Source organism: Rhodopseudomonas palustris (assembly GCF_003226555.1).
Lineage (GTDB): Bacteria > Pseudomonadota > Alphaproteobacteria > Rhizobiales > Xanthobacteraceae > Rhodopseudomonas > Rhodopseudomonas palustris_I.
On sequence record NZ_QKQS01000025.1, the window covers coordinates 1 to 55816 of the forward strand.

54 protein-coding genes, 2 tRNA genes and 2 pseudogenes are annotated in these 55816 nt (G+C 64.8%); 16 read left to right on the forward strand and 42 right to left on the reverse strand.

Annotated features, from left to right (window positions below; genetic code table 11):
- Positions 1-101: 101 nt before the first annotated feature.
- From DNX69_RS26125 to DNX69_RS20100, 6 genes and pseudogenes are all read right to left on the reverse strand, one after another.
- Positions 102-1145 carry a hypothetical protein gene (locus DNX69_RS26125; RefSeq protein ID WP_133256030.1) on the reverse strand — a complete coding sequence of 348 codons (1044 nt, stop codon included), beginning with the start codon at positions 1143-1145 and terminating at the stop codon, positions 102-104.
- 230 nt (positions 1146-1375) lie between these two features.
- Positions 1376-2432, reverse strand: a pseudogene (locus DNX69_RS20080) (IS481 family transposase).
- A gap of 137 nt (positions 2433-2569) precedes the next feature.
- Complete coding sequence (locus tag DNX69_RS20085) at positions 2570-3484, reverse strand: hydroxymethylglutaryl-CoA lyase (protein ID WP_110787778.1); 915 nt, start codon at positions 3482-3484, stop codon at positions 2570-2572.
- Between the two features lie 3 nt (positions 3485-3487).
- Positions 3488-5500, reverse strand: a complete 2013-nt coding sequence (locus DNX69_RS20090; RefSeq protein ID WP_207803171.1) for an acetyl/propionyl/methylcrotonyl-CoA carboxylase subunit alpha — start codon at positions 5498-5500, stop codon at positions 3488-3490.
- Between the two features lie 16 nt (positions 5501-5516).
- A complete protein-coding gene (locus DNX69_RS20095; protein WP_110787780.1) occupies positions 5517-7121 on the reverse strand; it encodes a carboxyl transferase domain-containing protein in 1605 nt (534 codons plus the stop codon).
- Between the two features lie 200 nt (positions 7122-7321).
- Complete coding sequence (locus DNX69_RS20100) at positions 7322-7627, reverse strand: ETC complex I subunit (RefSeq protein WP_110787781.1); 306 nt, start codon at positions 7625-7627, stop codon at positions 7322-7324.
- 244 nt (positions 7628-7871) lie between these two features.
- Between DNX69_RS20100 and DNX69_RS20105 the strand changes: the two genes are divergently transcribed.
- On the forward strand, positions 7872-9152 hold the full coding sequence (locus DNX69_RS20105; protein WP_110787782.1) for an OpgC domain-containing protein: 1281 nt from the start codon (positions 7872-7874) through the stop codon (positions 9150-9152).
- Here the strand turns inward: DNX69_RS20105 and DNX69_RS20110 are convergent.
- From DNX69_RS20110 to DNX69_RS20140, 7 genes are all read right to left on the reverse strand, one after another.
- Positions 9086-10204 carry a glycosyltransferase family 4 protein gene (locus tag DNX69_RS20110; protein WP_110787783.1) on the reverse strand — a complete coding sequence of 373 codons (1119 nt, stop codon included), beginning with the start codon at positions 10202-10204 and terminating at the stop codon, positions 9086-9088. The genes DNX69_RS20105 and DNX69_RS20110 overlap by 67 nt on opposite strands.
- Before the next feature lie 146 nt (positions 10205-10350).
- Complete coding sequence (locus tag DNX69_RS20115; RefSeq protein WP_110787784.1) at positions 10351-10695, reverse strand: hypothetical protein; 345 nt, start codon at positions 10693-10695, stop codon at positions 10351-10353.
- A complete protein-coding gene (locus tag DNX69_RS20120) occupies positions 10676-11206 on the reverse strand; it encodes a hypothetical protein (protein WP_110787785.1) in 531 nt (176 codons plus the stop codon). Before DNX69_RS20120 ends, DNX69_RS20115 begins: the two co-directional genes overlap by 20 nt.
- Positions 11207-11273: 67 nt before the next feature.
- Positions 11274-11350, reverse strand: a tRNA-Pro gene (locus tag DNX69_RS20125).
- An 81-nt stretch (positions 11351-11431) separates the two neighbouring features.
- Entirely contained in the window at positions 11432-11860 is a 429-nt protein-coding gene (locus tag DNX69_RS20130) for a DUF192 domain-containing protein (RefSeq protein WP_349626988.1), read from the reverse strand.
- Positions 11861-12099: 239 nt separating this feature from the next.
- The gene (locus DNX69_RS20135; protein ID WP_110787787.1) at positions 12100-12807 is read right to left on the reverse strand and encodes a cold-shock protein; all 708 of its coding nucleotides are present in this window, start codon (positions 12805-12807) and stop codon (positions 12100-12102) included.
- A gap of 201 nt (positions 12808-13008) precedes the next feature.
- The gene (locus DNX69_RS20140; protein ID WP_110787788.1) at positions 13009-13770 is read right to left on the reverse strand and encodes an SIR2 family NAD-dependent protein deacylase; all 762 of its coding nucleotides are present in this window, start codon (positions 13768-13770) and stop codon (positions 13009-13011) included.
- Between the two features lie 487 nt (positions 13771-14257).
- On the opposite strand from DNX69_RS20140, the gene DNX69_RS20145 reads away from it, so the two are divergent.
- A complete protein-coding gene (locus DNX69_RS20145; RefSeq protein WP_110787789.1) occupies positions 14258-14707 on the forward strand; it encodes a VOC family protein in 450 nt (149 codons plus the stop codon).
- 274 nt (positions 14708-14981) lie between these two features.
- On the opposite strand, the gene DNX69_RS20150 is transcribed toward DNX69_RS20145, so the two are convergent.
- Positions 14982-15239 (reverse strand): PilZ domain-containing protein, encoded by a 258-nt coding sequence (locus tag DNX69_RS20150; protein ID WP_110787790.1) that lies wholly within the window; start codon positions 15237-15239, stop codon positions 14982-14984.
- Between the two features lie 335 nt (positions 15240-15574).
- On the opposite strand from DNX69_RS20150, the gene DNX69_RS20155 reads away from it, so the two are divergent.
- Both DNX69_RS20155 and DNX69_RS20165 read left to right on the forward strand, forming a co-directional pair.
- Positions 15575-15649, forward strand: a tRNA-Glu gene (locus DNX69_RS20155).
- A 649-nt stretch (positions 15650-16298) separates the two neighbouring features.
- Complete coding sequence (locus tag DNX69_RS20165) at positions 16299-16889, forward strand: HdeD family acid-resistance protein (RefSeq protein WP_110787792.1); 591 nt, start codon at positions 16299-16301, stop codon at positions 16887-16889.
- Positions 16890-16916: 27 nt separating this feature from the next.
- Here DNX69_RS20165 and DNX69_RS20170 read toward each other — a convergent pair whose 3' ends face one another.
- The 3 genes from DNX69_RS20170 to epmA all read right to left on the reverse strand — a co-directional run bounded on the left by DNX69_RS20170 (position 16917) and on the right by epmA (position 19463).
- Positions 16917-17183 carry a hypothetical protein gene (locus DNX69_RS20170; RefSeq protein WP_110787793.1) on the reverse strand — a complete coding sequence of 89 codons (267 nt, stop codon included), beginning with the start codon at positions 17181-17183 and terminating at the stop codon, positions 16917-16919.
- A gap of 136 nt (positions 17184-17319) precedes the next feature.
- Positions 17320-18411: a lysine-2,3-aminomutase-like protein gene (locus tag DNX69_RS20175; protein ID WP_110787794.1), complete on the reverse strand. Its 1092-nt coding sequence runs from the start codon at positions 18409-18411 to the stop codon at positions 17320-17322.
- Entirely contained in the window at positions 18408-19463 is a 1056-nt protein-coding gene (epmA, locus tag DNX69_RS20180) for an EF-P lysine aminoacylase EpmA (RefSeq protein ID WP_110787795.1), read from the reverse strand. The genes DNX69_RS20175 and epmA overlap by 4 nt, the downstream gene beginning before the upstream one ends.
- 137 nt (positions 19464-19600) lie before the next feature.
- On the opposite strand from epmA, the gene efp reads away from it, so the two are divergent.
- Entirely contained in the window at positions 19601-20167 is a 567-nt protein-coding gene (gene efp, locus DNX69_RS20185; RefSeq protein WP_110787796.1) for an elongation factor P, read from the forward strand.
- A 76-nt stretch (positions 20168-20243) separates the two neighbouring features.
- Here the strand turns inward: efp and DNX69_RS20190 are convergent, their stop codons facing one another.
- A complete protein-coding gene (locus DNX69_RS20190; RefSeq protein WP_283809356.1) occupies positions 20244-21221 on the reverse strand; it encodes a lipid kinase in 978 nt (325 codons plus the stop codon).
- Between the two features lie 212 nt (positions 21222-21433).
- Between DNX69_RS20190 and DNX69_RS20195 the strand changes: the two genes are divergently transcribed.
- From DNX69_RS20195 to DNX69_RS20205, 3 genes are all read left to right on the forward strand, one after another.
- On the forward strand, positions 21434-22660 hold the full coding sequence (locus DNX69_RS20195) for a lytic murein transglycosylase (protein ID WP_110787797.1): 1227 nt from the start codon (positions 21434-21436) through the stop codon (positions 22658-22660).
- A 17-nt stretch (positions 22661-22677) separates the two neighbouring features.
- Complete coding sequence (locus tag DNX69_RS20200; RefSeq protein ID WP_110787798.1) at positions 22678-23796, forward strand: FUSC family protein; 1119 nt, start codon at positions 22678-22680, stop codon at positions 23794-23796.
- An 83-nt stretch (positions 23797-23879) separates the two neighbouring features.
- Positions 23880-24170, forward strand: coding sequence for a hypothetical protein (locus DNX69_RS20205; RefSeq protein WP_110787799.1), 291 nt, complete (start codon positions 23880-23882; stop codon positions 24168-24170).
- Between the two features lie 157 nt (positions 24171-24327).
- Here the strand turns inward: DNX69_RS20205 and recJ are convergent, their stop codons facing one another.
- The 8 genes and pseudogenes from recJ to DNX69_RS26860 all read right to left on the reverse strand — a co-directional run.
- On the reverse strand, positions 24328-26169 hold the full coding sequence (gene recJ, locus DNX69_RS20215; RefSeq protein WP_110787800.1) for a single-stranded-DNA-specific exonuclease RecJ: 1842 nt from the start codon (positions 26167-26169) through the stop codon (positions 24328-24330).
- Between the two features lie 215 nt (positions 26170-26384).
- Entirely contained in the window at positions 26385-27113 is a 729-nt protein-coding gene (locus tag DNX69_RS20220; protein ID WP_110787801.1) for a haloacid dehalogenase type II, read from the reverse strand.
- 104 nt (positions 27114-27217) lie between these two features.
- Positions 27218-27661 (reverse strand): GNAT family N-acetyltransferase, encoded by a 444-nt coding sequence (locus DNX69_RS20225; RefSeq protein WP_110787802.1) that lies wholly within the window; start codon positions 27659-27661, stop codon positions 27218-27220.
- Positions 27662-27676: 15 nt separating this feature from the next.
- Positions 27677-28681: a class II fructose-bisphosphatase gene (gene glpX / locus DNX69_RS20230; protein WP_110787803.1), complete on the reverse strand. Its 1005-nt coding sequence runs from the start codon at positions 28679-28681 to the stop codon at positions 27677-27679.
- A gap of 62 nt (positions 28682-28743) precedes the next feature.
- Positions 28744-30069: a homoserine dehydrogenase gene (locus DNX69_RS20235; RefSeq protein ID WP_110787804.1), complete on the reverse strand. Its 1326-nt coding sequence runs from the start codon at positions 30067-30069 to the stop codon at positions 28744-28746.
- Between the two features lie 77 nt (positions 30070-30146).
- A complete protein-coding gene (locus tag DNX69_RS20240; RefSeq protein WP_110787805.1) occupies positions 30147-31367 on the reverse strand; it encodes an LL-diaminopimelate aminotransferase in 1221 nt (406 codons plus the stop codon).
- A gap of 184 nt (positions 31368-31551) precedes the next feature.
- Positions 31552-31779, reverse strand: coding sequence for a hypothetical protein (locus DNX69_RS20245; RefSeq protein ID WP_234827031.1), 228 nt, complete (start codon positions 31777-31779; stop codon positions 31552-31554).
- Positions 31780-31785: 6 nt separating this feature from the next.
- Positions 31786-31911, reverse strand: a pseudogene (locus tag DNX69_RS26860) (hypothetical protein); the annotation flags it as partial.
- A 270-nt stretch (positions 31912-32181) separates the two neighbouring features.
- Between DNX69_RS26860 and DNX69_RS20250 the strand changes: the two are divergent.
- A complete protein-coding gene (locus tag DNX69_RS20250) occupies positions 32182-33987 on the forward strand; it encodes a PHA/PHB synthase family protein (protein ID WP_110787806.1) in 1806 nt (601 codons plus the stop codon).
- Positions 33988-34028: 41 nt separating this feature from the next.
- Here DNX69_RS20250 and DNX69_RS20255 read toward each other — a convergent pair whose 3' ends face one another.
- The 4 genes from DNX69_RS20255 to DNX69_RS20270 form a co-directional block, all read right to left on the reverse strand.
- Entirely contained in the window at positions 34029-35306 is a 1278-nt protein-coding gene (locus DNX69_RS20255; protein WP_110787807.1) for an amidase, read from the reverse strand.
- A 74-nt stretch (positions 35307-35380) separates the two neighbouring features.
- Positions 35381-36319, reverse strand: coding sequence for an ABC transporter substrate-binding protein (locus tag DNX69_RS20260; protein WP_234827032.1), 939 nt, complete (start codon positions 36317-36319; stop codon positions 35381-35383).
- A gap of 93 nt (positions 36320-36412) precedes the next feature.
- A complete protein-coding gene (locus tag DNX69_RS20265; RefSeq protein WP_110787809.1) occupies positions 36413-37291 on the reverse strand; it encodes an ABC transporter permease in 879 nt (292 codons plus the stop codon).
- A complete protein-coding gene (locus DNX69_RS20270) occupies positions 37291-38079 on the reverse strand; it encodes an ABC transporter ATP-binding protein (RefSeq protein ID WP_110787810.1) in 789 nt (262 codons plus the stop codon). Before DNX69_RS20270 ends, DNX69_RS20265 begins: the two co-directional genes overlap by 1 nt.
- Positions 38080-38377: 298 nt before the next feature.
- Between DNX69_RS20270 and DNX69_RS20275 the strand changes: the two genes are divergently transcribed.
- A complete protein-coding gene (locus DNX69_RS20275; RefSeq protein WP_110787811.1) occupies positions 38378-39076 on the forward strand; it encodes a GntR family transcriptional regulator in 699 nt (232 codons plus the stop codon).
- 31 nt (positions 39077-39107) lie between these two features.
- Here the strand turns inward: DNX69_RS20275 and DNX69_RS20280 are convergent, their stop codons facing one another.
- From DNX69_RS20280 to DNX69_RS20300, 5 genes are all read right to left on the reverse strand, one after another.
- On the reverse strand, positions 39108-39470 hold the full coding sequence (locus DNX69_RS20280; RefSeq protein ID WP_110787812.1) for a hypothetical protein: 363 nt from the start codon (positions 39468-39470) through the stop codon (positions 39108-39110).
- Between the two features lie 248 nt (positions 39471-39718).
- Positions 39719-41515: a B12-binding domain-containing radical SAM protein gene (locus DNX69_RS20285; RefSeq protein ID WP_110787813.1), complete on the reverse strand. Its 1797-nt coding sequence runs from the start codon at positions 41513-41515 to the stop codon at positions 39719-39721.
- Between the two features lie 256 nt (positions 41516-41771).
- Positions 41772-42371, reverse strand: a complete 600-nt coding sequence (locus tag DNX69_RS20290; RefSeq protein ID WP_110787814.1) for a class I SAM-dependent methyltransferase — start codon at positions 42369-42371, stop codon at positions 41772-41774.
- 65 nt (positions 42372-42436) lie between these two features.
- Complete coding sequence (gene argC / locus DNX69_RS20295) at positions 42437-43432, reverse strand: N-acetyl-gamma-glutamyl-phosphate reductase (RefSeq protein ID WP_110787815.1); 996 nt, start codon at positions 43430-43432, stop codon at positions 42437-42439.
- 14 nt (positions 43433-43446) lie between these two features.
- Positions 43447-44112, reverse strand: coding sequence for an FMN-binding negative transcriptional regulator (locus DNX69_RS20300; RefSeq protein WP_110787816.1), 666 nt, complete (start codon positions 44110-44112; stop codon positions 43447-43449).
- A 450-nt stretch (positions 44113-44562) separates the two neighbouring features.
- Here DNX69_RS20300 and DNX69_RS20305 point away from each other — a divergent pair, with 450 nt between their 5' ends.
- Positions 44563-45108, forward strand: coding sequence for a DUF2087 domain-containing protein (locus DNX69_RS20305; RefSeq protein ID WP_110787817.1), 546 nt, complete (start codon positions 44563-44565; stop codon positions 45106-45108).
- Between the two features lie 12 nt (positions 45109-45120).
- Here DNX69_RS20305 and DNX69_RS20310 read toward each other — a convergent pair whose 3' ends face one another.
- Positions 45121-46110: an MBL fold metallo-hydrolase gene (locus DNX69_RS20310; RefSeq protein ID WP_110787818.1), complete on the reverse strand. Its 990-nt coding sequence runs from the start codon at positions 46108-46110 to the stop codon at positions 45121-45123.
- Positions 46111-46192: 82 nt separating this feature from the next.
- Positions 46193-46723 carry a DedA family protein gene (locus tag DNX69_RS20315; RefSeq protein WP_110787819.1) on the reverse strand — a complete coding sequence of 177 codons (531 nt, stop codon included), beginning with the start codon at positions 46721-46723 and terminating at the stop codon, positions 46193-46195.
- A gap of 345 nt (positions 46724-47068) precedes the next feature.
- Between DNX69_RS20315 and DNX69_RS26705 the strand changes: the two genes are divergently transcribed.
- On the forward strand, positions 47069-47593 hold the full coding sequence (locus DNX69_RS26705) for a hypothetical protein (protein ID WP_234827033.1): 525 nt from the start codon (positions 47069-47071) through the stop codon (positions 47591-47593).
- A complete protein-coding gene (gene parE / locus DNX69_RS20325) occupies positions 47571-49622 on the forward strand; it encodes a DNA topoisomerase IV subunit B (RefSeq protein ID WP_110787820.1) in 2052 nt (683 codons plus the stop codon). Before DNX69_RS26705 ends, parE begins: the two co-directional genes overlap by 23 nt.
- Positions 49623-49634: 12 nt before the next feature.
- Here parE and DNX69_RS20330 read toward each other — a convergent pair whose 3' ends face one another.
- The gene (locus tag DNX69_RS20330; protein ID WP_012495962.1) at positions 49635-49922 is read right to left on the reverse strand and encodes a HigA family addiction module antitoxin; all 288 of its coding nucleotides are present in this window, start codon (positions 49920-49922) and stop codon (positions 49635-49637) included.
- Between the two features lie 13 nt (positions 49923-49935).
- Complete coding sequence (locus tag DNX69_RS20335; RefSeq protein ID WP_110787821.1) at positions 49936-50223, reverse strand: type II toxin-antitoxin system RelE/ParE family toxin; 288 nt, start codon at positions 50221-50223, stop codon at positions 49936-49938.
- A 140-nt stretch (positions 50224-50363) separates the two neighbouring features.
- On the opposite strand from DNX69_RS20335, the gene DNX69_RS20340 reads away from it, so the two are divergent.
- Positions 50364-50840 (forward strand): hypothetical protein, encoded by a 477-nt coding sequence (locus tag DNX69_RS20340; RefSeq protein ID WP_110787822.1) that lies wholly within the window; start codon positions 50364-50366, stop codon positions 50838-50840.
- Here DNX69_RS20340 and DNX69_RS20345 read toward each other — a convergent pair.
- Complete coding sequence (locus DNX69_RS20345; RefSeq protein ID WP_110787823.1) at positions 50837-51799, reverse strand: alpha/beta fold hydrolase; 963 nt, start codon at positions 51797-51799, stop codon at positions 50837-50839. The genes DNX69_RS20340 and DNX69_RS20345 overlap by 4 nt on opposite strands.
- Before the next feature lie 136 nt (positions 51800-51935).
- Here DNX69_RS20345 and DNX69_RS20350 point away from each other — a divergent pair, with 136 nt between their 5' ends.
- Positions 51936-52406 carry an RrF2 family transcriptional regulator gene (locus DNX69_RS20350; RefSeq protein ID WP_207803172.1) on the forward strand — a complete coding sequence of 157 codons (471 nt, stop codon included), beginning with the start codon at positions 51936-51938 and terminating at the stop codon, positions 52404-52406.
- Between the two features lie 31 nt (positions 52407-52437).
- Positions 52438-52626, forward strand: a complete 189-nt coding sequence (locus tag DNX69_RS20355) for a hypothetical protein (RefSeq protein WP_110787825.1) — start codon at positions 52438-52440, stop codon at positions 52624-52626.
- A gap of 63 nt (positions 52627-52689) precedes the next feature.
- Here DNX69_RS20355 and DNX69_RS20360 read toward each other — a convergent pair whose 3' ends face one another.
- Together DNX69_RS20360 and DNX69_RS20365 are read right to left on the reverse strand one after the other, a co-directional pair.
- Entirely contained in the window at positions 52690-53787 is a 1098-nt protein-coding gene (locus DNX69_RS20360) for a hypothetical protein (protein WP_110787826.1), read from the reverse strand.
- 151 nt (positions 53788-53938) lie between these two features.
- Entirely contained in the window at positions 53939-55444 is a 1506-nt protein-coding gene (locus DNX69_RS20365) for a caspase family protein (RefSeq protein WP_110787827.1), read from the reverse strand.
- Positions 55445-55816: the final 372 nt, after the last annotated feature.

The following is a 55816-nucleotide window of genomic DNA, read 5'->3' on the forward strand; positions in this document are numbered from 1 at the left end:
TTAAAGCCACTCCACCAACCGAATGCTCAAACTACTTCACCAATGCTGGCTACGATCAAACGTAAAATCATCCCGCTCTAACCGTCGATGGAGCGAGCCCTCTACGTTCTTATCTCACCAGGATAGTAGTATACGTGACCTCGCCTCAACTGATATTGCCTTAGCTTGTCCCTGTAGGGGCCAATACGTTCCCAAATATGATACAATTCCAATTTTGCATTCTTTCGTTCGACATCAGAATACATTGGCGCACCATCAAGGAGTGTCTTCGAGAACCATTCAGAAATGCGTTTCCCTAGCGGAATCGGCGAATTCACATTTTTCAAACCGGTCTCTTCAGCGTAAATGCTGGTGCTCATCTTGACGTTGAGCCACCTGATAAAAGGATTTGGATGTGAGGGAGAGAGTTTTTTGTTGTTTGCGATTCGAATGTATTGAAAGAGGATCAAAAGTATTTCCACAGACGCCGACCAGAGCAAATCCTCATCAAGAGAATGCTTCACAGCTACTGGGCCATGCTGCCATGCGGCACGCCATTCCCGAAGGCTAGTTAGAGCGCCGCCTTGGTCTGCCTGAAGTTCCAGGACTTGTCTTACATCAGCTTCTTCGTCTGATAGCGGAAATGCCTCGATCTCTTCATATACGTCGGATTGAAATTCATCGCGAACAAGGTAAAGATGGCAAAATTCCAGATGGGCCGCTTCATGAAAGTACAAGAATAAATGCGCGATATAGATCATGTGGTCTGCAGCGCTTCGACGTACAGGACATTTAGGCCAAGCCGTACAAACCAACGCAGCTTCTGGATCAGTTGAATTCTTCAACAAGCGAATACGTCTGTCGGAAAGGGATTCCAGCGAGACATCTCCAATCTCAGGCAAAAACTTGGGGTCCGACATCATCGTAAGAAAGATGTAGTACACGAAAAAAGTGAAACCGTAGAAGATTCCAATATATTCTTTGTCGCCCTGTAATTTTGCTACGGCATTAAATTGCGAATTATTGATGTAGTCACATAAAATCGAAGAGCTGAAACGCTGCAGCTCCCTTCTCATGTTGTGCAATCCCATCTTCTGACCCAATTCAAATTCGAAAGCGCCGCCGTAATTGGCAAATACGACATCTAACGTTTTGGTGTTATCCAAATCTCTGCCCTCCCGCTCACGACCGAATACTTATGACTACTTGCGTTAGAAAAATTACATAATCACCCGGCTGACGAAAATTGTACGTTCGACGGAACTAGTGAATTGAAGGAGCGTTTTGTTGCTCGCCCTCGGAATTCGCTACTACTAAAGCGATGTTACGACGGTTACTGCTGTCTTACTGTACAGAGAGGGCAATCGGCTGACAGTGCCGCGGTGAGCGGGCAGCGTCAGGCGGCTACTTTGGCGGCTTGTTTTTCGGTTTTCTTTCCCTCCTTCTTTTGGTGCGACGCGGGCAGGCCTTCGATGAAGGCGGTGGCCGGTGTGCGGCCGTTCATGCCGCGGCCCTGATGCGGCCGGCGCTGATTGTAGCCGACCAGATAGTCGTCGAGAACGGTCTGCATCTCGTCGACGGTTTCGAACCAGGTGCGACGGCCCTCGACCCGGAAGTGCTCGTCGAGCAGGGTGCGGTGCAGCCGCTCGACGATGCCGTTGGACTGCGGCCGCTTCACCCTGGTGGTGCGATGGTCGATGTCCTCGAGCTGCAGGAACAACTCGTAGGGGTGCTGATCGGGCCGGCCGCAGAACTCCCGGCCGTTGTCGGACAGCACGGTCTGGATCCTGGCGTCGTAGGCCTCGAAGGTCGGCAGCACGTCGTTGTTCATCAGATGCACAGCGGTGACCGGCAGCTTGCTGGTGTAGAGCCTGGCCCAGGCGAAGCGGCTGTGACAGTCGATCGCGGTCTGCAGATAAACCTTGCCGACGCCCGACGAAGAAGGTGTCGACGGCGACCAGAGAGCCGGTGTGTGGGGCCTCGATGTGGCGTTCCCGGAACTCCGGCGAGAACCGTTCGAGCAGCCTCGTCTGTTCTTCGGACAGCTCGATGGTACGTTCGGCGGTGGTCTTCTCCAGCCGCAGCAGGCGCTCGTGCTTGGTCAGCAGGCCATGGCGCTGCCACACCCCGCGGACGCCGCCGGCGGAGACCTGCAGGCCCTTCAGCCGCAGCTCCTGCTCGACTCGCAAAGCGCCGTGGCAGGGATGGACCAGCGCGTGGTCGAGCACGGCGGCCTCGATCTCGGCCGAGACGCGGTTGGGATGCGGTCCCCTGGCGCCGGGCAGCCGGTCGATCAGGCCCTCGGCGCCGAAGGTCTGGAAGTTGCGTCGGATCTCGTAGAATTGCTGCCGGGAATAGCCCATCAGCTTGCAGGCGCGGCTGACGTTTTGCAGATCGGTGGCGAGCTCCAGCAGCGAAAGCTTGCGCCGTGCTATCTTGTCCTTGGAGGTCATGATCGTTGGTCCTGTGGGTTTGGTTGGTCGTTTGGCGACACCATCAAACCCGCTCGGACGCGGCGTGACCACCGGAACCGGGCGCTCGGACTCTTGCGGTCCGCGCCCGGTTCTTTCGGGGCCAAACTGTCAGGTGATTACGATCTCAGGACAGTCTTACCGCTTTTTGCGTTGATCGCCGATGCTACACGGCTGACCGGCGGCCGGCCGAGCAGCGCAGCGACGCTGTTGGTCGCAGCGATCAGCTTGTCCATGTCGACCCCCATCGCGACGTCCATGCCTTCCAGCATGTAGATCACGTCCTCGGTCGCGACGTTGCCGGTGGCCCCGGGCGCATACGGGCAGCCGCCGAGGCCGCCGGCGGCGCTGTCGATCACGCGGGCGCCCTCTTCAAGCCCGGCATAGAGATTGGCGAGTGCCTGGCCGTAGGTGTCGTGGAAATGCATGGCGAGCGACTGCATTGGAATCGCCTCGGCGCAGGCGCGCAGCAGCTCGCGGACTTTCTTCGGCGTGCCGACCCCGATGGTGTCGCCGAGCGAGATCTCGTAGCAGCCGAGGTCCCACAGCGTGGTCGCGGCATCGACCACCGCCTGCACTGGCACCTGCCCGTCGAACGGACAGCCGAGCACGCAGGACACGTAGCCGCGCACTTTGACATTGTCGGCCTGGGCGCGGGCGATCACCGGCTTGAATCGCTCGATTGATTCCGCCACCGAGCAATTGATGTTGGCGCGCGAAAATCCTTCCGACGCCGACGCGAACACCGCGACAACCTTCGCGCCGGCGGCGCGCGCAGCCTCGTAGCCCTTCTCGTTCGGCACCAGCACGTGGAATTCGCCGGGCAGCTTCAAGGACGCGCGCAGCACCTCGCCCGAGCCCTGCATCTGCGGCACCGCTTTCGGCGACACGAAGGCGCCGACCTCGACGGTGGTGAGGCCGGCCGCGACCAGCGCCTCGACGAAGGCGATGCGATCAGCGACGCCGACCGGCGTCTTCTCGTTCTGCAGCCCGTCGCGCGGGCCGACTTCGACGATGCGGACGGTGTCGGTCATCACCTACTCCGGGTCCGGCTCGAGCTCGGCGAGCTCGGCGCCTTCCTGGACGATGTCGCCGACCTTGCACTTGACCGTCTTCAGCGTGCCGGCGAAAGGCGCGCGCAGGGTCTGCTCCATCTTCATCACTTCGAGCGTCAGGATCGCCGCGCCCTTCTCCAGCCGGGCGCCGGCTTCCGCGAGCAGCGCCACCACGGTGCCGGGCAGCGGCGCGACGATCTTGTCCTCGCCGACCGCCTCCTCGCTCTCGCCGCCGAACGGATCGACGAGGTGCAGCTCGAACCGGCCGCTCGTCGTGCGCACGTAAAGCTCCGCGCCGTCGACCACCGCGGCAACGCGCGAGCGCACGCCGCCGAGCTGCAGATCGATGCCGTCGCCATTCGCCGACGACGCAAACGCAATGTCGCGGCCCTCGATCGTCAGCGTCGACGCGCCGCCGCCATAGCTGAGCTGAACCAGGTAGTCGGCATGGTCGTGGCCCTGCCCGTGCCGAAACACGAAGCTGCGCTTGCGCCGACCGACCGGCATCCAGCCCGAGGCCCGCCACGGCGACGGGCCTTCGGCCTTCGCCGCCTCGTCCTCACCGCGCAGGATCGCCGCGACCGCGGCGGCGAGTTCGAGATCGCCGAGCGCGCTCGGTGCCGCGGTCAGCGCTGCGAGATTGCGTTCGATGAAGCCGGTGTCGACCGCATTGGCGCGCACCTCGGGATGCGTCACCAGCGCCGAGAGAAATGGGAGATTGGTGACGACGCCGCGGACATCGGTGTCGTTGAGGCCTCGGTCGAGCCGGTCGATCGCAGCTTGGCGCGTCGGCGCCCAGGCGGTCACCTTGGCAAGCATCGCGTCGTAATACGGCGACACGCTGTCGCCCGAACGATAGCCGGCGTCGATACGCAGGCCACCCGTCTCCGCCGGCGTTCGCCAAGTGGTGATCTTGCCGACCGACGGCATGAAATTCTTCGCCGGGTTCTCGGCATAAACCCGCGCCTCGATGGCGTGGCCATTGAGCCGGAGCTGATCCTGCTCGAGCGGCAGCGCTTCGCCGAACGCGACGCGAAGCTGCCATTCAACCAGATCGACGCCGCTGATCAGCTCGGTCACCGGATGCTCGACCTGCAGGCGGGTGTTCATCTCGATGAAGAACACGTCACGGCCGTCGGAGACGAACTCGATCGTGCCGGCGCCGACATAGTTCACCGCGCCGGCCGCGCGCCGTGCCGCTTCGCAGACTTTCTCACGCCCTGCGGCGTCCAGCGTCGGCGACGGCGCCTCCTCGATCACCTTCTGATGGCGGCGCTGCAGCGTGCATTCGCGCTCGAACAGCGACACCAGATTGCCGTGGCTGTCGCCGACGATCTGCACCTCGATATGGCGCGGATTGTCGACATAGCGCTCGATCAGCAGCGTGTCGTCGCCGAACGCCGCCTTGGCCTCGCGCTTGGCGCTGACGATGGCAGCGGCGAGTTCATCGGCCTTGCGCACTACCCGCATGCCGCGGCCACCGCCGCCGGCCGAGGCCTTCACCAGCACCGGAAAGCCGATCTTGTCGGCGGCTGCGGCGAGCGTCGCATCATCCTGCGCCGTGCCGTGATAGCCCGGCACCAGCGGCACGCCAGCTTTTTCCATCAGCGCCTTGGAGCCCGATTTCGAGCCCATCGCGGTGATCATCTCCGGCGTCGGCCCGACGAACACCAGGCCGGCATCGGCGCAGGCCTGCGCGAACTCGGCGCTTTCCGACAGGAAGCCGTAGCCGGGATGCACGGCCTCGGCGCCGGTTTGCTTCGCGGCCGCGATGATCCGGGCGATGTTCAAGTAGCTGTCCGCCGCTTTCGCCGGCCCCAGCAGCACGGCATCGTCGGCCTCGCTGACATGCAGCGCGCCGGAATCGGCTTCGGAATACACCGCCACGGTGCGCAGGCCCATGGCGCGCGCGGTGCGGATGACGCGGCAGGCGATCTCGCCGCGATTGGCGATCAGCAGCGTGCGGAAGCGACGATACAGGGCGGTGTTTGCCATCATCAGATCCTGACCATCACATCCGGAACAGGCCGAACTTGGTCGGCTCGATCGGCGCATTGCTCGACGCGGAAAGCCCGAGCCCGAGCACCAGCCGCGTGTCGGCGGGATCGATCACGCCGTCGTCCCACAGCCGCGCCGTCGCGTAGTACGGGCTGCCCTGCGTCTCGTACTGCGCGCGGATCGGCGAGCGGAATTCGTCCTCCTCCTCCGCGCTCCAGCTGCCGCCCTTGGCCTCGATATTGTCGCGGCGGAGCTGGCTCAGCACCATCGCGGCCTGCTCGCCGCCCATCACCGAGATCCGCGCGTTCGGCCACATCCACAAAAACCGCGGCGAATAGGCCCGTCCGCACATGCCGTAATTGCCGGCGCCGTAGGAGCCGCCGATCACCACGGTGAACTTAGGCACATTGGCAGTGGCCACCGCCGTCACCAGCTTGGCGCCGTCGCGGGCGATTCCGCCCGCTTCGTACTTCTTGCCGACCATGAAGCCGGTGATGTTCTGCAGGAACACCAGCGGAATGCCGCGCTGGCAGCACAGCTCGATGAAATGCGCCCCCTTCAGCGAAGACTCGCTGAACAGGATGCCGTTGTTGGCGATGATGCCGACCGGGAAGCCCCAGATATGCGCGAAGCCGCACACCAACGTCTGGCCGTACAGCTTCTTGAACTCGTCGAATTCAGAACCGTCGACGATCCGAGCGATGATGTCGCGCACATCGAACGGCTTGCGCGCTTCCGCCGGCACGATGCCGTAGAGCTGCTCGGCCGGATACAGCGGCTCACGCGGCTGCCGCGTGTTCAGCGCCGGCCGCTGCGGCGGCTTCAGCGTACCCACGATCTTGCGCGCGATGCCGATCGCGTGGGCGTCGTTCTGCGCGTAATGATCGGTGACGCCGGATTGCCGCGAATGTACGTCGGCGCCGCCGAGTTCTTCGGCCGAGACGACTTCGCCGGTCGCGGCCTTCACCAGCGGCGGGCCGCCGAGGAAGATGGTGCCCTGGTTGCGGACGATGATGCTCTCGTCCGACATCGCCGGCACATAGGCGCCGCCGGCGGTGCACGAACCCATCACCACCGCGATCTGCGGAATGCCCTGCGCGGACATGTTGGCCTGGTTGAAGAAAATCCGGCCGAAATGCCGCTCGTCCGGAAACACCTCGTCCTGCTGCGGCAGGAAGGCGCCGCCGGAATCGACCATGTAGATGCACGGCAGATTGTTCTGCCGCGCGATGTCCTGCGCCCGCAGATGCTTCTTCACCGTCAGCGGATAATAGGTGCCGCCCTTCACCGTGGCATCGTTGGCGACGATCATGCACTCGCGCCCCATCACCCGGCCGATGCCGGTGACGATCGAGGCCGAATGCACGTCGCCGCCGTAGAGACCATTGGCGGCGAGCGGCGACAATTCAAGAAACGCGGTGCCGGGATCGAGCAGCAGGTCGACGCGGTCGCGCGGCAGCAATTTGCCGCGTGCGGTGTGCTTCGCCCGGGCCGCCTCGCCGCCGCCGGCGGCCACCGCCGCGAGCTTTTCGTTCAGTTCGGCGACCATTGCGCGCATCGCTTCAGTGTTGCGCGTGAAATCGTCCGAGCCAGGATCGATCTTGGAGTGCAGCGACATGGCGTTTCCGGCAGGTTCTGACTCGCTTCGGGACCGAAGCGTTGAAGACATCGTGTCATCGCCGGGCGGATATGCGCAACCTTAACCTGCCCCGACGCAACACAGCACGCGCATAGCCGGGTATCGCGGCCGACGGCTTGCGCCGAGCGGTCGCGTGGCGCGCCGCGGCGCTCGCAAGCGACCGCGGCTGCAACGCCGGATCAGTGCGTCCAGGGCTCGGGACGGCGGAAGGCAAAATTGTCGGCGTAGGCGGCACGGCGGCGGGCCGGTTCCTTCGGCTCGATAATTTGGTACGGAATGCCTTCCCGCTCGCAATAAGCGACGGCGTCCTCACGGGTGTGGAAGTGCAGGCTGACCTGCTGCTGCATGTCGGAGGACGAAGTCCAGCCCATCAGCGGCTCGATCGTGCGCGGTTTCTCCGGCTCGTAGTCGAGCTGCCATTCCCGGGTCTTGGCAGTCCCGGATTGCATCGCGTTCTTGGAGGGCTTGTAGATCCGTGCGGTCATGGATGGGTCGAGCCTATCGGGGGGCGGCGCTGCGCCGATTTGGTGGAAGCGGCGATCCTGGTGTATTGTTCCGCCGCGTAACGGATCGGGTCGGGATCACGTAGAGTTTTGAGGTTGGTCCCGGCCACTTGTGATTCCGTCGCCTAGCGGTTTCGTTTCCTGATTTCCTATATTCTGTCCCCGGCACCGTGACAATCGTGGGGCCCGGCGGGTGGTCTTCGCAACAATACGGACGATCGACTCCATGGAAATTCAGGCCATTCTGCCCAGCAAGGGGCGCGATCTGCGGCTCGACCTTTTCCGCGGCGTCGCCAACTGGGCGATCTACCTGGATCACATCCCAAACAACGTGGTGAACTGGATCACGACCCGCAACTGGGGGTTCAGCGACGCCGCCGACCTGTTCGTGTTCATCTCCGGCTACACCGCCTCGTTCGTGTACGCCAAGATGATGCTGGAGCGCGGGTTCATCGTCGGGGGCACCCGGCTGACCAAGCGCGTCTGGCAGCTCTACGTCGCCCACATCGTGCTGTTCGTGATCTACATCGTGGCGATCGGCTACGTGGCGGAGCGCTTTTCCGATCCCGAGATCATCAACGAATTCAACATCGCAGGTCTGGTCGCCAATCCGGGCGAGACGTTCCGCCAAGGGCTGCTGCTGAAATTCAAGCCGGTCAATCTCGACGTGCTGCCGCTGTACATCGTGCTGATGGGGCTGTTCCCGCCGGTGCTGTGGCTGATGCTGCGCCGTCCCGACGCGGTGATGATCGGCTCCTTCGCGCTGTATTTCGCCGCCCGCTATTTCGAATGGAATCTGCAGGCGTTTCCGGAAGGCACCTGGTACTTCAATCCGTTCTGCTGGCAGCTGTTGTTCGTCTTCGGTGCCTGGTGTGCGCTCGGCGGCACCACCCGGTCGCGATCGCTGATCAACTCGCGCGGCATGCTGTGGTTCTGCATCGCCTATCTGCTGTTCGCGTTGGTCATGACGATGGCGGGCCGCTTCCAGGAATTCGGCGACCTATTCCCGCGCTGGCTGTACGACGCGTTCAATCCGAACGACAAGACCAACCTCGCGCCCTACCGCTTCCTGCACTTCGCGGTGATCGTGGTGCTGGTGGTCCGGTTCGTGCCGAAGGACTGGAAGGGGCTGGAATGGCCCGTGTTCGAGCCCCTGATCAAATGCGGCCAGCAGTCGCTCGCGGTGTTCTGCGTCGGCGTCTTTCTGTCGTTCGTGGCGCATTTCGAGCTGACCATGAGCTCCGGGTCGCTGCTGGCGCAGATCCTCGTGAGCGCGACCGGCATCGCCCTGATGACGCTGGTGGCCTACTACATCTCGTGGTCGAAACAGCAGGACAAACCCGTCCGTCCGGCCAAGGCCGCCCAACCGGCCGGCATGGCCGCGCCGGCCACAACGGTGGCCGCCTCCGGGGTCGACAACGATCCCGCTCGGGCCTCCGGTCAGGGAGCCACAGTGCCCGCAGTGACGACGGCGATGATGTCGGCGGCGCGGTCGAGCCCGGAATAGAGATCATGGCGGGCGCCATAGCGGGCGCCGTTCTCGCTCCATGCTGCGCGGCGCCCCGGCGCCGAGGCCTGGCGCAGCGCTTCGATCAGATTGCCGGGGCCGAACGGCTCCGGCAGCACCACGCCGGCATCGGCTGCCGCCACATGAAGCGCATAGCCGCACACTGACGTCGCGATCACCGGCAGCCCGTTGACCACCGCCTCCAGGATCGCGGTGCCGGTGGTGTCCACGCGCGCCGGATGGATCAGAACATCCGCCGCTGCCATCAATTCAGGAATGTCGCTGCGCATGCCGAGCAGCACGACGCGGTCCGACACCTTGGCTTCGGCGGCGAGCCGGCGCATCAGTCGTCCCTGCTTGCTGTGTTCGGCGACGCCGGCCACCACCAGACGGGCTTCCGGAAACGCGGCGAGCGCTGCCACTGCGCGGTCGAGCCCCTTGGTCAAAGGATGCGCCGCCACTGCCAGCCACGCGACGGTATCGCCCGCAATGCTGAGCTCTCCGCGGATCCGCTCGCGGGTGTTGTCCGCGCGAAACTCCGGGTGACGCCGGCCTGGATCGATCGTCGGCGGCATCAACGTCAGCCGCTCCGGCTCGGTGCCCCAGGCCCCGCGAAAGCAGTCGAGCTGGTTCTGGCTCAGAAGCAGACATTGCGTCGGCCGGCCGGGCGCAAAACTCGCCGCTTCGAGGCTGAGCTTGATCCGCCGCCGCGCGGTGAACCGATCCGACCACCGTGCCGGCCGCGCCTTGTCGCAGCCGTCGGCGCAATACAGCGCGTCGAGATCGGTCAGCTTGCCGAAGCCGGCGAGCCGGTCGAACGCCGGCTTGCGCTGCGCCACCACTTCGGCGAAGCGCAGGTCGCGGCCGTGATTGCTCCAGGCGCTGACCGGCAACAACTCGATGTTCAGGTCGGTCGGCAGCTCGCCCTGCCGCCGCGAGGCCAGGATGGTGACGTCATGGCCGCGCGCCATGAGCCGCCGCGCGATCCCCATGCAGTCCCGCTGCAGGCCGCCGCTCGGGAACAGCGACACGATCGCCAGCGCGATCCTCATCCGAGGAGCTCGACGAGCAGGATTGCGGGGCGACCGCGCGCTGCCCTTCGCTGCATCGATTGCGCGAAGTCTGGCCTGCTACGCTGCACGTGCAAGTCGACCTGAACGAAATGGAATTGTCTTTTCAGCCTTGTGGAGCATCGCTGCTATGGTCTGAGATCGGCTTGGCGATCGAAATGATCGGACGCTTTGCAGCGTCTTGCGATTCGAGGTTGGGCCACACGAACGGACAGTTCCGTGAGCTTCTCGTAGAAAGCCCCTTGAACCGAGTTGAGCGCCTGTTGAGTTTCTTTGAGCGCCTCGAACTTGACCTCGGCCTTCAACGCCGCAGCATTGGCTTCGAGCGATCGCAGACGACTATCGACCGCCGCAATAGCGTCGGCGATCTCCTTCTGCCCTTGCTGCAGGGCCTTCACATTCTCGACGAGCTTCAGGTGATCGGCGACTTCCTGAGCCGTCTTGGCGATCTTCTCACGGCTCCAGGGCGCCACGATCGATCACCGGCTTGAGCCGCTCCCTCAGGTAAGCGAGGTGCGAAAAAGGAGAATCCAGCAGATCAGCCCCGAGTATCTTCAGCGCTTCGATCTTGACCTCCTGCCAATCGGCATTCGATCCGTCCATGTCTTCCAGGTCGGTTGCCTCGAACACCGGAGACGGCCGTGCGCTCGACGGAGCGACGGCAAACGCTTCTCCCGCGTTTACGCCCGCTGCGCCCGAGGCATGTTCCGAGGCCAATGCATGTCCCAGTTGGCCGACCAATGCGTTCCGAATCTGGACATCGATGGCCACAGCCGAACCAACGGACGGCGTCAAACTATCGCTCTCGAGAACCAGACTGGTGAATCCAAAACGGTCGCGGATGTCCCGAGCAAGAGATCGCGCCTGCTCGATCGTCAGTCGGGCAACGTCGATTTCACTCAGGTCATTCGAACCAGACGTCTCCATCAGAAATCCTTGATGAACGCCCAACTTGACGGATGAGCCCACAATTTCGGCCGCCATAGGGCCAATCGGCCGCCATGCCGACACGACTATTATATCACGCCCAAAGGCCGTTGTGGCCTGAAATTGGTCGGGGCAGCTGGATTCGAACCAACGACCTGCAGTACCCAAAACTGCCGCGCTACCAGGCTGCGCTATACCCCGGTCCATGCCCCACGATCCAAAATCTGGATGCGGGGCCGACGGCCGTCGATACACGGTTCACGGCAGGCCAGCAAGCCGGGCTCAGTGCGACTTGAACAGCGGATGCGCCACCCGGTCGCCGGCCGCGATGCCGAGCTTCTTGGCGGTGCCGCCGCTGACCTCGAGCACGCCTGCGACCGGCCCGCCGGAGGCGATGATCCGGGTCGACAGCGGCTCGGTGTTCTCGGCGATCCGCAGGATGGTGCCGTCGCCGCGGATGAAGATCATGTCGAGCGGGATGTAGGTGTTCTTCATCCACATCGAGACCTGCTGCTCGGGGCGGAAGTCGAACAGCATGCCCTGCCCGTCGGGCAGGCTCTTGCGGTACATCAGACCGACTTCGCGCTCTTTGTCGGTCGTCGCGATCTCGACGGTAAACACATGCACGCCGGTCTTGCCGACGATTTCCAGCGACTGCATCTGCGCCGCGACTGCCCCATGGGCGACGAGGCCGCATAGCATGAGCGCCATCGCGAACGCACCCAGCCACCGGAGCCGGCGGAACCTGAATATTTCAAAAGCCTGCATCGAGTTGAACCTGTTGTCTGCGCGTGCCACGGTCGCGCATTGCGGCCCGGATCATGCCGAATGCGCTCCGCGCCGCAAACAGCATGCGCGGCGGGCTCAGCCGATTCACAAATTGGCGATCAAGGATGGCACGATCAAGAAAGGCGCGCTTGATGCGCGCCGATACGTCCGCCCCTGCCCGGTCAGTGCGAAGACAGGCCGGGTGTGCCGTTCTCGGGTTGGATTTCGGCCGCCATCATCCCCTTCGAGCCCGGCCCGAACCGCACCAGCACATATTGCCCCGGTCGCAGCTCGGTCATGCCGTAGCGGCGCAGCGTTTCCATATGCACGAAGATATCCGGCGTGCCCTCGCCGCAGGTCAGGAAGCCGAAGCCGCGCAGCCGGTTGAACCACTTCACCTGGGCGCGCTCGAGCCCGCTGGTCGGCGTCACGCTGACATGCGTGCGGGCCGGCAGCATCTGCGCCGGATGAATCGCGGTGGACTCGTCCATCGAGACGATGCGGAACGCCTGGTAACCCTTGGAGCGCTGCACGCATTCGACAACGATGCGTGCGCCTTCATAGGCGGTCTGATAGCCGTCGCGACGCAACACCGTGACGTGCAGCAGCACGTCCGGCCAACCATTGTCCGGAACGACGAAGCCATAGCCCTTCGAGGCATCGAACCACTTGATGACGCCGCTGATTTCGACCAGGTTCGCGGCCTCGCCGAGGCTGGTGAAAGCATCGCGCGGATTCACGTCACCGTGAGTCGTAAGCTCGCGATGCGCACCGGCTCCGAAGTCCCGCGGCGAGAAATCACCGGCCGGAAACTCCGCTGCTCTCGGCTTCGCAGCGCTGGCTACGGGCAAAACGCCCGGCCTCTTGGACTCAAATCCGTCCGACCCCATGACCCCGGACCCCGCACGTCATCAACGAATTCGCCGCTTCCGCGACGAGGATGATTCGCCGGACATTCCTCAAACTACTCAGGATTGCGCCGCCGCGAATCTGTTGATTCGAAGATAACATCGTGGTCCAAACGGCAAAGACAAAAAAATCGTTACACGACAACTATAAACAGCCTTGAAAGCCTGCGAATCTTACGAGGTTTAGTTGCCAACGAACGGTCCGAGCGTGTCGCCGATGTCGTGATGGATCACCAGATCGGCGATTTCATCTTGTTCTGTCGGTTCATTGTTGATGATCACGAGCTTGGCGCCGCACTCTTTGGCGAGCATTGGAAAACCTGCGGCAGGCCACACCACGAGCGACGAACCGATCGCGATGAACAGATCACAATGCTGCGCCAGCTCGGTCGCGCGACGCATCGCGTCCTGCGGCATCGCCTGACCGAACGACACCGTCGCGGTCTTCACCGGCTCATCGCAGGCCGTGCAGTGCGGCGCATGGCCGGTGCGTTGAAACCACTGATGCACCCAATCGAGCTCGTGACGTTTGCCGCAGCTGATACAACGCGCATAGGTGGTGTTGCCGTGCAGTTCGACCACGTCGTGTTCGGCAAAGCCGGACGCCTGATGCAGATTGTCGATGTTCTGCGTGATGATCGCCGGCACCTTGCCGGCCTTGTACAACGACGCCAGAGCGCGATGGCCGCGCCCGGGCCGCGCTTTTGAAAAGGTCTGCTCCATTGCAAAGCGCCGACGCCAAGCCTCGTCGCGTGCGTCCTGACGCGCCACGAATTCGTCGAACGGGATCGGCTGGTTGCGGCTCCACAGGCCGCCCGGGGAACGGAAATCGGGGATGCCGGATTCGGTCGAGATGCCGGCGCCTGTGAACGGCACAATCGACGAAGCGTTTGCGATCATGTCGCCGAGCTGCTCGACCCCGCTGGAAAGGCTGGGTGCGATCATGGTTGGATCATTTCAAAATACCTCGTCGCGCAAGCCTTCGCGCGCCGCAAGCCGGAACCGAGCGACGAGGTGGCGCCGATATCGACGCACCTGCCGCGGAGAAGTTGCCGGTTCCCCTGCTCAGATTCGAAGCCACATTTTTTTGAATTGCAAGAGGGGTGCCCGGGTCGGATAGTTCAATCCGTCTCAACGGATGACCTCCTCTGAAAGAGCCCCGCGCGACCTCCAAGGCGGGGCTCTTTTTCGTCGGTTGTCCGACGGCGATGGGATACGACGACGCCGTGCTCGGTGCCGTCGCGCCTGTTCGCCTCACCTCCTTCGAGCGAGCATAAGGTCTGGAGCCCCGGCTCCAGGCCTTATTGTTGTGTGGTGTGCCAATCGGCAGAAACGCGCTCATCGACGCCTCGCCGAATGCCCCCCTGCTTTCCATCGCGGTCATTCCAGCCCAAGATCAACCATCAGCCTTTCCGAAGGAGACCCCCACCCCATGCGTTACCTGCACACCATGTTGCGCGTCCGCAATCTCGACACCGCTCTGCAGTTCTTCAGCGGCGCGCTGGGCCTCAAGGAGGTCCGCCGCATCGACAACGACAAAGGCAAGTTCACGCTGCTGTTCCTGTGCGCGCCGGAAGACGAGGACCTGGTGAAGCAATCGAAGGGACGCCCTGCCCCGACGATCGAGTTGACCTACAATTGGGACGAGGAAGCCTACGGCGAGGATCGCTTCTTCGGCCATCTCGCCTTCGAAGTCGACGACATCTATGCGACCTGCGAGCGCCTGATGAACCTCGGCATCACCATCAACCGCCCGCCCCGCGACGGCCAGATGGCGTTCGTGCGCTCGCCGGATCTACATTCGGTCGAACTGCTGCAGAAAGGCGACGCCCTGCCGCCGCAAGAGCCATGGGCCTCGATGCCGAACACCGGTCATTGGTGAGGCGCGAGCGCGCCAGCTGCTGAAGCGCTGCTCCAAGCGCGATGTCCGCAGCCGCCTGATGGCACGGAACGACGCGCGTAACCTTGCGTTGGTCGAGTAACCAACGGAGGACATCAATGGCGCGAGGATTGTTGCTTTGGCTGATCGGGGTTCCGATTCCGATCATCATTCTGCTCTGGCTGTTTTTCGGCCACTGAGTGTGACGACTGTTTTTCTGCCATGACGGGCTCCGCGTCCCCGCGGAGTCCGTTTGCGTTGTCTGACGCCGGCTCGCTCAGTTGACGAATTTGACGCCGAGCGTGGAGCCGCTTCGCCACACCACTTCGCATGGACGCCCCTGGCGTGCGTCTCGCGAAAATCCCAACCGCAGCCGGGCTCCCAGCGACTCAGTCTCCGCCAGAACCAGCTTGGCGCCCGAACTCGATAGATCGAGCACCTCGCACGGACGCGCGGCAAATCCGCCGTCGAGCGTGATCCAGCCAGACTGGCGCACCGATTTGCGGGACTCGCGTTTGGTTTTGTCCTTGGCCATGGGTGACTCCTCAACGTGCTCGACGGCTTCCCAGCGGACGAAATCCGCAAGACAAAGCGCCCCCGAGCGCGAGCCCGATCGACAGCCCCGCTCGTTCAGCACCACTCCCCTCTAGGTCCGCGGCTGTTGAAAAATCGTTGCAAGATTTAGCGAAAAGTCGGGGTATCGACGGATCGCGGCGCGAAGCGCTTGCCCCTCGGAAAAAACGCCTCTATACGTTCGCCGCTGCTTCGCGGCGGGCCGGCTTCCGAGCCTGCTGCGGCAGCCGTTTCGGGTCAAAACCGTGCGTTTCCTCCTGCTTGCCGATCTCCGTATCGCGCGAGTCCGGCGGTTTCGCTCCCTTCGTCTATCGGTTAGGACGCCACCCTTTCACGGTGGAGAGAGCGGTTCGATTCCGCTAGGGAGCGCCATCCTTGTTCTTCAGTGCAGCAATGATCCTGGCCAGCCGCTCGCCGGTCAGCAATATCCAATCTCTATCAGGCACCGGACTGACTTCGTAGCAATCGGTCTGGCCGCAGCTCGGGCATTCGTAGATTCGCAGTTCGATCGACTGAACGGGCGAAACCCGAGCCAATCCTGTGCGCGCTCCGCATCGCGTGCATCGCGGCCGCTTCTCTGTAAACATAACGCCTCCTAACGGAGACAGATTGATCGAAGCGCGGGAGACCCACCCTAAATTCAATCAAAAATTGTACATGGCTGAATATACACCCCAACTCCTCACTTAAGAAATCGAATATCTCAATAGCGGCCATGTCCGGCGCCCAACATGGTTGCAGAGTTGTTGGTGCGCGAAAGGCTCAGGCGCAAACGATTTGCACCAGCGTGAACAGCGTACGCCGGTCGATGCCTGCTTCCGATGTCCGCACGGCTGGAATTGTCTTTCATCTCCCACGAAAGCCGTCGCAAACAGGCTCTATAATTTACCGGTGCCCACGCTGTTTTCGATCTCGGCCGATCTCGCGCAGACGAAGAGCTGCAATTCGTCTGAACCTTTTAACGCGGCCGCGCGTTACGCGGGGTAAGTTCCTGCACGGGAACCACTGAAGGAGAACTCCCATGTCCCTGCCAGATGACGGCCTTCGCCCCGAAGATGTCGCGCGCTTGCAAGCCCGCGTCGAGGCGGCCATCCGCGATCACTGGAAGGCCTATCTGTTCGAAGGCATTCTGCTACTGATCATCGGCTTTGCCGCGATCCTGCTGCCGCTGCTTGCCAGCATCACCTTCACGATCATGCTCGGCTGGCTGTTCTTCATCGCCGGCGTGGCCGGCGTCGGCTTCTCGATCTGGGCGCGCAAGGGCCCCGGCTTCTGGTGGTCGCTGCTGTCGGCAGCGCTGGCGCTGATCGCCGGCCTGGTGCTGATCGCGATGCCGCTGCAAGGCACCCTCACCCTCACCTTCATCGTCGGCGTCTATTTCCTCGCCGAAGGCGTTGCCAGCATCATGTACGCCTTCCAGCATCGCGGCCGGATGTCGGAACGCTGGGGCTGGATGCTCGCCGCCGGCATTGCCGACATCCTGGTGGCGTTCATCATCATCTCGGGCTGGCCTGGCACGAGCTGGGCGATCGGCTTGCTGATCGGCATCAACCTAGTGTTCGGCGGGACCTCGCTGATCGCGATGGCCCTCGCCGCTCGGAAGGCGAGCTGAGATCTAAATCGCCGGCCGCGGCTCGACTCAGCAGCCGCGGCAGATGCTCTTGATCTTGCGGTCGAGCGCCGCATCCTGCGGGTCGATCTGATCGATCGTCCGCTCCGGCGGCGTATCAGAGCGTCGCGGCTGCAGATGTCCGATCGGCGCCTGCCTCATTCCTGATCCGCTCGATACCCCCGGAGACGTCGCCGAGCCCGGCGACGTGGTCGAAGCTCCACCCGAGCCGGATTGCGCAAACGCAACACCGCCGCTCAATGTCAGGATCGCCACTGCGATCATCACAGGTTTCATCGGAGCTCTCCTTCCATCCACTCTGCCACCGCGACGCTGGTCGCGACGGCTCCAGAATTGCAGCGATCTGCATCCGCCGGCGGTTCGGCACCCACTCACGACCAACGCATAAGAGCCGGCCAAGTTGCCCCGCCCCTTAGTCGGATCGCGGCGGATACAAATGCACATCGCCACAATAGTCGGAGACACGATAGCGCGAATCCGCCTCCGTTCCATCGGCGTCCGACAAATAATTGGGGCCAACCGGCGCCTTGCCGTAGCCGCCGGGAATGTCGAGCACGTACTCTGGCTGGCAAAGTCCGGAAACATTTCCGCGCAGCGCACGCATCAACGCCTGACCTTCCGCGAGCGAGGTCCGCAGATGCGCGGTCCCCGGTGCCAGATCACCGTGATGCAGGTAGTACGGCTTGATTCGGCACGCGACGAAGGCGCGCATCAACGCCTCCAGCGTCGCCACATCGTCGTTGACGCCGCGCAGCAACACCGACTGGCTGACCATCGGAATCCCGGCATCGATGATCCGCGCGCACGCCGCACGCGCGTCCTCGGTCAATTCGCGCGGGTGATTGGCGTGCAGCGCGAGCCACGTAGTCTTGCCCGCCGCGCGCAGCGCGCGCACAAGATCCGGCGAAATCCGTGCCGGGTCGGCGACCGGCAGGCGGGTGTGAAAGCGGATGATCTTGACGTGGTCGATCGCAGCGAGCTCGGCCATGATCTCCGCAAGACGTCGCGGCGACAGCATCAGCGGATCGCCGCCGGTGAAGATCACTTCCCAGATCTCGCGATGCGCGCGGATATAGTCCAGCGCCGCCGCCGTCGCCTCGCGCGACAATGCGTTGTCCTTGCCGGGCCCGACCATCTCGCGGCGGAAGCAGAACCGGCAATACACCGCGCAGACATGCACCGGCTTGAACAGCACGCGGTCACGATGGCGATGCACGATGCCTTCGACCGGCGCATGCGCGGCATCGCCGATCGGATCGTCGCGTTCGAACGCCAGCGACGACAGCTCTTCGGCGCGCGGGATGTATTGCCGCGCGATCGGATCGTCGGGATCATCGCGATCGATCAGCGCCGCGACGGCCGGCGTCACCGCGATCGCGTAGCGCGCGCCGATCTGATCCAGAAACGCGCGATCACCCGCTGCGGCGAGGCCCTCGGCGATCAGTTCGTCCGGCTGACGCAACGTCGCCGCGGCCGGGGTGTTCAATCGGGTGACCTTGGTCATGCGTCCTCGCCTGCCGGCGGCGTCCACACCACCTGATCGATCGTCGTTGCGCCGGCGGCCAGCATCACCAGCCGGTCGAAGCCGAGCGCGACGCCGCTCGCTTCGGGCATTTCGGCAACCGCCGCGAGAAAGGCCTCGTCGAGCGGATAACGCTCACCGTAGCGTCGCTCCTTCTCGTCCATGGCGGCGATGAAGCGCGCGCGCTGCTCGGCGGCGTTGGTGAGTTCGCCGAAGCCGTTGGCGAGCTCGACACCGCAGGCATAGAGCTCGAACCGTTCGGCGACGCGCGGATCGTCCGATTTGGTCCGCGCCAGCGCCGCTTCCGGCGCCGGATATTCGCTCAGCACCGTCAGCCGTCCATCGCCGAGCCGCGGCTCGACATGCTCGACCAGCACCTTGCTGAAGATGTCGGACCAGGTGTCGTCGTCGGCGATCCGAACGCTGCCTGCCGCCGCGGACGCCAGTGCCGCCCGGTCGCCCTCGCCTTGGCTGATCGTCGCCAGCAGATCGATGCCAGCGAAGCGCGCGAACGCGTCGGCCACCGTCAGCCGCTCCGGCTCGGCGTACGGATCGGCGCGCCGCCCCCGGAACGAAAATGCCCCGATCCCGGTCGCCTCGGCCGCCGTACGGATCAGCGCGACGCAGTCGTCGATCACCTGCTGATATGGCGTATCGGCGCGATACCACTCCAGCATGGTGAACTCCGGCAGATGCACCCGGCCGCGCTCGCGGTCGCGAAACACCCGCGCAAGCTCGAATATTCGCGCTTCGCCGGCCGCCAGCAGCTTCTTGCAGGCAAATTCCGGCGAAGTCCGCAGATATCGGGTGCGGCGCTCACCGTCCGGCCCCTGCAGTTCGGTGCGCGGGGCATGCAGATGGGTCTCGTTGCCCGGCGAGATCTGCAGGATGGCGGTCTCAACTTCGGTAAAATCGGCCGTTTCGAACCAGCCTCGCACGGCCCGGGTCACAGTCCCCCGCGCGCGCAAAAATGGCTGACGGTCCAAATACCTATCCCTGTTCCACCAGGGCGACGGGTGGGCCTGTGCCTCCATCTCAAGTCGCCCCCGTCCGGCCGCGCAAAACGCTGGCATCAGCGCCACAAATCAGTATGTTGCGCCCCGAAACCGTTTCGGCCTCGGGATACCAACGCCCGGATCGGGCCCGGACCTGAACGACAGGAAACATTCCTTTGAGAGTCATCGCCAGTTCTATTCGCAAGGGCAACGTCCTCGAGCAAGATGGGAAGCTTTACGTCGTCCTGTCTGCCGAAAACATCCATCCCGGCAAGGGCACGCCCGTCAGCCAGATCGAAATGCGCCGAATCAGCGACGGCGTGAAGATCTCGGAGCGCTACAAGACCACCGATCAGGTCGAGAAGGTCACCATCGAAGAGCGCAACTACAGCTTCCTCTACGAGGATGGCGAAGGTTTCCACTTCATGGAGCCGGAATCCTACGATCAGGTCCAGGTCGCCAAGGACGTCGTCGGCTCGGCCGCGCCTTACCTGCAGGAAGGCATGGTGGTGAAGCTGTCGATGCACGACACCACTGCCGTCGCGATCACGCTGCCCCAGCGCGCCACGCTCGAAGTCGTGGAGACCGAGCCGGTCACCAAGGGCCAGACCGCGTCGTCGTCCTACAAGCCGGCGGTGCTGTCGAACGGCGTCCGCACCGCCGTCCCGCCGCACATCGGCACCGGCACCCGGATCGTCGTGCTGACCGAGGACGGCTCCTACGTCGAGCGCGCCAAGGACTGATTTCGATCCGCACTGATCGCGACCAAAGCCCGCCGCATCCCGGCGGGCTTTTTCGTGAGCTCGGCAAGCCGATAGCTCAGCGGATCGGCGGCTCCTGTTTCGGGACGAAGACGCTGACGGCCTTCCGTAACAGTTCGAACCGAGCCGGCGTGAACGTCACCAGTTCGCCATCGGCATTGACCGGTCGCGGCTTGCGGGTGCGGATTTCGAACGAGGTGCCACGCGCGGCCCGCACTTCGCGCCACAGCCCGTGCCGGCCGTTGCGGAACGCGTAGGCCATCGCCAGCAGCTTCCACACCCTGGCGAATTCGAGCGAATACAGATCGAACTGGCCGTCGTCGATGGTCGCCGTCTGCTCGACCGCCATGCCGCCGCCGTAGTAGCGGCCATTGCCGACTGCGATCTGCAAGGTCTTGACCCGGTCCTCACCATCCGGGGACGCAATCACCGCATGAAACGGCCGCGCTTTGCCCAGCACCTTGGCTGCGGTCAATGCGTAGCTGAGCCGACCGAAGCGGCGCTTGGTCTCGCGGTTGAGTTGGCGCGCCAGATCCGCGCTCAGCCCGATGCTGGCGACGTTGAAGAACTTGTGTCCGTTGACTTCACCGAGATCGATCATCTGGCGGTGGCCGGCCGCGATCACGTCCGCAGCAGCGGCCATGTCCAGCGGCACACCGAGCGTCCGCGCCAGATCGTTGGCCGTGCCCGCTGGAATAATCCCAAGCGGTAGTTTGGTGCTGACCAGCGCAGGCGCCGTGGCGTTCAGTGTGCCGTCTCCGCCGGCGACCACGACTCCGCTGACGCCGTCGGCATGGGCCTCGATCCAGGGGGAGATCTCGTTCGGGCTCCCGGGCGACGACACCACCAGATCGAACCCGGCTTCGCTTAATCGGGAACAGGCAATGCCGACCGCCTCGCCGCCCGAGCGGCTTCCGCGATTGATCACCATCAGCAGCCGCCCCGCCGCGGCGCGAGGCTTGGAACCGGCGGGCTCTCCAGTCGCGGTGGTCGTCGCCGCGGCGTTGCAGGAAGCGACGTCGAGATCTTGGTCCACGGGTGTCCTCGTCGGTTGACCACCGTCCGCGGCGCGGAGCGGCAATGGCTGGGTCAGACACCAGTTGGGCGCGGGTCAAGATGGTACAAGAGCACGGTCCGACGACATCGTGTCGCTGCCACGTTCGGGAACCATTTGCTTAACGCAATGCGCCACCCTCGTCGTCGCGCAGCGGCTTTAGCGGCGACGGCAATACCGATACAATGCCGGTCATGGACAAGCCCGATTCCCGCTCCTTGCTTACCCGTCGGCTCGTGCTGCAGGCCGCCGTGGGTGCCGCCGTGTTGCTGCCCACGGCCGTCAGCGCCGCCCCGGCGGGGTTCGACCAATGGCGCGACAGTTTCCGTGCCAAGGCGCTGGCTAAAGGCGTCTCGCCCCGAACCTGGGACCGGGTGATGGGCGGCCTCGAGCCGGACACGAGCGTGTTCGCCAAGCTGAAGAAGCAGCCCGAGTTCCACGAGCAGCTCTGGCAGTACATCAACCGCCGGGTGTCGGACTGGCGCGTCACCGCCGGCCGCGAGGCGCTGCGCAAGAACGAAGCGCTGTTCGCCCGGATCGAGCGCGATTTCGGAGTCGAGCGCGGCACACTGCTGGCGCTGTGGGGCGTCGAGAGCGCCTTTGGCGATCCCTTGGTCCAGCAGAACCATATGCGCCCGGTGTTTCCGTCGCTGGCCGCGCTGGCGTGGCGCGAGCCGCGGCGGCGGACCTATTGGGAAACCGAACTGATCAACGCACTGCGGATCGTCGACAAGGGCTGGTCGACGCCGGAGGAGATGCGCGGCTCCTGGGCCGGCGCCATGGGCCACAGCCAGTGGATGCCGGAGGTGTGGCTGAACGTCGGCATCGATTATGACGGCGACGGCCGGGTGTCGCCGTTCGGCCGGCCCGACGACGCGCTCGGCTCGACCGCCAAGTATCTCGTCCGCCGCGGCAAGTATCAACGCGGCGAGCATTGGGGCTACGAGGTCGAAGCCGCCGGCGGCGCAGCCGGCAGCCGCCGCACTTACTCGGAGTGGTCGCGTTCAGGCGTCACCCGCGCCGACGGCCAGCCGTTTCCCAATTCCTCAGCCAGCGCGACGATGTGGGTGCCGGTCGAGGGCGGGCCGAAATTCCTGATCGGCCCCAACTTCTACGCGGTGAAGAGCTACAACCCGTCGATGAACTACGCGCTCGCGATCTGCCACCTCGGCGATCGCATTCTCGGCGGTGGCCCGTTCGTGCATCCGTTCCCCGGCTCGGAGCGCGCGCTGACGCTCGCCGAGGTGCAGGAGATGCAGACGCGGTTGACCCGTGCCGGGTTCGACACCGGCGGCACCGACGGCCGGGTCGGCAACGACACCATGAAGGCGATCCGCGACTTTCAGCTCAAGGCCGGCCTGTTGCCCGCCGACGGCTACGGCGGGCTGAAGGTGCTGGCACGACTGCGGCAGGGTGGATAAAGACCGCAGGCTGTTCGATGCTTCAACATCACTGGACGTGGCACCGGATCAAGGCGCTGGCGCAGGAGGAGTGGCGCGAGCTCGTCACCTTCAATCCGAGCGACCGGCCGTGGCAGATGCCGTTCTCGGCGGCGCTGGCTGCGGGCGTGCCGATGCTGATCGGTGCGTATTTCGACCATCTCGACTACGGCCTGATCTCGTCGCTCGGCGGCATGGCGTTTCTGTACCTGCCGCGCACACCGTTGCACCATCGTATGGTGTCGATGATGGCGGCCGGCTTCGGCTATGCCGCCTGCTACACGCTCGGGCTGATCGTTCATCTGCTACCCTGGCTGCTGGTGCCGGCGCTCACCTTCACGGCGATCCTGGTGACGATGCTGTGCCGGTTCTATCGGGTCGGCCCGCCCGGCAGCATGTTCTTCGTGATGGCCGCCGCGATCGCCGCCTATACGCCGGGCGATCTGATGCAGGTGCCGCTGAAGGCGGGGCTGTTCGTGCTCGGCAGCCTGCTCGCCACGCTGATCGCGATGGTCTACTCGGTGGTGGTGCTGCGGATCCGCGATCCGCTGCCGGTGCCGCCGCTGGCGACCGACGATTTCGAGCACGTCGTGCTCGACGCGGTGGTGATCGGCGTGTTCGTCGGCGGTGCGCTGGCGCTGGCCCAGGCGCTACAGCTCGAGCGGCCGTATTGGGTGCCGGTGAGCTGTCTCGCGGTGATCCAGGGCCTGTCGGTCCGCGCGGTCTGGAACCGGCACCTGCACCGGCTGCTCGGCACGGTGATCGGACTCGGCCTCGCCGCCGTTCTGCTGGCGCTGCCGTTGGAGAAATGGAGCATCGCGTTCGCGGTGATCGCGCTGAGCTTCATCATCGAGACCGCGGTGATCCGGCACTACGGGTTTGCGGTGATCTTCATCACCCCGCTCACCATCTTCCTCGCCGATGCCGCCACGCTCGGCCAGGAGCCGGTGCACCAGATCATCGAGGCGCGGTTCATCGATACCGTGATCGGCTGCGTGGTCGGCCTGATCGGCGGCGTCTGCCTGCACAATGCAGCGTTCCGCAAGGCAGCGGCCGGCTTGATCCGCCGGCTGATCCCGGCCTATCTGATCCCCGCCAAACACGACCGGGGCGATTGACCGAAAGTCAGGGTTTTGCCTCGGCCGAGCCGTGGAATAATACCCTTCCGCCCCTTCTTCAGGATGTATCGCCGGATTGAGCCATGACCGACGTGCGCCCGCAGGCCGAAACCTTCCAAGCTCCGCTGGACGAAATCGTCTGGAACACCACCTTCCGCCGCGGCTTTGCCGAGGCCCGCTCCGGTCGCACGCCGCGCTACGACGACGAGGTGATGTTCCAGGATGGCCTGGCCTGGGTGTACGAATGGGGCCGCCAGTTCGCCATCCTCGCCCCGCCCGATCTCCCCCTGGTGCTGCCGGACGAAGGCGCGCTGAATCCGAAGGCGGTCGAGCTGTTTCGCGAACTGGTGATGCAGGGCGAGATTTGTACTTAGCTTCGAGCATCCCGCTCATCTGAATGCAACTCACGTCATGGCCGGGCTCGACCCGGCCATCCATCACTCTTGGAAGATGGATCGCCGGATCAAGTCCGGCGATGACGGCCATGACTAATTCGGCTTTCTGATCCCGAGGCCGCCTCAAGCGTACTCGTCACCTGATCATCGCCGGCCCGGCATCTGGCACAGCGACATCGATGACGCGAAGCTGCACGCGTTCGGCGCCCTGCCAACGGTCGACGCTGAGGCTGCCGGCGACATGAAGAACCTGCCCGCGGTTCTCGCTCAATGCGTTACCGAGCTTCTGGCCGACGCTGCGGAAGGCGATGCCGTTGACGGTCGCGCCGTCGCCCGCCTTGAAGCGCAGCCGCAGATGCGACTGGCCGACCTCGGCGGCATAGACCAGCTGATGCGCTGGCAGCGCCACGATCGGCTCCGGATTGCCGGCTCCGAACGGCCCGGCACGGTTCAGCGTCGCCGCCAGCTCTGTCGTGACGCCGCGCGCCGACACCGCACCGTCGACGTATAGTTCGTTGACGTGGCGCGATTTGGCGACGTCGTCCGCAAGCGTCGTTTCCAGCCAGGCGCGGAATTCGGCGAGCCGCTCTTTCCGTAGCGTCACGCCGGCCGCCATGGCGTGGCCGCCGCCCTTCAGCAGCAGGCCGTCGTGCACCGCTTGACGTACCGCCTTGCCGAGATCGACGCCGGAGATCGAACGGCCCGAGCCGGTGCCGATGCCGCCGGGCTCCAGCGCGATCGCGAATGAGGGCCGTCCGAACTTCTCTTTCAGCCGCGAGGCGACCAGCCCGACCACGCCAGGATGCCAGCCTTCCGACGCGGTAACGATCACCGCGCCCTTATCCTCGAGCCCGAGCGACGCCAGCGCTTCGGCTTCCGCCTGGGCCTCGGCCTTCTGTTCGATCTCGCGGCGCTCACTGTTGAGGCGGTCGAGTTCGGCGGCGATGCGGGCGGCTTCGGAGACGTCGGATTCGAGCAGCAGCCGGACGCCGAGATCGGCGCGACCGATGCGGCCGCCGGCATTGATCCGCGGCCCGAGCATGAAGCCGAGATGCCACGCCTCCGGCGGGCCGTTGAGACGGGCGACATCCATCAGCGCGGTATGGCCGACATGGTCGCGCCGCCGCATCGCGATCAGGCCCTTGGCGACGAAGGCACGGTTCAGCCCGATCAGCGGCGCGACGTCGGCGACGGTGCCCAGCGCGACGTGATGCAGCATGTCCAGAAGATTCGGCTCGGGCCGCTCGGTGCTCCAGAACCCGCGATGCCGCAGCTCGCGGTTGACCGCGACCAGCGTCATCAGCACCAGACCGACCGCGGCGAGATGGCCGAGCCCGGACAGATCGTCCGGGCGGTTCGGATTGATCAGCGCGTCGACCTCGGGCAGTTCGTCTCCGCACTGGTGATGATCGATCACCACCACGCTCATCCCGAGCCGCCGTGCTTCAGCCAGCGGCTCGAGGCTGGTGGTGCCGCAGTCGACGGTGATCAGCAGCGTCGCGCCCTTGCCAGCGAGCATGCGGATCGCGTCGATATTCGGGCCGTAGCCTTCGAAGATGCGATCCGGAATGTGGATCAGAGGATCGAGCCCGCAGTGGCGCAGATGCCAGGCGAGCAGCGCCGAGGAGGTCGCGCCGTCGACGTCGTAATCGCCGAAGATCGCCACCTGCTCGCCGCGCACCGCGGCGTCGGCGATCCGCTTGGCGCCGGCTTCCATCTGGGTCAGCGATGCCGGATCGGGCATCAGCTTGCGGATGGTCGGATCGAGGAAGTCCTCGACCTGGTCGATCTCCACGCCCCGCCCGGCCAGCACCCGAGCCAGCATCTCGGGCAAAGAAAAGCGCTGCACCATCGCCTGCGCTTTGGCAGTGGCACGCGCGTCGAGCCGGTCGCGCCACGCCTTGCCGGTGGCCGAGCGGGTCACGCCGAGAAACGCCGGCACGGTTTCGGGCGGTAATACGGATACGGGAGGCGTCATGGTCCGCGCAGATAAGCACGAAGCGCGGACGGCGCAAACCGAGGCGGCGCGCCCTATGGCTTTCCGCTCAGAACCGGCACGGTGTCGTCATCCTGAGGCGCGAGCGAAGCGAGCCTCGAAGGATGCGGCGGCGACCAACTTGTGGCTCATCCTTCGAGGCCGCCGCTGCGCGGCGGCGCCTCAGGATGACGGCGTGCTGTGTGGCGGATTTGCCTTTAACACCCCAGCCGATCGGCCACTCCGTTGAGATCCTTTGCCACCACGGTCCAGTCGCCCGTGGCATCGAAGTCGAGCGTCTGCAGCGGTCCGTATTCGGTCGGGCGCGGGATGAAGGCCGTCTTCAGGCCGAGCGCTTGCGCGGCGGCGAGGTCGTTGTTGTGGGCGGCGACCATCATCACCTGCTCGGGCGGCAAATTGAGCAGGCGCGCGGCGCCGAGATAGGTCTGGGGATCCGGCTTGTAATGTCCGAACACGTCACCGCCGAGGATCAGGTCCCACGGCAACCCGGCATTCTTCGCCATCCGCGTCAGCAGCCCGACGTTGCCGTTGGACAGCGGGCTGATGATGAACTTCGACTTCAGCCGGGTCAGCCCGGAGATCACGTCCGGCCACGGCTTCAGCCGATGCCAGCCGGTGGTGATGTAGGTCAGGTCATCGTCGCCGAGATTGTCGAACCCGAACTGCGGTGCGAGCTGCTCCAGCGAGCGGCGGTGCAGATCATCGAGCTTGATGAAGCCGCGCGACGGGTTCTTCCGCACCTCGTCCATCGACGGCACGTAGGCCTGCCGCCACGCATCGACCAGCCCGGTCCAGTCGCCGCCGATGCCACGTGTCGCCGACCATGCGGTGAAGTCCTCGATCAGGCTGGTGCGCCAATCGACCACGGTGCCGAACACGTCGAAGATCAGGGCTTGCACGTTTGTCGGTTCGGCTCTTCCGGCCATCGTTGTCCTCCCTTGCTACGTATTCAGTCGTCGCTGCCTGCTTGTTCTTCTCTCGCCCTCTCGTGTCATTCCGAACGCGCGAAGCGCGAACCCGGAATGACGAGCTAAAACACCTTCCGATACTGCATGAAGCCGGAATCCTCGGCAATGCGGTCGTACAGCAGACGCGCGGTGGCGTTGCCGGTCTGGGTCAGCCAATGCACGCGGCTGCAGCCGTCGGCCTTGGCGCGTGCATACACCGCCTCGATCAGCTTGCGGCCGAGGCCGAGTCCACGCGCGGTGTCGACGACGAACAGATCCTGCAGATAGCAGTAATCACCGGCCGTCCAGCACGACCGGTGATAGATGAACTGCACGATGCCGGTGAGTTTGCCGTCGACATAGGCACCGAGCAGATGCATCGGCTCGGCGGGATCGTGAAACCGCGCCCAGGTGACGTCGGAGGTGCCGGGCGCGAGGGTCGCTTTGTAGAACTCCAGGTAGCCGGCCCACAGCGGCTCCCAGGCGGCCCGTTCGTCGGGGCCGACGGGACGGATCTCGACGGCCATCCGACGTCTCCGTGCTTAATCGAGGTGGAACTTTTCGAACTGGCGGTGATCCGCCTTGATGTAGCGCACCGTGCCGGTGACCGAGCGCATCACCACGGTCTCGGTCTGGATCACGTCCTTGCGGAACTTGACGCCGGACAGCAGCGAACCGTCGGTGACGCCGGTGGCGGCGAACAGGCAGTCGCCCTTCACCATGTCCTCGATCTGGTACACGAAGTTCGGATCCTCGATGCCCATCGACTCGGCGCGGTTGCGCTTGGAATGGGTGTCGAGCAGCAGCCGGCACTGCATCTGACCGCCGATGCAGCGCAGCGCCGCTGCGGCCAGCACGCCTTCCGGCGCACCGCCGGTGCCCATGTAGATGTCGACGCCGGTGTTGTCCGGATCGGCGCAGTGGATCACGCCGGCGACGTCGCCGTCGGTGATCAGCTGGACGCCGGCGCCGGTGGCGCGGATCTTGGCGATCAGTTCGGCGTGGCGGGGCCGGTCGAGCACCAGCACGGTGATGTCGTGCACCGACACGTCCTTGGCATTCGCCAGGCGGCGAATGTTGTCTTCCGGCGGCGCATCGATGTCGATCAGGTTCTTCTCGTAGCCCGGGCCGATCGCGATCTTCTGCATGTAGACGTCGGGCGCGTGCAGCAGCGTGCCGCCTTCGGCCATCGCCATGGTGGCGATCGAGCCCGGCATGTTCTTGGCGCACAGCGTGGTGCCTTCGAGCGGGTCGACCGCGATGTCGACCTTCGGACCGGCGTCGATGCCGGCGCCGACCTTCTCACCGATAAACAGCATCGGCGCTTCGTCGCGTTCGCCCTCGCCGATCACGATGGTGCCCTCGATCGGCATCTTGTTGAGTTCCCGACGCATCGCGTCCACCGCGGCCTGGTCGGCGCCCTTCTCGTTGCCGTGGCCGCGCAGCCGCGCAGCCGACACCGCGGCACGCTCGGTCACGCGCACGATCTCCAGGGTCAGGATGCGCTCCAGCAGCAATTGCGGCGGAACGGAAATGGTGGTCGACATCGGCCCAGCTCCTCAAAACAGCGCCCCCGCGCTTGCGGCGGGGGCTGTACGAATGGTCGAACTCAGTTCTTCTCGATCCGGATCACCTGTGGCCGGCCGCTGATCACCTTGTCGCGCTGCACAGCCTGCAGCGCGCGGCGCACCGCGTCTTCGGCGGTGGCGTAAGTAATCAGGATCACCGGCACCGGAATCGACGATTTGGTCGCCTTGCCGTTGGCATCGACGCTGCGGTGCGGATGCCGCTGCACGATCGACTCGATCGAGATGTCCTGCTCGGCAAGCCGCTGGGCGATGGTCGCAGCGGTGCCGGCGTGATCGCGCGCCAACAGCCGCAAGTAATAGCCGCCTTCGTGGCGCTGCATCGGCGCCTTGGCGGTCGCCTTCAGCCCGGCCACCGGCCGACCGAACGGCACAGCGCAAATGCCGCGGGCAACGTCGGCGATATCGGCCACGACCGCCGATGCGGTCGCTGCGGCACCGGCACCGGCGCCGACCAGGGTGATCGGAGGAATGCCGTCGCCGTCGATCGACACCGCATTGGTGACGCCCATCACCTGGGCGATCGACGACGTCTTCGGCACCATGGTCGGATGCACGCGCTGCTCGATGCCCTTGGCGGTGCGGACCGCAACGCCGAGCAGCTTGACGCGGTAGCCGAGATCATCGGCCGCGCGGAGGTCTTCCGGCGTGATCGAGCGGATGCCTTCGACGTAAACCGAGCTCTCCGACACCTTGGTGCCGAACGCCAGGCTGGCCAGGATCGCGAGCTTCTGCGCGGTGTCATGGCCGTCGATATCGAAGGTCGGATCGGCTTCGGCGTAGCCGAGCCGCTGGGCATCGGCGAGGCAGTCGTCGAACGACAGCCCCTCCTGCTCCATCCGGGTCAGGATGTAGTTACAGGTGCCGTTGAGGATGCCGTAGATCCGGTCGATGTCGGTGCCGGCGAGGCCTTCGCGCAGCGTCTTGATCACCGGGATCGCGGCGCCGACGGCGGCTTCGTAGTTCAGCGCCGCATTGTGCTTCTCGGCGAGCGAAGCGAGCTTGAGGCCGTGTTTGGCGATCAACGCCTTGTTGGCGGTAACGACCGATTTGCCAGCGGCCAGCGCCGCTTCGATCGCCGGGCCGGCCGGATCGCCGGCGCCGCCGATCAGCTCGACGAAGCAGTCGACCTCGGGATCGGTGGCGATCGCCAGCGGGCTCTTGGCCCATTTGATGCCGGAGAGATCGAGCCCGCGCTTCTTCGCCTTGGAGCGCGCGGTCACCGCGACCACGCGCACGGGACGGCCGCAGCGCGCGGACAAGGTCCGCTCCTGCCGTTCGATGACGCGGACGACTTCGGCACCCACGGTGCCGAGACCCGCAATACCCACTCTGAGTGGCGCGACCATGACGCGCTGACCTGCTGCCGGAACCGGCTTTTCTTGGGGAAAGACCCGGAGGCCGGCGGGCGGCCTCCAATGACGGCCTATCGCTGAACGGCGAGAGGCACGACGTTGTGCAACGTTTCGACGCCGCTTTCAAGGAAGCGTCGGACGCCGCGTGCCGCCTGGCGGATACGCTGCTCGTTTTCCACCATCGCGATGCGGACGAAACCCTCGCCGTGCTCGCCGAAGCCGACGCCCGGCGACACCACGACGCCGCACTTCTCCACCATCAAGGTGGCGAACTGCATGCTGCCGATCTCGCGGAAGGCCGGCGGCAGCGGCGCCCAGGCGAACATCGAGGCGGACGGCGGCGGGATCTCCCAGCCGGCGCGGCCGAAGCTCTCGACCAGGATGTCGCGGCGTTTCTTGTAGGTCTCGCGCATCTCCTTGATGCAGTCGTCCGGGCCGTTGAGCGCTGCCGTGGCGGCGACCTGCACCGGCGTGAACGCACCGTAATCGAGATACGACTTCACCCGCGCCAGCGCGGCGATAATGCGCTCGTTGCCGACCGCAAAGCCCATCCGCCAGCCGGCCATCGAGAACGTCTTCGACATCGAGGTGAACTCGACCGTGACGTCCATCGCGCCCGGCACCTGCAGCACCGACGGCGGCGGATTGGCGTCGTCGAAATAGACTTCCGCATAGGCCAGATCCGACAGGATCATGATCTCGTGCTTCTTCGCGAACGCCACCAGATCCTTGTAGAAATCGAGGCTGGCCACATAGGCGGTCGGGTTCGACGGGTAGCAGGCGATCAGCGCGATCGGCTTGGGGATCGAATGGATGATCGCCCGCTCGGCCGAGGCGAAGAAATCCGGGGTCGGCTCGGAGGGCACGGAGCGGACCACGCCGCCCGCCATCAGAAAGCCGAACGCATGGATCGGATAGCTCGGGTTCGGACAGAGCACGACGTCGCCGGGCGCGGTGATCGCCTGGGCGACGTTGGCGAAGCCTTCCTTGGAGCCGAGGGTCGCCACCACCTGGGTGTCGGGATTCAGCTTCACGCCGAAGCGGCGGTCGTAATAGGCGGCCTGGGCCTTACGCAGGCCGGTGATACCGCGGGAGGCGGAATAGCGATCGGTGCGCGGCTTGCCGAGCGTGTCCTTGAGCTTGTCCAGGACGTGCTGCGGCGCCGGGAGGTCCGGATTGCCCATCCCGAGATCGATGATGTCGGCTCCGGCGTTCCGCGCGGCGGCCTTGGCCCGATTGACCTGCTCGAACACGTAAGGCGGCAAGCGGCGGATGCGGTAGAATTCTTCCATGGTCCTCGACTCCGGGTAACGGTGGGATCGTTACCGCGTTCTTGATCGGAGGGGAATCCGATTAACGTGCAGCAACGCCCTGATTCGATCGAATTTACGGCTGTATGCGGCAAGGCTGACATGCAGCCCGCTCGCGATCGTCACCTGCCCCGGCGGCGGGTGGTCAATGGCGGCGTCGGTCCGGCTACTTCGACGCCGCCGTTCTGGCGGCCGCGGTAGCGGTCGGCGGCGTCGCGCTGGCATTTGCATTCGCCTGGCGTTCGCGGGCTGCGATCAATTCCTGCTCGATCTTGTTGCGCTCAGATGGCGCCAACACCGCCTCGTCGCGATTGGCCGGCAGGTCGTTCACGGCCGGAAAAGCATCGGCTTGCTTAGGCTTGGCCGGGGTCTCGCTGCTGCCGAGCAACGGCATGTCCGACAGCGAAACCGAGCAGCCGCCGAGCGCGCAGCCGACGAGGACCAGCGCGACCGCAACAGCAGTCCGCCTGCCGGGTCCCGTCCGTCCACCCTTGCCTGCCACTCGCTTCACCTTGCTTGCCTGCACCCGGCCCCGCCTTCTCGATCATCGCCGCCCGCAACAATCGTCGCACTCGAGAATTAAACCTTAACTCATTCCGTCTCGAACCGGCCAGCACCGAACGACGACATTAACCGACCCGGCCACTTCAGTGGGGTGTCAATGTGGCTAAATCAAGCGCAATTTGTCGCACTGCAGCACATCGAAATCAGCGACGTTGACCGAACTATGCCATCATCCGGTGGCCGCGACGACAAATCTCAGTGGAATTCCCGTACCGGACTGTAGTGTTGCTTCATGACCGACAAGCTCGCTGAACCCCAGGCTACCCCGAAGTTCGATCCTGATGCGTTCGCCCGCAATCTGACGCAGGCGATGGAGAGCGGCAGTCAGGCCTTGGCGACGATGATGAAGTCGCAGAACGGCGCCGCGTCGCCGGACGGTCATCCGCCGCCTGGTCTGACCGAGATGGTCCGCAGCTTGTCCACCGTTGCCAACTACTGGCTGTCCGACCAGGCCCGTTCCAAAGAGCTGCAGCAGCGGCTCGGCAAGTCCTATCTGGAGCTCTGGGGCGCGGCCTCCAAGCGCCTCGCCGGCGAACAGGCCGAACCGGCGATCGCCCCCTCGCCGCGCGACAAGCGGTTCGCCTCGCCGGAATGGAAGGCCAATGCGTTCTACGATTTCCTGATGCAGGCCTATCTGCTGACCACACAGTGGGCAGACGAACTGGTGAAGAACGCGGAGATCGACCCACACACCAAGCGCAAGGCTGCGTTCTACGCCCAGCAGCTCACCACCGCGCTGGCGCCGTCCAATTTCGTGATGACCAATCCGGAGCTGACGCGTCAAACGCTGGAGGCCAGCGGCGACAATCTGGTGCGCGGCATGAAAATGCTGGCCGACGACATCCAGTCCGGCCGCGGTCACCTGAAGATCCGCCAATCCGACCCGGCCGGGCTCGAGGTTGGCGTCAACATGGCGGTGACCCCGGGCAAGGTGATCTTCCAGAACGAGATCATGCAGCTGATCCAGTACGCGCCCGCCACCGAGACGGTGCAGCGCACCCCGCTGCTGATCGTGCCGCCGTGGATCAACAAGTACTACATTCTCGACCTGAAACCCGAGAAGTCGTTTATCAAATGGTGCGTCGACCAGGGCCTCACGGTGTTCGTGATCTCCTGGGTCAATCCGGACAAGAGCCTCGCCGACAAGGATTTCGCCGACTACATGAAGCTCGGCCCGCTGACCGCGATGGACGTGGTCGAGAAGGTCACCGGCGAGATGAAGGTGCACACGCTGGGTTACTGCGTCGGCGGCACCCTGCTTGCCTCGACGCTGGCCTGGCTCGCCGAACGCCGCCGGGTGCGGGTCACCTCGGCGACCTTCCTGACCACGCAGGTCGACTTCACCCATGCCGGCGACCTGATGGTGTTCGTCGACGAGGAGCAGATTTCGGCGGTCGAACGCGAAATGAAAGTCACCGGCGTGCTCGAAGGCGCCAAGATGGCGATGGCCTTCAACATGCTGCGGCCGAACGACCTGATCTGGTCCTACGTCGTCAACAATTACCTGAAGGGCCAGCCGCCGCAGGCGTTCGACCTGCTGCACTGGAATTCCGACGCCACACGGATGCCGGCGGCGAACCACTCCTACTACCTCCGCAACTGCTATCTCGACAACAAGCTGTCGGCCGGCACCATGGTGCTGGACAACACCACGCTCGATCTCACCAAGGTCAAGGTGCCGATCTACAACCTCGCCACCCGTGAAGACCACATCGCGCCGGCGGAGTCGGTGCTGTACGGCTCGCAGTTCTTCGGCGGCCCGGTGAAGTTCGTGCTGTCCGGCTCCGGCCACATCGCCGGCGTGATCAATCCGCCGGCGGCGAACAAGTACCAATTCTGGACCAACCCCGACATCTTCGCTGGCTCGGTCGCCAACTGGCTCAGCGGCGCCGAGGAGCACAAGGGCTCGTGGTGGCCGGACTGGCGCGGCTGGGTCGGCCAGTTCGACGACGAGCAGGTCCCCGCCCGCGCCATCGGCAACGAAGCCTACCCGCCGCTCGAAGACGCGCCGGGCAGCTACGTCAAGGTGCGATCCTAACCGTCGCGCGGCGGCAAAGCAGCAGCCGCGCGTCGATCGAGTCAGTTCGCGAGTTGCGCTTCGACCACCCGCGCGGTGCGCAGCAGCTTGGCGTCCTCGCCAAAGCCGCCGATCACCTGCAGGCCGAGCGGCAGGCCGCGCGCCGATCGGCCGATCGGCATCGTCAGCGCCGGCACGCCCAGCATCGTCCACAGCGCGCAGAAGCTGGCATCACCGGTGTACGTCAGTCCTTCCGGAGCCTCCCCTGGCGCCGGCACCGTCAGGATGCCGTCGAGGCCGCTCAGATGCTGCGGCAGTTCCTGCTGCAGCGACGCCTGCAACTGACGGGCCCAGATGTAGCGCGGCGCGCTGATCGCATTGCCGGCCGCCACCAGCTCCTTGAGCTGCGGGCTGGTCAGCTCGGGATATTGGGTCACCAGCGCATCGAAGATCGCGGCCGCCTCCGCCGCCAGGATGATTTCGGCGGCTTCGAAGCCCTGCCAATAGCGTTCGGGAAGCGCCAGCGGCTCGACGCTGGCGCCCGCGCGCCGAAGCTTTTCCAGCGCCGCCTCGAACGCCTGGTTCTGCTCGGCGCTGACCCGATCCCAGATCGGCGGCCGCACCATACCGAGGCGGAGCGACGACATCGCCGGAAGGACATCACCCTCGACCGCCTGCGCCGCCACCGCGGCGTCGGCCCCGTCCGCCAGCAGGCCGAACGCGAACGCCGCGTCCGCGACCGACCGGGTCAGGAAGCCGACGTGATCGAGCGACTGCGCCAGCGGGTGGACGCCGTCGCGCACGATCGCACCGAAGCTCGGCTTGAAGCCGACCACTCCGCAATAGGCGGCGGGCCGCACGATCGAGCCGACCGTCTGCGTACCAAGAGCGAGCGGCACAATCCCGGCCGCCACCGCAGCCGCCGAGCCGCTCGACGAGCCGCCCGGCGTGTGCTGCGGGTTGTGGGGATTCACCGTTGGCCCAGGGCTGCGCCAGGCAAATTCGGTGCTCACCGTTTTGCCGAACACGATGCCGCCGAGCTGTTTGATCCGCGCGACGATCGGAGCGTCCTGATCCGGGACGTGATCGGCGTAGACCCGCGACCCGTTGGTGGTCGGGATGCCGGCGGTGGCGATGATATCCTTGACGCCGATCGGGATGCTGGCCAGCGGCCCCTCGCCGCCTGTGATCTGATCGGCCGGCGGCCGATAGCAGAACGCCTTCAGCCACGGCTCGGCCTCGTCGGCGCGCTGGGTGCAGGTTGCAAGATAGTCGACAGAGCTGAGCGTTCCTTCTCGGAACGCGCGATGGACTGCGAGCAGTCCCAACGGATACGACATGATGGAGATAGTCCTCGGCGCGGCACGGGAAGACAACGCCGGCGATCTCTCCGATCGCCGGCGTTTCGGCTTGATTACTTCAGCGCGAGCGCCGGTTTGACGTAGTCCTGGATGACGAAATCCTCGTACTTCGGCGCCTGCTTCAGATTGCCGAGCGCGATCTGGGTCTGCATCGCGGTCTCGAACGCCTGCTGGGTCGTCTGCACACTGCTCGGATAGACGTTTTCAGCCATCATTCGCCGCACCGCCGCCTCGACGATCTTGGGATCGAGCGTCGGGAATTCCTTCTGGGCGATTGCGACCGTCTCATCCGGATTGTTCTTCATGAAGCGCAGCGCCAGCTCCATCGCGTTGACGACCGCCTGCGCATCCTTGGGATCGACGCCCTTGCGTGCGGTGATCGACGAGAACGCATACGGGCCGTAGGCTTTCGGGAAGCCGATCACCACCTTCATGCCCTTGGCCACCACCTGATCGAGGCCGGGCTCGTACAGCACCGCGAGCTTGGCCTGACCGCCGAGGAACGGGCCCGGCTCGGAGCCGATCTGCACCTGCAGCAGATCGACGTCGGAGTCCGGCTTCATGCCATTGTCCTTCAAGAGCTTCATGAACAGCGAAGTGCTGGTGGTCGGCATCAGGCCGGAGACGACTTTCTGGCCCTTGACGTCCTTGAGCGTCTCGTACTTGAAGTCCGGCGTCGCCGCGACCCACACCGCAGCGCCGTTCACGACGTTGCAGATGATGGCGACGTCGGCGCCGTTCGAATTGGCGATCGCGGTCCACTCCGGGCCGTGGATCGAGAACGCGGCACTGCCGGACAGCACGGCGGACAGCGCCGTGGTCGGCGAGCCGGCGGTTTCCTTGTCGACGTCGAGGCCCTGCTGCTTGAAGAAGCCCTTGTCCAGCGCGACATAGAACGGCAGGTAGAGCATGGATTGAAAGGCCTGCGAGATCTTCACCTGCTTGGCCATCGCGGCAGTTGGCACCGCCGTCGAGATCACGAGCGACGCCACGACCGTGGCTGCACCGACGAGTCTTCCGATCGAACGCATAGGTTTCGGCTCCGAGGTTGAGTGAACAGGATGGTGGTAGTTGGTGCGGCCGCGCTAGGCCTGGATCCGGACGTGTCCGGCGTCCTGTTTCCAAGGCAGCAGGTAGCGCTCCAGCGCATCGATCCCGTGGTAGAGCACGAAGCCCATGAACATCAGGACGAACAGGCCGACCCAGACCGAGTTGAGGTCGTAAAGGCTCGATGCGTTGTAGACGAGATGGCCGAGGCCACGTTTGGACGAGATGAACTCTCCGACCACCGCGCCGACCAGCGCGAAGCCGATGTTGATCCGGAAGGTGGCGATGATCGCCGGTAGCGACGACGGAACCACCACGCTGTAGAAGATCTGGTGCTTGGAGCCGCCCATCGACAGCATCAGCGACTGCAGGTCCTTGTCGCTGTCCTTGGCGGCCTGATACGCCGCGATCAGCGCCACCAGGGCCGTCATCGACACCACCAACACGACCTTCGACAATAGCCCGGTGCCGAACCACAGCAGGATCACCGGAGCCAGCGCGATCTTCGGAACGCTGTTCAGCGCCACGATGAACGGCTCGACCATTCGTGCGACGAAGATCGAATACCACATCGCCAATCCGAGAACTGATCCGACGATCGTGCCGACGACGAAGCCGATCAGCGCTTCGTACAGGGTGTAACCGCTGTCGACGAACAGCGAGCCGTCGAGCAATTGGGCTTCGAACCGCAACCAGATTCCTGACGGCTTGCCGACCAGGAATTCGGAGATCCAGCCCATCCGGACGCCGAACTCCCACAGCAGGAAGAACGCCACCACGGCGAGCGCCTGCAGCGCGGTGCGGCCGACATGCGTATCGAGCGCAACGATCAGACGCTGCGTGGCGCTGGTCTTTTCGAGATCGGTTCGGACGGCGGTGCCGCCGGCGCGGGATGCGATTTCTGTGGCGCTGCTCATCAGTTGGACTTCACTTTTCGGGTTTGAATGTCGAGCTCGCCGCAGAGCATGTGGAAATACTCCGAGAAGCGGTGATCGCTGCGCGCCTCGACCGGTCCGGCGCGCTCGATATCGATGTGGTGGACGTTCTTGACCCGGGTCGGCCGGCCGCTCAGCGCCACCACGCGCTTGGACAGCGCCACCGCCTCGTCGACGTCGTGGGTGATCAGGATGACGGTCTTGTGGAAGGTTTCGACCGCCTCCATCAGCACGCCTTCGAGATATAGCCGCGTCTGATAGTCGAGCGCGGAGAACGGCTCGTCGAGCAGCAGAATGTCGGGGTCCATGATCAGCGTGCGGATCAGCGCCACGCGCTGGCGCATGCCGCCCGACAGTGTCTTCGGATAGGCCTTCTCGAAGCCGGACAGGCCGAACGTCGACAGATACTCGCGCGCGGTGTCGAGCGCTTCGGCGTCGGCAAAGCCGCGCACCCGCAGGCCGAGCAGCACGTTCTCCAGCACCGTCCGCCAGGGAAACAGCAGATCCTTCTGCATCATATAGCCGATGCGGCCGCGCAGGCTGCTGACCGGCTCGCCACGATAGATCAGGCTGCCGCTGTCGGCGTTGAGCAATCCGGCGATCACGTTGAAGATCGTCGTCTTGCCGCACCCGCTCGGCCCGATGATGCTGACGAAATCGCGCTCGTAGATATCGAAAGACAGTCCGTCGAGAACCGGCACGGCACCGCCCTTTCCGGGAAACACCTTGCGGACGTCTCGAACGCTGAGTTGGATCTGCGGCTCTGCCATGGATTTGCTCCTTTGCGAATGCTTAGCAAAGGCCATGCCAGCACTCCGACCAAAGTCGCAGAAGCATCAGTTTCCGTTGTGCCACAGCGATTAGCGCGCCGTCGCCCGCCCTCGCCTCGATCGCCGCCGCTGCGCGCCGGGGTCCGCCGGCGGCTGTAATGCATTGTGCATAATGCACAGCAATGCGGCAGCGATCCCAAACCGAACTGTGATATTGCGGGATTGAACGGCGGCTGCGCGACAACCTGGATGAGCAGCCGGGGGCGCGACGAGCCGAGGGCAATCAGGGGAGTGAACGATGCGGAGACCTGGACAGCCCACGACGGTCCGCCAGCATGTCCTGCTCGATCTGCGGACCAAAATTCTGCAGGGGCGCTACCCGGCCGGAACGCGGCTGCGCCAGGAGGAGATCGCGCGCCAGCTCGAGGTCAGCACCACGCCGGTGCGCGAAGCGTTTCGAGACTTGCTGTCCGAAGGGCTGATCTCGCTCGACGCCCGGCGCGGCGCCGTGGTGCGCGGGCTGACGTTGGACGACGTCCAGGAAATCTATCAGATGCGGATCCGGCTGGAGCCGCTGTTGGCCGCCCGCACCTTCGATCGCATCACCGAAGACGATCTGGCGCGGGCGGAGATCTGCTATCGCAAGATGTGCGGCAAGGTGTCGGCGCAGAGCTGGGCCGGCCTCAACGAGGAGTTTCATGCCGCCCTGACCGGCAACACCACCAGCGGCCGGCTCGGCGGCGTGGTCTACAATCTGGCCCACGCGGCCTCGCCTTATGTGGTGCTGTCGCTGTTCGCCGATCCCGACATCCGCGACATGAATAATCGTGACCACGCCGAGCTGCTGGCGCTGTATCGAAATCGCGATCGCGATGGCGTGGTGGCGACCACCGAACGCCATCTGGCGCAGACGCTGCGGCTGATCGAACAGGAGGCGCAATTGAAGGCCGCGCCTGTGCCGACCGACGACGACGAAATTCTCTCTGCCGCCCGCTGACGCCGGCGCCGGCGGCCAACGTGCGGGTGCGCTACGTCCCCGACACCCAGGCCAGCAGCAGCGCGAAGCCGGCGAGCCCGACAGTGACGTGCGTGCCGAGCAGGACGTTGGCGCCGACCGGCGATCGCCGCGCCAGCGCGGCGATGAAGCCTGAGAACGCCGACACCGCGAACAGACCGGCTGCGATCTTGCCGAAAGACACGCTGTCCGTCGTCGTGGCGCCATCCGGCGTGCCGTGCAGCAGCATCACCAGGGTCTCGAGCCCGCCGAAGCCGAGCAGCAAATGCAGCGCCACCAGCCCCTGCTTGCGCTCGCCGCGCAGATAGAGCAGCCCGAGATACAGCCCCAACGCCGTCGCCGCGCTGAGGATCACCAGCACAGGAGCCACCGTCATTCCGCCTCCGAAGCCGTTTGAATGGAACGGAGCGATTTAAGCATGACGGCGGGAACTTGAGAACAGATCCGAAAGGACGTCACCCCACCGTCATTCCGGGGCACGCGCGCAGCGCGTGAACCCGGAATCTCGACGTGCTTGTGCACGGCGCCCGCCGCGCACCTTGCGGCATCTACCTTGGCGATCACCGCGAGATTCCGGGTTCGCGCTGGCGCGCGCCCCGGAATGACGAGAACAAGCAGCGGCCCCTACGCCACCGACTTGGCGTGGGTGAGCTGGTTGATCTTGCGGATGTGCTCCACCGCGTCCTGGGCGGCCTGGCTGTGGGTGAACAGCTCCAGCTCTTCGACTTCGTGATCGGCGACCGGGGTGATCGCGGTGTCGGTGTAGCTCAGCCGGTTCGGGTCGTTGCGGATCTTGCGGCGCAGGCCGTCGATCCAGAACCAGTGCCGCACGTTCTGCATTAGCTTGCGCGCGCCATCGGCGACCAGCTTCGGATAGAACACCAGCGCCGGCTCGACCGGCAGCGTCGGGCGGCGGTCGAGCCGGTATTTCAGCCGGATGATGCCGCCCTGCAGCGGATGCACCTTCTCGATCCGGACCATCGACGAGAACAGGAAGATCATCGACGCCAGCCGCGACACGCCGACGCCGGTCGCTGCGGCGCGGCGCAGCATCCGTTCGATGTGTTCGGCCGAGTAGTACAGCTCCCACGCTTTCAAATATGCGCCCTGCCACTCCTGCCGGCTCATCTTCGGGTGCGGCGTGACGACGTGCTCGATATCGAAGCGGTTGAGGTCGCTGTCCATCGCCACGCCTTGCTTGAATAGGCGCTGGTGATCCTCGGAGCCCGGTAGCGGTGTCAGGCAGAAAAACTCGAGGATGTCGAGCGGCAGCTCCTTCTGGATGATCGCGATGTCCTCGGCGATGCTCTTCGGGGTGTCGTGCGGGAAACCGAGGATGTAGCCCGCATAGGTGATCACCCCGGCCTTTTTCCAGGCCAGCAGCATCTGGCGATATTCGGTGATCTTGTTCTGACGCTTCTTCGCCGAAGCGAGATTTTGCGGGTTGATACTCTCCAATCCGAGGAATGTACGGACCACACCCGCAGCCCGTGCCTTCTCGATGAAGCCATCGATCTTGTGGCACAGCGTGTCGACCTGGATGACCAGCTTGATGTCTTTCTGCCCGGTGGCAGCAAATTCGCGCCGCAGCGCGGCGAGCCGGTCGAGGATCACCTCCCAGTCTTTGTTGCGGGCGAAGTTGTCGTCGGTCATGAAGAACCAGTTGACGCCCTGCGCCATGTTGGCGCGCACCAAGCGCTCGATGTCGTCCGCGCTGCGGCCGCGCGACTTGCGACCCTGGACGTTGATGATGGTGCAGAACGAGCACTGATACGGACAGCCGCGGCCGGCATCGAACGAGGTCTGCAGGCTGAACGTGCCCTTGAGGAATTTGCGCGGCAGCACCGGGGTCGGCGCGCCTTCCAGGCACGGCAGGTCGTTCAGGTAGTTGTACAGCGGCTTCAGCGCGCCGCCGGCAGCGTCGCGCAGCAGCTCGTCGCAGCGGCCTTCGAGTTCGCCGGCGTACAACGTGATGCCGAGATCGAGCGCTTCCTGCAGATCCGGCTGAATGCCCGGCAGCAGCGCGATGCAGCCGGAGACGTGGAAGCCGCCGATCGCCACCGGCACCCCGGCGGCCCGCAGCGGCCGGGCGATATCCATCGCGCGCGGGAACTGATTGGACTGCACCCCGACGATGAACACCAGCCCGAAGAAGTCATGGGCCCGGAACCGCTCGACGATCTGCGGAATACGCGTGCGGGTGTTGATCTCGTCCGCCGCCGTAATATCGATCTCGACCTCGCCGAGAACGCGGCGCTGCCGGGCGTCCTCCGCGAGACTATAGACCACTGCCAACGAGTTGGACGGAATGAACGACCTGAACCACTGGATGACGTAGCCGTCGTCGTCGTAGTGCGATGGTTTGATCAGTGCGATCTGGAACCGCTTCGACGGCCGCGCCGCCGGTTGCACATTCGCCATTGCCGCCCTCACCTGCTCTCGCAGCCGAAAGCGGTCCCGCCCTCGGCCTCCCGCTTAAGAGCTTGGCTCAGGTCGCCGGGCGCTGGCAAGGACGCCCGGCACAACTCACTCAATTATCACTGCAAACTAATCGCATATGTTGCGGCCCGGGTACTAACCGTACGCTAACAGGCCAGCAACGACCTTGGTGAGACGCAGCAGCAACAGGTGTGTCTCAATTTGCATAGCCGACTGGGAACTCAGTCCCGGTAAGTATTCACTCCGGCTTCCGCACCGTCAGATGCAGGAACCGGGCGAATTCCTGATCAAATCCCTTGCCTTCACTGGTCTCGACCGCGACCGATGCCCAGGTGCCGGCTTCCGCGTACTGCGCGCGCAGCCACTCCTCCGACGGATAATTGTAGTAGCGCGCGAGTTTATCGCGCCCCTCGCCGTCGCCGGACTTGTAGCTGGCGTAGAACAGGCCGCCGGGCTTCAGCGCCCGCCAGATCAGCTTCAGCACGTCGGCAAGCTCGTTCCGCGGCACGTGCAACAGGCAGGCATGAGCCCAAACGGCGTCGTAGGCGTCGACCGCGTCGAGCTGATGGAACAGCATGGTCCTGACCGGTCGTCCGAGCCGGAGCGACGCTTCGGCCGCCAGTTCCGGCGAGCCGTCGGTGGCGTCCACGTCGAAGCCGGCCGCGAGCATCGCTTCGGCCTGGTAGCCGGCTCCGCAGCCGAGTTCGAGGATCTTGGCGCCCGCCGGCAGTTCGCCGAGGAACTTGGTCAGCGTCACGCTGCGTGGCTGGCGCTCGGCGTAAGCGGTGGCGTTGCCGCGATAGAACCGCAGCGTGTCGTCGTCGAAAGCTTGGGTCATGTCGATTTCCGAGTGACGCGGCTCCCGGTCGCGAAACCGCGAGCCGCAATGCTGAGAGCGATCCGCTAGTCGACCCCACCGGTGTCGGGCAAGCCCAGCATCAGTCGCATGTTCTGCACCGCGGCGCCGGAGGCGCCCTTACCGAGATTGTCGAGCCGCGCCACCAGCACCGCCTGGCGGTGGGCATCGCTGCCGAACACGTAGAGTTCGAGCTGATTGGTGTCGTTCAGCGCTTCCGGCTCGATCCGGCCGCCCGCGTAAGGCGCAGCATCCAGCGGCGGCACCGACACATAGGTGCTGCCGGCATAGCGCTGCGCCAGCGCGGCGTGCAGGTCAGCGGCCGCCGGCTTGCCCGGAAGCGTGTCGAGATGCAGCGGCACCGACACCAGCATGCCCTGGCGGAAATTGCCGACCGAGGGGATGAAGATCGGCCGCCGCGACAGAGCCGAATACTTCTGGGTTTCCGGCAGATGCTTGTGCGCGAAGCCGAGGCCGTACAGTTCGAACGCCGGCGCGGTGCCGGCCTCATAGGCCGCGATCATCGACTTGCCGCCGCCGGAATAGCCGCTGACGGCGTTGATCGTCACCGGATAGTCGGCCGGCAGCAGGCCGGCATCGACCAGCGGCCGCAGCAGCGCGATGCCGCCGGTCGGATAGCAGCCCGGATTGGCGACCTTCTTGGCGGCGCGGATGTTGTCGGCCTGGTCCGGCGCCAGCTCGGCGAAGCCATAGACCCAGTCCGGCGCGACCCGGAACGCGGTCGAGGCGTCGAGCACCTTCGGCCCCGACGCGCCGAGCTCGTCGATCAGCGCCACCGTCTCCTTGGCGGCATCGTCCGGCAGGCACAGGATGACGAGATCGACTTCGGCCATCAGCGCACGCTTGGCGGCGGCGTCCTTGCGCTTGTCCTCGGCGATATCCTTGACGGTGACCTGGCCGTGGCGGGCCAGCCGCTCGCGGATGCCGAGCCCGGTGGTGCCGGCGGCGCCGTCGATGAACACCACCGGCTTGCCGCTCGCAGCCCGCGTCTGGCCTGGATTGGTGCTGTCGGTCAGGGTCATTTATCGCTCCTTGATCAAGCGGGTTCGCCGGCGAGTGCCGGCACGGTGTAATCCAGATGCGGCCGCAGCGCGACCATCTCGGCCGCGATCTCCTGCGAGCCGGGGTCGGCCCGCCGCGCCAGCGCGGAGGCGACCGCGACGTGATCGGCATCGGATTTGTGTTGGTTGAGCTTGAAGCTGCCCGCCACCACGTCGACCCGCATCATCACCCCGACGATCGCCTGCTTCATCGCATTGCGCCGGCCGGCCGCCATCTTGACCATCGTCCACGGCGGCTTCGGCGCCAACGCGCTTTCGAACACCGCGCTGACGTCGTCGAGCTGCGCCTCCAACTCGCTGGCCGACATCACCGCCGCCGGACCGGTCAGCTGCACGCTGCGATACAGCCAGGTCGGCACCTGGTCCGGCGAGGCGTACCAGTCGGCCGACACATAGGCATGACCGGCGGTCACCGCCATCAGCCACGGCGTGCGGGCGTCGGCGCAGCGCGCCAGCGGGTTGTTGCGCGCGATGTGGAACGACAACAGCGGGGTGCCGTCGCTGGCATATTGGATCGCGAACGGCAGCGGCGAAGCAATCGGCCCGGCGGCATCATGGGCGCAAGCGAGGCCGAACCCCTGCGCCGCCGCGAACGCAAGGCAGGCGGACCGATCGGGCTTGAACTGGGGTGGCGCATACATCGAAAAGGCTCCTGGTTTGAACGGGAGCCGCCGGATCGAGTGCGCGTGAGGGGGATGTGAAGCTCACCTGCCGCGGACCGTATCCGGCGGCAGGGACGACGCTGTCAGACGCGCGCGTCAGTCCATGCCGCGGGGATGCGGCGGCGGACTTTGGCGGTGGCGAGCGCGATGAGCATGGCGCGTTGATAGGAGCGGTCGCGGCCCCGGTCAACCCGCGATCCGCGCAGATCTCAGGCTCGATCATGACGACGCTGCCGCACGCACGGCTTGCCAATCGCACTATTGGGCTGTATTTCCCCGCGCATTGGTCGGCAGTTCACCAAGGCGTCGCTGTCCCCTCGGGGAAGCTAAACCTGCCTGTTTCCTCGATCGGCAGACACTTATCCCGTGCCGCCGTCGTAAGTCAGCGACCAACGACATTCATCGTTCGGCACGATCGAGGATGAGGTCATGACCAGAACTGCTTTCCCGTTCGCCACCCAGGATGTGTCCGCGCTGGCGCGTGCGCTCAACCGCGAGCTCGACGCCCAGGGTCACAAGCTCGGCCATGTCGAGATGCTGAACCTGCTGGCGCGCTCGGCCGGCTATCGCAACTTCCAGCATTTTCGCGCGCAGTTCGATGCCGAGGACATGCTGCAACGCCAGCCCGAACCGGAGCCGGTGCCCGATCTGCAGAAGGTCGCGCAGGCGACGCGCTACTTCGATACGAGCGGCGTGCTGACGCGGTGGCCGAAGAAGGCCAGCCACCGCCTGCTCTGCCTGTGGGTGATGTGGTCGCGGGTGCCGGCGGGCCGCGAGCTGAGCGAGAAGCAGCTCAACGAGCTGCTGCTCGGCCATCACGGCTTCGGCGATCACGCCCTGCTGCGCCGCATGCTGTGCGACACCGGCCTGATGACCCGCACCCGCGACGGCCGGGTGTATCGCCGGGTCGAGCAGAAGCCGCCGCCGGAAGGCGTCGCGTTGATACGCCACCTCGCCCCGCGGCTCGCGGCCTGACACTCGGTCGTCTCAGAGCACCGGCTTCCACGGCGCCGGCACCAGCCGGTAGCCGTCGCCGTCCTTGGCGACGTGGCCCATCGCCGGGAACGGGAAGTGGAAGCCCTGCACCCGCATCTTCTCGGCGGCGAGCATGTCGTAGGTCTTGCGGCGGGTGGTCTCGGCCATCGCCGGATCCTGATCGAACATCAGGTGCCAGGCCGGATGAGTGACGAACAGCGCGGGCAGGTTGGTGACGTCGGACTGGATGAACACCTTGTCCGATCCGGACGACAGCACGAACGAGGTGTGACCGGGGGTGTGGCCGCGGGTCTCGACGGCCAGCAGCCCCTGCGCGACGTCCTTGCCCCACTCGTAGGGCGTGACCTTCTTGTTCAGCCCGGTGTCGAACACTTTTCGCGCGGTCTGGAACACGTTCTGGATCCGGCCCGAGGGCGCGCGGCTCATCTCGCCGTCGTCCATGAAATATTTCCACTCCGCCGCTGGCACCAGCACGTCGGCGTTCGGGAACGCGGACTTGCCGGACGCATCGAGCAGGCCGTTGATGTGATCGCTGTGAAAATGCGAGATCACCACCAGATCGACCGCCTTCGGATCGAACCCGGCCGCCGCCATATTGCTAGCGAACTGGCCGACATTGCCCTTGCTGGACGCGAACGCACCCGGGCCGTTGCCGGTATCGACGACGACCAGCTTGCCGCCGGTGTTGATCACCAGCGGCGCGAACTGGATCGAGATCTTGTCCTTCGGCAGGAACGCGGCCTCCAGCGCCTCGCTGACCTCGTCTTTCATCACGTTGGTGACGAAGCCGTCGGAGAGCGGAAAGGTGTTGATGCCGTCGGAGATCACGTTCACCTGGGCGTCGCCGACCCGGTAGCGGTAGTAGCTCGGCGCCTGTTTGTCGGCGGCCGGGGCGGCAGCCTGGACGGGTGCGCTGCGCAGCAGCGGCACTGCCGCGAGCGCGGCGGTCGCAGTGAGGGCGTGACGTCGGGTCAGATCCATGGCGTGTCCTCGCTGGTGATTTGTGCCGCAGTCTAAGCTGCAACGCTCGCGCGATCACGTCATGACGCGCATTTGATCGGGGCTACGCCGACCGCAGCATCCAGCCGAGCCCGATCGACAGCCCGTCGCCGAACAGCAGCAGCACTGCCGACCACACCAGCGCCGACAGCACGTTGGCGATCTGGAACGGCCAGAACGGCATCTCGAAGATCCCGGCGGCCAGCGGCACCGAGGCGCGCAGCGGCCCGAAGAACCGGCCGATGAAGATGCTCGGCACGCCCCATTTGCGGACGAAATCCTCGCCGCGCAGCAGCAGCCCAGGATATTTCGACAACGGCCAGATCCGGGTGACGCTGTCCTTGTAGCGGTAGCCGAACCAGTACGACACCCAGTCGCCGAGCGCGGCGCCGACGCCCCCCGCAAGCCACACCGGCCAGAAGCTGACGCCGGACACCCCGATCAGCGCCCCGATCGCCACCAGGGCGCCCCAGGCGGGGACCAGCAGGGAAACGAATGCGAGCGACTCCCCGAACGCCAGGATCAGGACCACGGGCGCGGCCCACGCCTGATGCTGGCGCACGAACTCGGCAATGTCGTGGATATAGGCTTCCATCGTCTTTCAGTCGGCCGCCATTCCCGGCGCGGCCTTCACGTCGCTGTCGCAATAGCACGGACCATGGCCGGTCCAACATGCGACACGCCCTTCCCGACCTGACCCGAATGGCCGCAATGCGGCAGCCCGGCGCGGCATCGCGCCGCCACTGCCGTCAAAGTTCGCACTTTTCGATTGAACCTTTCCGCGGCGCACGCGGCTAAGCAGGTACCCCGGTAGCCACCCCGCACATCCTGCGGCCCGGACGTTTGATTGCCGGCGGCATCCCCATTCCCAGCTTTGAAGGACCTTTCAATGATCGGATCGATAATGATGTGCGCGAGCGCAGGGTTACTGGTGCTCGGCATGGTCGGCGGCATCGCCATGGGCATCGCCCACGATTTCACGCTCGGTCCGGCTCACGCCCACCTCAATCTCATCGGCGGCGTGATGCTGTTTCTGTTCGGCCTGTATTACCGGATGATCCCGGCCGCCGGCGCCACCCCGCTGGCCCGCATTCAGGGTGGCCTGCACATTGCCGGTGCCGTGCTGTTCCCGGCCGGAATCGCTCTTTCCATCACCCAGGGACCGGCCTATATGCCCGTTCCGGTCGTCGGATCGCTGGTCGTCACCGCCGCGGTGGTGCTGTTCGGCGTGATCGTCGTCCGCACCGCACGAGCGGAGGCAAGGCCGGCGCGGCACGATTTTCTGCACCCGGTCGACCGTCGCCACGGACCGCACACCGCCGGTCTGCATCCGGTGGCGGCCCACCCGGCGTCACATTCGCAAACCTTCCATGGCATAGTCAGCCACAATGATTCGCTTGGCGCACCGCGCCGGCAAGATCTCAGACCAGACTGCAGGATTCATGGCCAAGGCACTGAAGGCTAGTTCGAAAACGAAATCCGGGACCGACCTGTTCGGGGCCGCGCCGAAGTCCGCCGCGCCCAAGGCGCCCGCCAAGCCGAGCGGCGCCGAGGACGGTTATACCGCCGCGGACATCGAGGTCCTGGAGGGGCTTGAGCCGGTTCGTCGCCGCCCCGGCATGTATATCGGCGGCACCGACGAAAAGGCGCTGCACCATCTGTTCGCCGAGGTGATCGACAACTCGATGGACGAAGCGCTGGCCGGCCACGCCACCTTCATCGAGGTCGAGCTGTCGGCCGACGGCTTCCTCACCGTCTCCGATAACGGACGCGGTATTCCCATTGATCCGCATCCGAAATTTCCGAAAAAGTCGGCGCTCGAAGTGATCATGTGCACGCTGCACGCCGGCGGCAAATTCGACAGCAAGGTGTACGAGACCTCGGGCGGTCTGCACGGCGTCGGCGTCAGCGTCGTCAATGCGTTGTCGTCGCGTCTTGAAGTCGAAGTGGCGCGTAACCAGCAGCTTTACCGGATGACGTTCGAGCGCGGCCACCCCAAGGGCAAGCTCGAGAGCCTCGGCAAGATCAACAACCGCCGCGGCACCCGCGTCCGATTCAAGCCGGATACCGACATCTTCGGCGCCAAAGCGGCGTTCAAGCCGCAGCGCCTGTTCAAGATGGCGCGGTCGAAGGCGTATCTGTTCGGCGGCGTGAAGATCCGCTGGAAGTGCGACCCCGAACTGCTGAAGGGCATCGAGGACGTTCCGGCCGAGGATGAATTCCATTTTCCCGGCGGCCTGAAGGACTTCCTCGGCGCAGCGATCCACAACGACACGCTGGTGCACCCGGACATCTTCGCCGGCAAATCCGGTCGCAACGGCGCCCACGGCGCCTGCGAATGGGCGGTGGCCTGGACCGCCGATGCCGACGGCTTCCTGTCGTCCTACTGCAACACCGTGCCGACGCCCGACGGCGGCACCCACGAGTCCGGCCTGCGCAGCGCCCTGCTCCGCGGCCTGAAGGACCACGCCGAGCGGGCCGGCCAGGGCAAGCGCGCCTCCTCGATCACCTCCGAAGACGTCATGGTCGGCGCTGCGATCATGCTCAGCGTGTTCGTGCGCGAACCTGAATTCCAGGGCCAGACCAAGGACCGCCTCGCCACGGCCGAGGCGCAGAAGATCGTCGAGCAGGCGATCAAGGACCCGTTCGACCATTGGCTGTCCGGCAACCCGGTGCAGGCCAACAAGCTGCTCGACTTCGTCATCGAGCGCGCCGAGGAGCGGCTGCGCCGCCGCCAGGAAAAGGAAATCTCGCGCAAGACCGCGGTCAAGAAGCTGCGGCTGCCCGGCAAGCTGGCCGACTGCACCTCGACCGCGGCCGAAGGCTCCGAACTGTTCATCGTCGAGGGCGACTCGGCCGGCGGCAGCGCCAAGCAGGCGCGCGACCGCAAGACCCAGGCGGTGCTGCCGTTGCGCGGCAAGATCCTCAACGTCGCCTCCGCCGGCAAGGACAAGGTGGTGGCGAACGCCCAGCTGTCCGACCTGATCCAGGCACTCGGCGCCGGCACCGGCGTGAACTACCGCGAGGAAGACCTGCGCTATTCGCGCATCATCATCATGACCGACGCCGACGTCGACGGCGCCCACATCGCCTCGCTGCTGATCACCTTCTTCTACCGGCAGATGCCGAAGCTGATCGACGAAGGCCACCTCTATCTCGCCGTGCCGCCGCTGTACCGGCTGACCCACGGCGCCAAGACGGTGTACGCCCGCGACGACGCGCACAAGGAAGAGCTGCTCAAGAAGGAGTTCAACGCCAACGCCAAGGTCGATGTCGGCCGCTTCAAAGGTCTCGGCGAGATGATGCCGGCGCAGCTCAAGGATACCACGATGGATCCGTCGAGACGGACCCTGCTGCGCGTCGTGTTGCTCGCCGACGATCGCGACGGCACCGCCAATTCGGTCGAACGGCTGATGGGCACCAAGGCCGAAGCCCGCTTCGCCTTCATCTCGGAAAAGGCCGAGTTCGCCAGCGAAGAGATGCTGGACGTGTGAGGACTCGATCGGTCAGGCGGCGTCCGCCGGCCGCACCTGACGGTCGATCTCCGCGCCCTTGTCACGCTCGATGACGGCGATGTCGTACTGGCTCTGCAGATCGAGCCAGAACTGCGGAGCATTTCCGAAATAACGACCCAGCCGCACCGCGGTATCCGCAGTAATCGACCGACGACCATTGAGAATGTCGGTGATCCGTCCAGACGGAACGCCGATGTCCAGCGCCAGCCGGTTGGCGCTGAGTTTCCGCGCCGCCAGTTCTCGCTTCAGCAGCCGGCCGGGATGGGAAACAGGAGCCATGGTCGTCCTCTTTTCACCCTTTGTGATAGTCGACGATCTCGACTTCGAACGCATCACCTTTGCGAAACTCGAAACAAATCCGCCACCGGTCGTTGACCGTTACCGCCCATTGGTTCCTGCGCACGCCCTTGAGTTTGTGTAATCCTACGCTCTGCAGAGGACTGAGATCTTGCAGCGACTTGGCGGCATTCAAAGCCAGCAACAGATCGATCGCGGCCTCGACATCAAGACCGCGGAATTGGTCGGACCGGCTGCCGTCCCATAACTTCCGGGTGGCAGCATTGCGCCATGACCGGATCATGGCAATTTCATACTACGGCAAACGGTAAACCTCAAGCCGCTCGGCCAGAGCGGTTGACGAACTGCGGCAGGCTGCCTGACCTTTTGCCTTCGCAACCTTGCCGTCGCAGCGGCGTTTGCAGCGATTGCCGGAGACCGCCGATGACACGACACGCGCTTCTGATCACCGCCGCGATAGTCCTGATCCCCGACCTGAGCCACGCCCAGCCGCGCGCGCTCGACTGGCAGCGCTACAACGTCGCCGCCGGCTCGGCGGCCGCCGATGTGCCGCGCGCGATCTTCAGCGAGGACGGCGGGCCGGCGCAGGACGGCCCTGGCCGGCGGTTCGTCTCGGCCGACGGCCGCGCCGATCTCACCGTGCAGGCGGTGCCCAATCCCGACGGCGTCTCCCCGGCCGCGTTCCTGGCCGCGCGCAAGCCGCCGTCGGGCATCATCTATCGCCGCGTCACCCCGCGGTTCTTCGCAGTGTCGAGCGTCCGCAACGGCCGCATCTGGTACAACCGCTGCAACCGCGGCCGCGCCGTGATGAACTGCGTGCTGATCAACTATCCGGCCACCGAGAAGCGCAAATGGGACGCGATCGTCACCCGGATCAGTCGCTCGCTCAGCGGCCCCTAAAGCTCTCCCAGAAACCGAGCAATCAACTCTGATACTTCGGTCGATCGTTCCTGCTGCAGCCAGTGGCCGGCTTCGTGAAGGACGTGGGAACCGCGCAAATCCGAAACTAGGTTCGGCATTGCGGCAATGATTTGATCCATGCCCGGAATGCTCAGTCCGGTATCCCGTTCGCCGATCATGAACAGGGCCGGCACCTCAACGGCGCGACCGGCATACGCTTGCTGCAGTTCCCAATTGCGATCGAGATTGCGATAGTAATTCAATCCACCGGTGAAGCCTGACGTTTCGAACGCGCCGACCAAATGTTCGAAATCGACATCGGAGAGCCATCCTGGCAATTTGGCCGGTGTCGGGAGGCTTGCCAGCAAGCCGGTGCTCCTCGTGACCATGCCGAAAGGATTAGGCGTCCCATCGGACGGCTTGCGCGGACCTGCCTCACCACTTGCTGCGAAGATGAGCTTGCGAAGCGTCAAACGCACATCCCGGCTAAACTCAGCCTCTGGGACATCAGGTTGTTGAAAATAAAGTGCATAGAAGAGCGCGTCCTCAGTCTGCGGAAAGATCTGCGAGGGTGGCACGGGTGGCTGGTTCATCATCGGCACGCCCAGTGCGATGACGGCATGGAATCGATCGGGTCGCAGCAGCGCAGCTTGCCATGCAATGGTCGCACCCCAGTCCTGGCCGACAACGACGGCTTGTTTCTCGCCTAAAGCGTCCAGCAGGGCCACCAAGTCGCCGACGGCGTGGAAGACGGTGTACTGATCTGACCGCTGTGGGGCATCCGTATGGCCGTAGCCTCTCATATCCGGCGCAACGACGCGGTAGCCGGCTCGTGCAAATGCCTCGATCTGGTGTCGCCAAGCGTGCTTGGTCTCAGGGAAGCCGTGGCAAAGCAGCACGCACGGACCTGTCCCTGCAGCGAGGACGCTCATGTTGATCGTTCGGGTCTGAACGTTCATCTCTTTCACGGATACCTCCTTGATCGGTTGGCAGGGCCTCGACCGAGGCGCTCGGTTGATATCGTAACAATGCGTGTTACGGATAAGGCTTGCGTGTCAAGAACGCGTAACATCAATTGTTGCGGAACAATGTATGATGAAGACTGATGGTCGGCTTGCCAGAATGCTGCATGTGCTGGTTCACATGGGCCTGTTGGACGGTCGAGAAACGTCAGAGCGAATTGCGCTGATGCTCAATACGAATCCCGTCGTCGTGCGCCGTACACTCGGGGCGCTGCGTGACCATGGAATTGTCGAATCTGAAGGGGGGCGAGGCGGCGGTTGGAAACTCACACGCTCGCTCGATCAGGTCACGGTGCTCGACGTCCAGCGCGCGCTGACCGCGGGGACCATCCTGACTACCCCCGTCTCACGCGATCACCCGAGCTGTCCGGTCGAACGTGCCGCCAATTCGGTACTCGAAGAGGCGTACGCGGCTGCGGAGAAGCAGCTGATAGCAAAATACGGCGTGACGACCCTGGCGCAGATAGCAGAGCATGCAAAAGCTCGGCGCTGGCAACGCCCCCGTCGGGAGACCGACTCCGGTCATAACGACGACGGGGCTTGATTGCACGCCGGAAAAAGCGCGTAATCGCCTCATGCGCACAGTGTTTCTCGTCATCGGCGTCATCGCCCTCATCATGGGTCTGGTCTGGACCGGCCAAGGCGCCGGCCTCATCCAGTGGCCGGCCCAGAGCTTCATGATCAACCAATCGCAGTGGATGTGGTACGGCGCCTCGACCGCGTTCGGCGGCCTGCTGCTGATCTTCGTTTCGCGCAAGGTGTGATCCTCGAACGCAACTGGATGCGCTCCCCGTGGATGCGTCCCTCGGCGTTTCTCTGCGCCGAGTTCAGCCGGTGGGCTGCTGCGGATCGTCGCGGCGAAACAGTCCGAAGACGAAACGTCGTGCCGACGGCACGAACGCGAACAGGCCGCCCAGCGCCGTGAGCAAACCGGTCAAGGTCGCGATCAAGCCGCTGAACTCGGCGACGTAGAGCTTGACCTGCTGCAGCAGACCGACCTGGATCACGATCGCCTCGTGCAGCGTCGTCACCTGCACCGGATGCTTGTCGGCCCCGACCTTGATGGTCGCGACCACCTCGATGATCAGTCGCTTCTCGCCCTGGCTTTGCGGCGTCAGCATCCAGGTCCATTCGACCGGCGCCGCCGTCGTCGCGGTGCGCGCTTGCGCGGCGGCCGGCTCCACCTTCAGATCGTCCGCACGCAGCGTCGCTTCGAGCGCTTGCGCGAACGGGCGCTCGCGCACGACCACCTCGCCGGAGGTGCCGCCGAACCTGTCATCGACATTCTGACCCGGCGTCGTCTGCAGCACCAGCGTCAGCCGGAACGCCTCTCCGACATAGGCCGATTTCGGGCGGTTGAACCGATACTTGCCGCTCGGCAGATTGGCCACGATTGCGGCGAGATCGACGCAAGGCCCGGGATTGTCGACGATACCGAGACTGCGCTCCCTGGCACGGCAGGCCGCTTCGTCGGATTGCGCCGTCGTCGGCGGCGACGGCGTTGGCGGGTCGGTGGGTTGCGAGGTCTGTGCTTGGGCCAACGAGGGAGTGCCGGACGGCCGCGCGCGGAATGGCGGTCGCGGGCGCGGCGTCTCGATCGAGGCGATGACGTTGCCGGCCTCGCCTTGCTTCATGAAATCCCACATCCAGGCGTCGGAGCGAAACCAGTGTTCGGCTGCGGTGATCGTCGGGGACTGCCCGGCCTGCCCTTTCACGTTGCTGTTCGGCCCATCGGCGTCGCCGGACGTGCGAGCGTCGGCGGACGCCTGCACGACTTGGGGCGGCGGAGGCGGCGCCGTGACGGTGATGCTGATCGGCTCGGTGGTGATCGAGTTGGCAGGCGCGCGTGCGAACCATGTCGCGGCGCCGACAGCGGCAGCCGCGCCGATCCCAAGCACAATCGTCCAAACAGTCGCGCTTCGCATCGCATGCTCGCGCCGACGGACCAGCCGTCATTCAAAGACGTTCAACGAACTACAGGTCATGAAATGCGATCAGTCGATCGCTGGTAGTCAATGCCAAGATAGCGGAGATTTCAAGTCTGTTCGCACGGCAACACGACGGACGATGCCGCACTCACCGCCTGAACGTCTTGATCTCCGACACGCTGCCGTCGCGATAGGTCAGCTCGACTGACACTGATTTCACCCCGGGCGCCAGCTTCAGATACGGCTGCGCGCTGCTCGGGATCGCGACCGGATCGCGCATGTCGCAGGCCGGCATCTTCAGCACCTTATCCGGCACCGCGCTGTCGATGCCGATCCGCACTTCACGGATTGCGCAGCGATACGACATCAGGTGCGTGTAGTACACCAGCAGGCCGTTGAACTGCCGGAACGACAGCCAGCTCGTCGCCGTCATGTCGAGGATCTTGCGCTGATCGCGGATCAGCGCCGCCTCCGGTTCGAACTTGATCGGAAACGGCCCCTGCATCTCGCCTTGCGCATCGATATAGCGCAGCTCGATGGTGCCGGCGGGCGCATCCGCCGGAAGCTGGATCGACGGGTTCGGCATCCGCTTGCGGGTACGCGGATCGAGCGCGTCCATGAAGCCGGTTTCGCGGAACGCGCCCTCGCCCATTCGCCACGAGATGCCGAGCGTCGGATCGGCGATCGAGAACGACACCGTCCAGCCGCCATTGTGCCGGGAGAAGCTTGCGATCGGCGCGTTCAGCGCTTCCGAGGCCGGCGGCTGCAGCGGGGCGACCGGCGGCAGCGCCGCAAGCTTCTGCTGCGGCTCGGCAGCTGCGACGCTGGCCTGCGGCCGCCCGTTCAGGAACACGTCGTCGACCATCTGGTCGAAGTAGACCGGCACCTGCTTGTGACCGATGGTGTCTGCCATTTCGCTGACGGCGCGGCGGGTGCGCTGCGCCACCTGCACCAGGTTCTCGCCGGGATCGAGCAACTGCTTGACGAACACCCGGGTGAACACCGAGTTCGGATTGCTGTCATGGTCCGACAGCCGGTCGAGCGCGGTCTGCCGCGGGCCGGCCGAGAAGATCGAGAACACGCCTTCCGGCAACGTCGTCATCGGCGCCAGCCCGCCACGCCCGGCGAGCGCACGGACGCCGCGGCGCTCGAACGGATTATTGCGGCAGGCGTCGAGAACCAGGATCGCGGTGCGGGCTCCGCGGTTCTGCAGCCGGTCGACGATGCGGTCCGCCATGATCGAGGCGTCGCGGACCAGTTCCTCCTGGCCTTCGGTGGCGGCCGGCACGTCGGTGGGCAGCAGGTAGTTCTGCCCGGCGATCTCGAAGCCGTGACCGGCGTAGAAGAAGAACGCGGTGTCGCCGGGTTCGATGGAGGTGTCGAACGCCAGCAGACTCTGGCTGAAGGCGGCGCGGGTCTGGTTTTCGGCGACCATCACCTGGAAGCCGAGAGTCTTCAGCGCATCGCCGATGGTGCGCGCGTCGTTGACCGCCTTCTGCAGCTTCGGCACGTTGCGATAATTGTCGTTGCCGATCACCAGCGCGACCCTCTTCGCCGCCGATGCGGGGCCGGCGCCCAGCAGCGTAAGCACGCAGGCGACGACCGCGAATAGTGCAGCTCCGTGCCGCGTGCCGGCCCTTCCGATCGATCGCATTCCAGTCCCTCAAAACGAAGCGGCCGGATCGCGTCCGCCTGCGCCATAGTCGGCCAGAACCCGAGCACGGTTCAACCCGAAAAGGACGTCAAGGCGGCCACGATCCGGCCTGGCCCTCAATCACCAGTCCGCTAAACTGCCCAAATTGGGCGTTTCGGCCTGTCCTTGTTTCGGTTGGCCCTCAATCACCAGTCCGCTAAACTTTTCCGGCCGACGCTCCGCAGGTGGTGGTGTTTCGGTTGGCCCTCAATCACCAGTCCGCTAAACTAGACTATCGCCGAACCCCTTGAAGAGATCGGTTTCGGTTGGCCCTCAATCACCAGTCCGCTAAACTCGAGCCGCTGCTGGGGCGGATCGATCTCTGGTTTCGGT

What these genes read in the sequence shown, in the direction of transcription:
- DNX69_RS20130 (WP_349626988.1), bottom strand. Translation starts at nt 11,860, where the DNA reads ATGGCGCTCATGCTATGCGGCCTCGTCGCCCATGGGGCAGTCGCGGCG.
- DNX69_RS20360 (WP_110787826.1), bottom strand. Translation starts at nt 53,787, where the DNA reads ATGCGAAGCGCGACTGTTTGGACGATTGTGCTTGGGATCGGCGCGGCT.
- glpX (WP_110787803.1), bottom strand. Translation starts at nt 28,681, where the DNA reads ATGTCGACCACCATTTCCGTTCCGCCGCAATTGCTGCTGGAGCGCATC.
- DNX69_RS20275 (WP_110787811.1), top strand. Translation starts at nt 38,378, where the DNA reads ATGCGGAGACCTGGACAGCCCACGACGGTCCGCCAGCATGTCCTGCTC.
- DNX69_RS20105 (WP_110787782.1), top strand. Translation starts at nt 7,872, where the DNA reads ATGGAAATTCAGGCCATTCTGCCCAGCAAGGGGCGCGATCTGCGGCTC.
- DNX69_RS20340 (WP_110787822.1), top strand. Translation starts at nt 50,364, where the DNA reads ATGACACGACACGCGCTTCTGATCACCGCCGCGATAGTCCTGATCCCC.
- DNX69_RS26705 (WP_234827033.1), top strand. Translation starts at nt 47,069, where the DNA reads ATGGTCGGCGGCATCGCCATGGGCATCGCCCACGATTTCACGCTCGGT.
- DNX69_RS20150 (WP_110787790.1), bottom strand. Translation starts at nt 15,239, where the DNA reads ATGGCCAAGGACAAAACCAAACGCGAGTCCCGCAAATCGGTGCGCCAG.
- DNX69_RS20145 (WP_110787789.1), top strand. Translation starts at nt 14,258, where the DNA reads ATGCGTTACCTGCACACCATGTTGCGCGTCCGCAATCTCGACACCGCT.
- DNX69_RS20250 (WP_110787806.1), top strand. Translation starts at nt 32,182, where the DNA reads ATGACCGACAAGCTCGCTGAACCCCAGGCTACCCCGAAGTTCGATCCT.
- DNX69_RS20225 (WP_110787802.1), bottom strand. Translation starts at nt 27,661, where the DNA reads ATGGCCGTCGAGATCCGTCCCGTCGGCCCCGACGAACGGGCCGCCTGG.
- DNX69_RS20315 (WP_110787819.1), bottom strand. Translation starts at nt 46,723, where the DNA reads ATGGAAGCCTATATCCACGACATTGCCGAGTTCGTGCGCCAGCATCAG.
- DNX69_RS20365 (WP_110787827.1), bottom strand. Translation starts at nt 55,444, where the DNA reads ATGCGATCGATCGGAAGGGCCGGCACGCGGCACGGAGCTGCACTATTC.
- DNX69_RS20170 (WP_110787793.1), bottom strand. Translation starts at nt 17,183, where the DNA reads ATGAAACCTGTGATGATCGCAGTGGCGATCCTGACATTGAGCGGCGGT.
- DNX69_RS20335 (WP_110787821.1), bottom strand. Translation starts at nt 50,223, where the DNA reads ATGATCCGGTCATGGCGCAATGCTGCCACCCGGAAGTTATGGGACGGC.
- DNX69_RS20120 (WP_110787785.1), bottom strand. Translation starts at nt 11,206, where the DNA reads ATGGCGGCCGAAATTGTGGGCTCATCCGTCAAGTTGGGCGTTCATCAA.
- DNX69_RS20140 (WP_110787788.1), bottom strand. Translation starts at nt 13,770, where the DNA reads ATGATCGCACCCAGCCTTTCCAGCGGGGTCGAGCAGCTCGGCGACATG.
- parE (WP_110787820.1), top strand. Translation starts at nt 47,571, where the DNA reads ATGGCCAAGGCACTGAAGGCTAGTTCGAAAACGAAATCCGGGACCGAC.
- DNX69_RS20235 (WP_110787804.1), bottom strand. Translation starts at nt 30,069, where the DNA reads ATGGTCGCGCCACTCAGAGTGGGTATTGCGGGTCTCGGCACCGTGGGT.
- DNX69_RS20265 (WP_110787809.1), bottom strand. Translation starts at nt 37,291, where the DNA reads ATGAGCAGCGCCACAGAAATCGCATCCCGCGCCGGCGGCACCGCCGTC.
- epmA (WP_110787795.1), bottom strand. Translation starts at nt 19,463, where the DNA reads ATGGAGGCACAGGCCCACCCGTCGCCCTGGTGGAACAGGGATAGGTAT.
- DNX69_RS20240 (WP_110787805.1), bottom strand. Translation starts at nt 31,367, where the DNA reads ATGGAAGAATTCTACCGCATCCGCCGCTTGCCGCCTTACGTGTTCGAG.
- DNX69_RS20255 (WP_110787807.1), bottom strand. Translation starts at nt 35,306, where the DNA reads ATGTCGTATCCGTTGGGACTGCTCGCAGTCCATCGCGCGTTCCGAGAA.
- DNX69_RS20220 (WP_110787801.1), bottom strand. Translation starts at nt 27,113, where the DNA reads ATGGCCGGAAGAGCCGAACCGACAAACGTGCAAGCCCTGATCTTCGAC.
- DNX69_RS20200 (WP_110787798.1), top strand. Translation starts at nt 22,678, where the DNA reads ATGCTTCAACATCACTGGACGTGGCACCGGATCAAGGCGCTGGCGCAG.
- DNX69_RS20205 (WP_110787799.1), top strand. Translation starts at nt 23,880, where the DNA reads ATGACCGACGTGCGCCCGCAGGCCGAAACCTTCCAAGCTCCGCTGGAC.
- DNX69_RS20345 (WP_110787823.1), bottom strand. Translation starts at nt 51,799, where the DNA reads ATGAACGTTCAGACCCGAACGATCAACATGAGCGTCCTCGCTGCAGGG.
- DNX69_RS20290 (WP_110787814.1), bottom strand. Translation starts at nt 42,371, where the DNA reads ATGACCCAAGCTTTCGACGACGACACGCTGCGGTTCTATCGCGGCAAC.
- DNX69_RS20110 (WP_110787783.1), bottom strand. Translation starts at nt 10,204, where the DNA reads ATGAGGATCGCGCTGGCGATCGTGTCGCTGTTCCCGAGCGGCGGCCTG.
- DNX69_RS20135 (WP_110787787.1), bottom strand. Translation starts at nt 12,807, where the DNA reads ATGGGGTCGGACGGATTTGAGTCCAAGAGGCCGGGCGTTTTGCCCGTA.
- DNX69_RS20245 (WP_234827031.1), bottom strand. Translation starts at nt 31,779, where the DNA reads ATGCCGTTGCTCGGCAGCAGCGAGACCCCGGCCAAGCCTAAGCAAGCC.
- DNX69_RS20090 (WP_207803171.1), bottom strand. Translation starts at nt 5,500, where the DNA reads ATGGCAAACACCGCCCTGTATCGTCGCTTCCGCACGCTGCTGATCGCC.
- DNX69_RS20195 (WP_110787797.1), top strand. Translation starts at nt 21,434, where the DNA reads ATGGACAAGCCCGATTCCCGCTCCTTGCTTACCCGTCGGCTCGTGCTG.
- DNX69_RS20095 (WP_110787780.1), bottom strand. Translation starts at nt 7,121, where the DNA reads ATGTCGCTGCACTCCAAGATCGATCCTGGCTCGGACGATTTCACGCGC.
- DNX69_RS20085 (WP_110787778.1), bottom strand. Translation starts at nt 3,484, where the DNA reads ATGACCGACACCGTCCGCATCGTCGAAGTCGGCCCGCGCGACGGGCTG.
- DNX69_RS20300 (WP_110787816.1), bottom strand. Translation starts at nt 44,112, where the DNA reads ATGTATGCGCCACCCCAGTTCAAGCCCGATCGGTCCGCCTGCCTTGCG.
- DNX69_RS20270 (WP_110787810.1), bottom strand. Translation starts at nt 38,079, where the DNA reads ATGGCAGAGCCGCAGATCCAACTCAGCGTTCGAGACGTCCGCAAGGTG.
- DNX69_RS20350 (WP_207803172.1), top strand. Translation starts at nt 51,936, where the DNA reads ATGAAGACTGATGGTCGGCTTGCCAGAATGCTGCATGTGCTGGTTCAC.
- DNX69_RS20100 (WP_110787781.1), bottom strand. Translation starts at nt 7,627, where the DNA reads ATGACCGCACGGATCTACAAGCCCTCCAAGAACGCGATGCAATCCGGG.
- DNX69_RS20330 (WP_012495962.1), bottom strand. Translation starts at nt 49,922, where the DNA reads ATGGCTCCTGTTTCCCATCCCGGCCGGCTGCTGAAGCGAGAACTGGCG.
- DNX69_RS20355 (WP_110787825.1), top strand. Translation starts at nt 52,438, where the DNA reads ATGCGCACAGTGTTTCTCGTCATCGGCGTCATCGCCCTCATCATGGGT.
- DNX69_RS20165 (WP_110787792.1), top strand. Translation starts at nt 16,299, where the DNA reads ATGTCCCTGCCAGATGACGGCCTTCGCCCCGAAGATGTCGCGCGCTTG.
- DNX69_RS20310 (WP_110787818.1), bottom strand. Translation starts at nt 46,110, where the DNA reads ATGGATCTGACCCGACGTCACGCCCTCACTGCGACCGCCGCGCTCGCG.
- recJ (WP_110787800.1), bottom strand. Translation starts at nt 26,169, where the DNA reads ATGACGCCTCCCGTATCCGTATTACCGCCCGAAACCGTGCCGGCGTTT.
- argC (WP_110787815.1), bottom strand. Translation starts at nt 43,432, where the DNA reads ATGACCCTGACCGACAGCACCAATCCAGGCCAGACGCGGGCTGCGAGC.
- DNX69_RS20175 (WP_110787794.1), bottom strand. Translation starts at nt 18,411, where the DNA reads ATGACCAAGGTCACCCGATTGAACACCCCGGCCGCGGCGACGTTGCGT.
- DNX69_RS20280 (WP_110787812.1), bottom strand. Translation starts at nt 39,470, where the DNA reads ATGACGGTGGCTCCTGTGCTGGTGATCCTCAGCGCGGCGACGGCGTTG.
- DNX69_RS20285 (WP_110787813.1), bottom strand. Translation starts at nt 41,515, where the DNA reads ATGGCGAATGTGCAACCGGCGGCGCGGCCGTCGAAGCGGTTCCAGATC.
- DNX69_RS20305 (WP_110787817.1), top strand. Translation starts at nt 44,563, where the DNA reads ATGACCAGAACTGCTTTCCCGTTCGCCACCCAGGATGTGTCCGCGCTG.